The sequence below is a fragment of the Pontiella desulfatans genome, assembly GCF_900890425.1.
Lineage (GTDB): Bacteria > Verrucomicrobiota > Kiritimatiellia > Kiritimatiellales > Pontiellaceae > Pontiella > Pontiella desulfatans.
This window is the reverse complement of record NZ_CAAHFG010000001.1, coordinates 57,672-114,806: the sequence shown is the minus strand read 5'-3', so window position 1 is coordinate 114,806 and position 57,135 is coordinate 57,672. Positions and strand designations below refer to the sequence as shown.

Annotated in this window: 54 protein-coding genes and 1 tRNA gene (2 of these 55 running past the window's edge); 25 read left to right on the top strand and 30 right to left on the bottom strand. The window is 58.6% G+C overall.

Features of this window, described 5'->3' with window-relative positions; genetic code table 11:
- Window positions 1-110, bottom strand: partial view of a hypothetical protein gene (locus E9954_RS00470; RefSeq protein WP_136077298.1) — the 5' end (the start) only. It extends 673 nt beyond the left edge of the window; only the first 110 of its 783 coding nucleotides appear in the window; its start codon is at window positions 108-110; its stop codon lies beyond the left edge, outside the window.
- 130 nt (window positions 111-240) lie between these two features.
- Between E9954_RS00470 and thiE the strand changes: the two genes are divergently transcribed.
- From thiE to E9954_RS00450, 4 genes are all read left to right on the top strand, one after another.
- Window positions 241-867: a thiamine phosphate synthase gene (gene thiE, locus E9954_RS00465; RefSeq protein ID WP_136077297.1), complete on the top strand. Its 627-nt coding sequence runs from the start codon at window positions 241-243 to the stop codon at window positions 865-867.
- Window positions 868-914: 47 nt separating this feature from the next.
- Window positions 915-999: transfer RNA gene (locus E9954_RS00460), tRNA-Leu, on the top strand.
- Between the two features lie 90 nt (window positions 1,000-1,089).
- Complete coding sequence (locus tag E9954_RS00455) at window positions 1,090-1,350, top strand: hypothetical protein (RefSeq protein ID WP_136077296.1); 261 nt, start codon at window positions 1,090-1,092, stop codon at window positions 1,348-1,350.
- Window positions 1,351-1,406: 56 nt separating this feature from the next.
- Window positions 1,407-2,561, top strand: a complete 1,155-nt coding sequence (locus E9954_RS00450; RefSeq protein ID WP_136077295.1) for a 4-phosphoerythronate dehydrogenase — start codon at window positions 1,407-1,409, stop codon at window positions 2,559-2,561.
- A gap of 52 nt (window positions 2,562-2,613) precedes the next feature.
- Here the strand turns inward: E9954_RS00450 and E9954_RS00445 are convergent, their stop codons facing one another.
- The 7 genes from E9954_RS00445 to E9954_RS00415 form a co-directional block, all read right to left on the bottom strand.
- Window positions 2,614-2,949: an SET domain-containing protein gene (locus E9954_RS00445; RefSeq protein ID WP_222846989.1), complete on the bottom strand. Its 336-nt coding sequence runs from the start codon at window positions 2,947-2,949 to the stop codon at window positions 2,614-2,616.
- Window positions 2,950-3,018: 69 nt separating this feature from the next.
- On the bottom strand, window positions 3,019-5,838 hold the full coding sequence (uvrA, locus tag E9954_RS00440; protein ID WP_136077294.1) for an excinuclease ABC subunit UvrA: 2,820 nt from the start codon (window positions 5,836-5,838) through the stop codon (window positions 3,019-3,021).
- A gap of 101 nt (window positions 5,839-5,939) precedes the next feature.
- Complete coding sequence (locus E9954_RS00435; protein WP_136077293.1) at window positions 5,940-6,200, bottom strand: hypothetical protein; 261 nt, start codon at window positions 6,198-6,200, stop codon at window positions 5,940-5,942.
- An 81-nt stretch (window positions 6,201-6,281) separates the two neighbouring features.
- Window positions 6,282-7,340, bottom strand: a complete 1,059-nt coding sequence (locus E9954_RS00430) for a tRNA dihydrouridine synthase (protein WP_136077292.1) — start codon at window positions 7,338-7,340, stop codon at window positions 6,282-6,284.
- A gap of 401 nt (window positions 7,341-7,741) precedes the next feature.
- On the bottom strand, window positions 7,742-8,245 hold the full coding sequence (locus tag E9954_RS00425; protein WP_136077291.1) for a hypothetical protein: 504 nt from the start codon (window positions 8,243-8,245) through the stop codon (window positions 7,742-7,744).
- Between the two features lie 317 nt (window positions 8,246-8,562).
- A complete protein-coding gene (locus tag E9954_RS00420; RefSeq protein WP_136077290.1) occupies window positions 8,563-8,970 on the bottom strand; it encodes a hypothetical protein in 408 nt (135 codons plus the stop codon).
- Between the two features lie 68 nt (window positions 8,971-9,038).
- The gene (locus E9954_RS00415; protein WP_136077289.1) at window positions 9,039-9,536 is read right to left on the bottom strand and encodes a hypothetical protein; all 498 of its coding nucleotides are present in this window, start codon (window positions 9,534-9,536) and stop codon (window positions 9,039-9,041) included.
- 267 nt (window positions 9,537-9,803) lie between these two features.
- Here E9954_RS00415 and E9954_RS00410 point away from each other — a divergent pair, with 267 nt between their 5' ends.
- From E9954_RS00410 to E9954_RS00395, 4 genes are all read left to right on the top strand, one after another.
- On the top strand, window positions 9,804-10,529 hold the full coding sequence (locus tag E9954_RS00410; protein WP_136077288.1) for an LOG family protein: 726 nt from the start codon (window positions 9,804-9,806) through the stop codon (window positions 10,527-10,529).
- A 421-nt stretch (window positions 10,530-10,950) separates the two neighbouring features.
- Window positions 10,951-12,342 carry an RtcB family protein gene (locus tag E9954_RS00405; RefSeq protein ID WP_222846988.1) on the top strand — a complete coding sequence of 464 codons (1,392 nt, stop codon included), beginning with the start codon at window positions 10,951-10,953 and terminating at the stop codon, window positions 12,340-12,342.
- Window positions 12,343-12,428: 86 nt separating this feature from the next.
- Complete coding sequence (locus E9954_RS00400; protein WP_136077286.1) at window positions 12,429-12,971, top strand: putative quinol monooxygenase; 543 nt, start codon at window positions 12,429-12,431, stop codon at window positions 12,969-12,971.
- Window positions 12,972-13,052: 81 nt separating this feature from the next.
- Window positions 13,053-14,867 carry a sulfatase-like hydrolase/transferase gene (locus tag E9954_RS00395; RefSeq protein WP_136077285.1) on the top strand — a complete coding sequence of 605 codons (1,815 nt, stop codon included), beginning with the start codon at window positions 13,053-13,055 and terminating at the stop codon, window positions 14,865-14,867.
- Window positions 14,868-14,894: 27 nt separating this feature from the next.
- On the opposite strand, the gene E9954_RS00390 is transcribed toward E9954_RS00395, so the two are convergent.
- From E9954_RS00390 to E9954_RS00375, 4 genes are all read right to left on the bottom strand, one after another.
- Window positions 14,895-16,502, bottom strand: a complete 1,608-nt coding sequence (locus E9954_RS00390) for an oligosaccharide flippase family protein (protein ID WP_136077284.1) — start codon at window positions 16,500-16,502, stop codon at window positions 14,895-14,897.
- Between the two features lie 14 nt (window positions 16,503-16,516).
- On the bottom strand, window positions 16,517-17,605 hold the full coding sequence (locus E9954_RS00385) for a M48 family metallopeptidase (RefSeq protein WP_168441862.1): 1,089 nt from the start codon (window positions 17,603-17,605) through the stop codon (window positions 16,517-16,519).
- Window positions 17,606-17,636: 31 nt separating this feature from the next.
- Complete coding sequence (locus E9954_RS00380) at window positions 17,637-18,578, bottom strand: ParB/RepB/Spo0J family partition protein (protein ID WP_136077282.1); 942 nt, start codon at window positions 18,576-18,578, stop codon at window positions 17,637-17,639.
- Between the two features lie 170 nt (window positions 18,579-18,748).
- A complete protein-coding gene (locus tag E9954_RS00375; RefSeq protein WP_136077281.1) occupies window positions 18,749-19,828 on the bottom strand; it encodes a hypothetical protein in 1,080 nt (359 codons plus the stop codon).
- A 145-nt stretch (window positions 19,829-19,973) separates the two neighbouring features.
- Between E9954_RS00375 and E9954_RS00370 the strand changes: the two genes are divergently transcribed.
- Window positions 19,974-20,447: an outer membrane beta-barrel protein gene (locus E9954_RS00370; RefSeq protein ID WP_136077280.1), complete on the top strand. Its 474-nt coding sequence runs from the start codon at window positions 19,974-19,976 to the stop codon at window positions 20,445-20,447.
- Between the two features lie 170 nt (window positions 20,448-20,617).
- On the opposite strand, the gene E9954_RS00365 is transcribed toward E9954_RS00370, so the two are convergent.
- Entirely contained in the window at window positions 20,618-21,124 is a 507-nt protein-coding gene (locus E9954_RS00365; protein ID WP_136077279.1) for an O-acetyl-ADP-ribose deacetylase, read from the bottom strand.
- Window positions 21,125-21,163: 39 nt separating this feature from the next.
- On the opposite strand from E9954_RS00365, the gene thpR reads away from it, so the two are divergent.
- Entirely contained in the window at window positions 21,164-21,730 is a 567-nt protein-coding gene (gene thpR / locus E9954_RS00360; protein WP_136077278.1) for an RNA 2',3'-cyclic phosphodiesterase, read from the top strand.
- Window positions 21,731-21,750: 20 nt separating this feature from the next.
- Here the strand turns inward: thpR and E9954_RS00355 are convergent, their stop codons facing one another.
- The 7 genes from E9954_RS00355 to accB form a co-directional block, all read right to left on the bottom strand.
- Complete coding sequence (locus E9954_RS00355; protein WP_136077277.1) at window positions 21,751-22,086, bottom strand: phenylpyruvate tautomerase MIF-related protein; 336 nt, start codon at window positions 22,084-22,086, stop codon at window positions 21,751-21,753.
- A gap of 9 nt (window positions 22,087-22,095) precedes the next feature.
- The gene (locus E9954_RS00350; RefSeq protein ID WP_136077276.1) at window positions 22,096-22,815 is read right to left on the bottom strand and encodes a hypothetical protein; all 720 of its coding nucleotides are present in this window, start codon (window positions 22,813-22,815) and stop codon (window positions 22,096-22,098) included.
- 66 nt (window positions 22,816-22,881) lie between these two features.
- On the bottom strand, window positions 22,882-23,448 hold the full coding sequence (locus E9954_RS00345; protein ID WP_136077275.1) for a D-sedoheptulose-7-phosphate isomerase: 567 nt from the start codon (window positions 23,446-23,448) through the stop codon (window positions 22,882-22,884).
- 98 nt (window positions 23,449-23,546) lie between these two features.
- Window positions 23,547-24,095: an alkaline shock response membrane anchor protein AmaP gene (gene amaP, locus E9954_RS00340; protein WP_136077274.1), complete on the bottom strand. Its 549-nt coding sequence runs from the start codon at window positions 24,093-24,095 to the stop codon at window positions 23,547-23,549.
- A gap of 4 nt (window positions 24,096-24,099) precedes the next feature.
- Complete coding sequence (locus tag E9954_RS00335; protein ID WP_136077273.1) at window positions 24,100-24,522, bottom strand: Asp23/Gls24 family envelope stress response protein; 423 nt, start codon at window positions 24,520-24,522, stop codon at window positions 24,100-24,102.
- 22 nt (window positions 24,523-24,544) lie between these two features.
- Window positions 24,545-25,906: an acetyl-CoA carboxylase biotin carboxylase subunit gene (accC, locus tag E9954_RS00330; RefSeq protein ID WP_136077272.1), complete on the bottom strand. Its 1,362-nt coding sequence runs from the start codon at window positions 25,904-25,906 to the stop codon at window positions 24,545-24,547.
- A gap of 11 nt (window positions 25,907-25,917) precedes the next feature.
- Window positions 25,918-26,376 carry an acetyl-CoA carboxylase biotin carboxyl carrier protein gene (gene accB / locus E9954_RS00325; RefSeq protein ID WP_136077271.1) on the bottom strand — a complete coding sequence of 153 codons (459 nt, stop codon included), beginning with the start codon at window positions 26,374-26,376 and terminating at the stop codon, window positions 25,918-25,920.
- A gap of 472 nt (window positions 26,377-26,848) precedes the next feature.
- Between accB and E9954_RS00320 the strand changes: the two genes are divergently transcribed.
- Both E9954_RS00320 and tsaA read left to right on the top strand, forming a co-directional pair.
- On the top strand, window positions 26,849-27,349 hold the full coding sequence (locus E9954_RS00320) for a very short patch repair endonuclease (protein ID WP_136077270.1): 501 nt from the start codon (window positions 26,849-26,851) through the stop codon (window positions 27,347-27,349).
- Window positions 27,350-27,433: 84 nt separating this feature from the next.
- On the top strand, window positions 27,434-28,141 hold the full coding sequence (gene tsaA / locus E9954_RS00315; RefSeq protein WP_136077269.1) for a tRNA (N6-threonylcarbamoyladenosine(37)-N6)-methyltransferase TrmO: 708 nt from the start codon (window positions 27,434-27,436) through the stop codon (window positions 28,139-28,141).
- 320 nt (window positions 28,142-28,461) lie between these two features.
- Here tsaA and E9954_RS00310 read toward each other — a convergent pair whose 3' ends face one another.
- Together E9954_RS00310 and E9954_RS00305 are read right to left on the bottom strand one after the other, a co-directional pair.
- Complete coding sequence (locus E9954_RS00310; RefSeq protein ID WP_136077268.1) at window positions 28,462-29,811, bottom strand: Gfo/Idh/MocA family protein; 1,350 nt, start codon at window positions 29,809-29,811, stop codon at window positions 28,462-28,464.
- A 14-nt stretch (window positions 29,812-29,825) separates the two neighbouring features.
- Entirely contained in the window at window positions 29,826-31,235 is a 1,410-nt protein-coding gene (locus E9954_RS00305) for a Gfo/Idh/MocA family protein (RefSeq protein ID WP_136077267.1), read from the bottom strand.
- 142 nt (window positions 31,236-31,377) lie between these two features.
- Between E9954_RS00305 and E9954_RS00300 the strand changes: the two genes are divergently transcribed.
- The 3 genes from E9954_RS00300 to E9954_RS00290 are packed head-to-tail and all read left to right on the top strand — an operon-like array spanning window position 31,378 to window position 33,719.
- Window positions 31,378-32,139, top strand: coding sequence for a 3-keto-disaccharide hydrolase (locus E9954_RS00300; protein WP_136077266.1), 762 nt, complete (start codon window positions 31,378-31,380; stop codon window positions 32,137-32,139).
- Complete coding sequence (locus E9954_RS00295) at window positions 32,139-32,774, top strand: 3-keto-disaccharide hydrolase (RefSeq protein ID WP_136077265.1); 636 nt, start codon at window positions 32,139-32,141, stop codon at window positions 32,772-32,774. The genes E9954_RS00300 and E9954_RS00295 overlap by 1 nt, the downstream gene beginning before the upstream one ends.
- Window positions 32,775-32,798: 24 nt before the next feature.
- Window positions 32,799-33,719 (top strand): 3-keto-disaccharide hydrolase, encoded by a 921-nt coding sequence (locus tag E9954_RS00290; protein WP_136077264.1) that lies wholly within the window; start codon window positions 32,799-32,801, stop codon window positions 33,717-33,719.
- Between the two features lie 131 nt (window positions 33,720-33,850).
- On the opposite strand, the gene E9954_RS00285 is transcribed toward E9954_RS00290, so the two are convergent.
- The 8 genes from E9954_RS00285 to E9954_RS00250 all read right to left on the bottom strand — a co-directional run bounded on the left by E9954_RS00285 (window position 33,851) and on the right by E9954_RS00250 (window position 42,403).
- On the bottom strand, window positions 33,851-34,702 hold the full coding sequence (locus E9954_RS00285; RefSeq protein ID WP_136077263.1) for a class I SAM-dependent methyltransferase: 852 nt from the start codon (window positions 34,700-34,702) through the stop codon (window positions 33,851-33,853).
- A gap of 76 nt (window positions 34,703-34,778) precedes the next feature.
- A complete protein-coding gene (gene ftsW, locus E9954_RS00280) occupies window positions 34,779-35,906 on the bottom strand; it encodes a putative lipid II flippase FtsW (protein ID WP_136077262.1) in 1,128 nt (375 codons plus the stop codon).
- Window positions 35,907-36,006: 100 nt separating this feature from the next.
- On the bottom strand, window positions 36,007-36,957 hold the full coding sequence (locus E9954_RS00275; RefSeq protein ID WP_136077261.1) for a LysM peptidoglycan-binding domain-containing protein: 951 nt from the start codon (window positions 36,955-36,957) through the stop codon (window positions 36,007-36,009).
- Window positions 36,958-37,008: 51 nt separating this feature from the next.
- Window positions 37,009-38,319 carry a UDP-N-acetylmuramoyl-L-alanine--D-glutamate ligase gene (gene murD / locus E9954_RS00270; RefSeq protein ID WP_136077260.1) on the bottom strand — a complete coding sequence of 437 codons (1,311 nt, stop codon included), beginning with the start codon at window positions 38,317-38,319 and terminating at the stop codon, window positions 37,009-37,011.
- 176 nt (window positions 38,320-38,495) lie between these two features.
- Window positions 38,496-39,713: a nucleoside permease gene (locus E9954_RS00265; RefSeq protein WP_136077259.1), complete on the bottom strand. Its 1,218-nt coding sequence runs from the start codon at window positions 39,711-39,713 to the stop codon at window positions 38,496-38,498.
- Window positions 39,710-40,504, bottom strand: coding sequence for a sugar phosphate isomerase/epimerase family protein (locus E9954_RS00260; RefSeq protein WP_222846986.1), 795 nt, complete (start codon window positions 40,502-40,504; stop codon window positions 39,710-39,712). Before E9954_RS00260 ends, E9954_RS00265 begins: the two co-directional genes overlap by 4 nt.
- Window positions 40,501-41,466, bottom strand: a complete 966-nt coding sequence (locus tag E9954_RS00255) for a Gfo/Idh/MocA family protein (protein WP_136077258.1) — start codon at window positions 41,464-41,466, stop codon at window positions 40,501-40,503. The genes E9954_RS00260 and E9954_RS00255 overlap by 4 nt, the downstream gene beginning before the upstream one ends.
- 163 nt (window positions 41,467-41,629) lie before the next feature.
- The gene (locus E9954_RS00250; RefSeq protein ID WP_136077257.1) at window positions 41,630-42,403 is read right to left on the bottom strand and encodes an AraC family transcriptional regulator; all 774 of its coding nucleotides are present in this window, start codon (window positions 42,401-42,403) and stop codon (window positions 41,630-41,632) included.
- Between the two features lie 240 nt (window positions 42,404-42,643).
- On the opposite strand from E9954_RS00250, the gene E9954_RS32920 reads away from it, so the two are divergent.
- The 10 genes from E9954_RS32920 to E9954_RS00200 form a co-directional block, all read left to right on the top strand.
- On the top strand, window positions 42,644-45,679 hold the full coding sequence (locus tag E9954_RS32920) for a M90 metallopeptidase family protein (protein WP_222846985.1): 3,036 nt from the start codon (window positions 42,644-42,646) through the stop codon (window positions 45,677-45,679).
- A gap of 20 nt (window positions 45,680-45,699) precedes the next feature.
- Window positions 45,700-48,159: a glycosyl hydrolase family 95 catalytic domain-containing protein gene (locus tag E9954_RS00240; RefSeq protein ID WP_168441861.1), complete on the top strand. Its 2,460-nt coding sequence runs from the start codon at window positions 45,700-45,702 to the stop codon at window positions 48,157-48,159.
- Between the two features lie 18 nt (window positions 48,160-48,177).
- Window positions 48,178-49,320: an aldo/keto reductase family protein gene (locus E9954_RS00235; RefSeq protein ID WP_136077255.1), complete on the top strand. Its 1,143-nt coding sequence runs from the start codon at window positions 48,178-48,180 to the stop codon at window positions 49,318-49,320.
- Between the two features lie 57 nt (window positions 49,321-49,377).
- A complete protein-coding gene (locus tag E9954_RS00230; protein WP_136077254.1) occupies window positions 49,378-49,953 on the top strand; it encodes a cupin domain-containing protein in 576 nt (191 codons plus the stop codon).
- A gap of 25 nt (window positions 49,954-49,978) precedes the next feature.
- Complete coding sequence (locus tag E9954_RS00225) at window positions 49,979-51,001, top strand: zinc-dependent alcohol dehydrogenase (RefSeq protein WP_136077253.1); 1,023 nt, start codon at window positions 49,979-49,981, stop codon at window positions 50,999-51,001.
- Between the two features lie 9 nt (window positions 51,002-51,010).
- Window positions 51,011-52,654 carry a sodium:solute symporter family transporter gene (locus E9954_RS00220; protein WP_136077252.1) on the top strand — a complete coding sequence of 548 codons (1,644 nt, stop codon included), beginning with the start codon at window positions 51,011-51,013 and terminating at the stop codon, window positions 52,652-52,654.
- An 11-nt stretch (window positions 52,655-52,665) separates the two neighbouring features.
- The gene (locus E9954_RS00215; protein WP_136077251.1) at window positions 52,666-53,568 is read left to right on the top strand and encodes a carbohydrate kinase family protein; all 903 of its coding nucleotides are present in this window, start codon (window positions 52,666-52,668) and stop codon (window positions 53,566-53,568) included.
- Entirely contained in the window at window positions 53,561-54,367 is an 807-nt protein-coding gene (locus E9954_RS00210) for a sialate O-acetylesterase (RefSeq protein WP_168441860.1), read from the top strand. Before E9954_RS00215 ends, E9954_RS00210 begins: the two co-directional genes overlap by 8 nt.
- Window positions 54,368-54,463: 96 nt before the next feature.
- A complete protein-coding gene (locus tag E9954_RS00205) occupies window positions 54,464-56,746 on the top strand; it encodes a glycoside hydrolase family 95 protein (protein WP_136077249.1) in 2,283 nt (760 codons plus the stop codon).
- Window positions 56,747-56,898: 152 nt separating this feature from the next.
- Window positions 56,899-57,135: the 5' portion of a sulfatase family protein gene (locus E9954_RS00200; RefSeq protein WP_136077248.1), read on the top strand. It continues 1,287 nt past the right edge of the window; 237 of the gene's 1,524 nt are visible here — the first part of the coding sequence; it begins with the start codon at window positions 56,899-56,901; its stop codon lies beyond the right edge, outside the window.

Genomic DNA, 57,135 nt, shown 5'->3' with positions numbered 1-57,135 from the left:
ACCACCTGCCCTTGCTGGCTGGTAAATATATGTAACTTACTGGTGCCCTGCGCAATAGACCCGCAAAAGACCACTCCCAACAACAAACTCCAACGTCTACCCCGTTTCATATGCATCCCCCGCATGCTCAAAACTGAATGCATAGTTTACGGATCAACAAAACGTTGAAAAGAAAAAACCTGCCCTTTCCTATGCATTCGCAGTTTCCTCCCCGGAATCCTTATGTCTTAATGAACGCCTATGAAGGAAAATTTCGGACTCTACCTCATCCTGACCGACCCCGTTTCCGGCTACGAAGCCGCCGCGAAGGCCGCCGTTGAATGCGGCGTGCGCTATCTCCAGCTACGTATGAAAAACACCCCCCGGGAGCAGGTGGCCGCCACCGCCCTCGCCCTCCGCGACATCACCAAAAACACCCAAACCCGCTTCATCGTCAACGACGACCTCACCGTGGCCATCGAATCCGATGCCGACGGGATCCACCTGGGTCAGGCCGACCTGTCCGTCGAAGAAGCCCGCTCAACCTGGAGCGTTCCCGGCAAAATTTTCGGATTGTCCACCCACAGCCTCGAACAGGCGCTTCTGGCCGCCGAGGCCGCGCCCGACTATATCGGCGTCGGCCCCGTCCATCCCACCCCAACCAAGGCCGATGCCGATCCCGCGCTCGGTGCCGCGGAAGTGGGCCGGATCATAGGCCAATCCCCGCTCACCGCCGTGGCCATCGGCGGCATCAACGCTCAAAACCTCCCCGGGCTGCTCGAAGCCGGGGCACAAAACTATTGCGTCGTCAGCGCCGTCAACGCCGCAACCGATCCCGCAGCCGCCATCCGGGCCTTGCAGAAAATATGGGAACGCCACGTTTTTTGAACTTGAGCCCCCCCCGCCCGACCCACTACATTACCCTCTTTTTTACCGGGCGAGTGGTGAAATTGGTATACACGCGAGATTTAGGTTCTCGTGCCTAACAGCGTGCGGGTTCGAGTCCCGCCTCGCCCACCATCTTTTTAGTACAGTTTTAGTCTTATGCAAATGACCCGAGGCAAAGTTCCGCATTTCACCATGCGGCCCCATCCGATCGTGACGGGAGCAATGATTCTCATTTTGATCATGGGCTTCTTGCTGGCCATGTCTTTTTTCTCGCAGGAGGAAGGCACCGGCGACTTCCAGCGCCGCGGTGTGCTGACGCTCATCGTCACCGCCGTCCTCTGCATCTGCCTGGCCATCCTTGCAACGGCCAAGTTTTGGTTCAAGCACCTGTGGAAGAAAAACTCCACCCACGCGCGCCACAAGCAACACACGAAGCACCACCCCGCAATGAGGGAACGCGAGTTCCGCCGCCAACGCCCCTAGATTTTCCCATCATTGGTTCTTGAGCCACCTCGGGGATAGGCCGACAATGCGTACCCATGAAAATCGTTTGCGCAGAAACCGTATTGCTTGGCCACGAGGCTTTTTCCAACGCGGGGAAGACCGAGGTCATCCCCGACCGCGAAATCACACGCGAGCACCTGCTCGATGCCGACGCGCTGATTATCCGCTCTAAAACAAAGGCCACCGCCGAACTATTGCACGACACCCCCGTCAAGTTTGTGGGGACCGCCACGGCCGGCACCGACCACATCGATGCCGGGTGGTTGCAAAAACGCGGCATCTACTGGTGCGCCGCGCCCGGATGCAACGCCAACAGCGTTTCCGAATACCTGGTCGCCGCCCTGCTCACCCTCAGCCGCCGGCATGGATTCGATCTCGCGGGAAAAACGATCGGCGTGATCGGCTGCGGCAACGTCGGAAGCCGGGTGGTGAAAAAATTTCATGCGCTGGGCCTGGATGTGCTGCGCAATGATCCGCCGCTGGCCGCCGTCTCGCCCGACCCCGACTTTATGCCGCTGGGAGCCGTTCTGCCGGAGTGCGACATCGTCAGCCTGCATGTTCCGCTGGTGAAACATAAGCCTTGGCCGACCGAGCGCATGGCCGACTACACCTTCTTCGAACAACTGAAACCCGGGGCCATCTTCGTGAACGCCGCCCGGGGCGATGCCTGCGACTACGACGCACTGCTCGATGCGCAGGCCGGCGGCGCCGTCTCCCGCATGGTGCTCGACGTGTGGACGCCCGAGCCGGCCTTCCGCTCCGACGTCCTCAAACGCGCCGACCTCGCGTCGCCGCATATCGCCGGCCACTCCTACGAAGGCAAGCTTAACGGAACCGTGGCCTGCTACGACGAACTCTGCAATTTCTTCGAGATCCGGAAAACGTGGAACGTGGCCTCCTCCCTGCCCGTCGCCGAGGTTCCAACCCTCGAAATCGATTGCGCCCACCGGGACGACGAAGAGGTGCTGCACAAGATCGTGCAACAAGTCTACGACATTGAGACCGACGACCGGCTAATCCGCGAAGCCGCCGTCCAGGGCGAAATCGAACGGGCCCGGAACTTCGATGCCCTGCGCAAGAACTACCGCACCCGCCGGGAATTCCACAACACGGAGGTCGCACTGCCCAATGCCTCCGCCGGCCTGCAGCGCAAAGTGGCTGCGATGGGTTTTAAGAGACGTGAGGCGTGAGGCGTGACAAGGCAAGCCTACCGCATAGGCCAAGCCCATCACGATTCACGCCTTACTTTTCACTTTCCAACCATTCGACAAACAGATTGCCATAGTGAAACGTGATCTCGTCGCCGGGGTCAATAGCCCGCAGCGCATGGAGTTCTTCGCCATCGAATTCCGCGTTCGGTTCGCAGGAGTGGTTCAGGAATTTCAGGTTGGTATACCCGTTCACGCCATATTCAACCCCGTCCTCGTCCGTGACCCAAAGCACATAGGTATCGTCCTCCTCGGTACGATGGCCATGGTAGGTTCCAATCTTCGCGCCTTTATCGATGGGTTCAATGGCGTAGACCCCTTTTCCATGGATGCGGCTATCCCGCACCTCCAGCTTGTGCATGTTCGGCATATCGCCCCCCCCACAAACGCCTTATCCAGATCGACGGCCGTCGATCTGGATAAGGCGTTTGTGTGTTTGTTAATCCAGTAATTCCTTCAAATATTGCCCCGTGTAGGATTTCGCGCACTTGGCCACTTTTTCCGGCGGCCCGGAAACAACCACGGTTCCGCCATTGATGCCGCCGCCGGGTCCGAGGTCGACAATGTGGTCGGCGCGCTTGATCATGTCGAGGTTGTGCTCGATCACGATGACGGTGTTGCCCTCGTCGCGCAGGCGCTCGAGCACCTCCAGCAGCTTGTGGACATCGGCGAAGTGGAGGCCCGTGGTCGGCTCGTCCAGGATGTAGACGGTCTGCCCGGTCGAGCGTTTGCTCAGTTCGGTCGAGAGCTTGACGCGCTGCGCCTCGCCGCCGGAAAGCGTTGTGGCGGGCTGGCCGAGTTTGAGATAACCCAACCCCACCTCGCAAAGCGTCTTCATCTTGCGCTGGATCTTGGGCACCGCCTCGAAAAATTCGAGCGCCTCGTTGATCGTCATATCGAGCACGTCGGCAATATTCCTGCTTTTGTAATGCACTTCGAGCGTCTCGCGGTTGTAGCGTTTTTCATTGCATTGCTCGCACGGCACATAGACATCCGGCAGGAAGTGCATCTCGATCTTGAGGATGCCGTCGCCCTTGCAGCGTTCGCAGCGTCCGCCCTTGACGTTGAAGCTATAGCGACCCGGCTTGTAGCCGCGCATCTTGGAAGCAGGCAATGTGGCGAACAGGTTGCGGATATCGGTGAACGCCCCGGTGTAGGTGGCCGGGTTCGAGCGCGGCGTGCGGCCGATCGGCGACTGGTCGATCACGATCATCTTATCGACAAAGTCGAGCCCCTCAACACTCTTGAACTTGCCGGGTGCATCCTTCGATCCATTGAAATGCCGCGCCAGCGCGCGCTTGAGCGTGTAGTCGGTCAGCGTACTCTTGCCGCTGCCCGACACCCCGGTCACGCAGGTGAAGAGGCCGAGCGGGAAACGGGCATCCACCTTTTTCAGGTTGTTGGCCTCCGCGCCCTTCAGTTCGATCCACCCCTTGAAGGGTTTCGTCCGTTTTTCCGGAACCTCCACCTGCAGCTCGCCGCGCAGATACTTCGCCGTCAGCGTATCGGCCGTCATCAGCTTGTCGGTCCTGCCCGCAAAAACCACCTCGCCGCCGTGGCGCCCGGCGGCGGGGCCGAGATCGACCACATAGTCGGCCGTGCGGATCGTCTGCTCGTCGTGCTCGACCACAATCACCGTGTTGCCCAGGTCGCGCAGGCCTTGCAGCGTATGGATCAGCCGGTCGTTGTCGCGCTGGTGCAGGCCAATGCTCGGCTCGTCGAGCACATAGACCACGCCCACCAGCCCCGCCCCGATCTGCGTTGCCAGCCGGATGCGCTGCGCCTCGCCGCCGGAGAGCGTGCCGCTCTCGCGGTCGAGCGTGAGGTAGTCGAGCCCCACGTTGACCATGAAGCCGAGGCGCGACCGGATCTCCTTGAGGATTTCCTTGGTGATCAAGGTTTCTTGCTTGGTCAGCTTGAGCGCTTCGAAAAAGCGCTGCGAATCGATCACCGAATCGGTGATGATTTCGCGGATATTGCGGCCGTTCATGGTGCAGGCGAGCACCGCCGGGCGCAGGCGCGAGCCATTGCACTCGGGGCAAATCCGCTTGGTCATGTAGCCGCGCAACCAGTGGCTCATCGCCTCGCTCTCGTTGCTTTCCACCCGCTCCATCAACATCGGGAAAACGCCCCGGAACGGCTTCTTGATCAGGCGGCGGCGCATGTAGTATTCAATATCTTCGTCGCCCGTGCCATGGAAGATTTCCTTCTGCACCTTTTTCGGAAGCTCCTGGAACGGGGTGCGCGGATCAATCCCGTGCCGCTCCGCCACCGCCTGCAATAGCTTTTTATGATAGATGATCATCCGGTGCCCGCCATAGCGCCACGGATGCACACAGGACTCGATGGCCAGCGACGGGTCCGGCACCACCTGCTCTTCGTCGAACACCATTTGCGTGCCGAGGCCATGGCAGGTCGGGCAGGCACCATACGGACTGTTGAACGAAAAGTGTCGGGCTTCGAGCTTATCGAAGCTGATCCCGCAATCGTTGCAGGCGTTATGCTCCGAAAAGAGCCGCTCTTCCCAGCCGCCATCCCCGGTGGCCACCAGCGCCGTCACCAAGCCCTCGGCCTGCCCCAGCGCCAGCTCGACCGAATCGGTCATGCGGCTGCGGATGTCGTCCGAAACCGCAAGGCGATCCACCACCGCGTCGATGGTGTGCTTGAACGTCTTTTTCAGCTTCGGCACGTTTTCGATTTCGTACACCTCGCCATCGACGCGCGCGCGGACAAAGCCCTGCTTGCGGATCTGCTCGTAGACCTCCACATGCTCGCCCTTGCGGCCGCGCACCATCGGCGCGAGGATCATCAGCTTGGTCTTGGCGGGCAGCTGCATCAACTGCTCGACAATCTCCTCGGCGCTCTGGCTGCTGACGGGCTTGCCGCATTGGTAGCAGTGCGCCTTGCCAATGCTCGCATACAACAGCCGGAGATAGTCGTAGATCTCCGTCGTCGTCGCCACGATCGAACGCGGGTTCGAACCCGCCGTGCGCTGCTCGATCGATACCGCCGGGGATAGCCCTTCAATGTAGTCCACATCCGGCTTCTGCATCTGCCCCAGGAACTGGCGCGCGTAGGCCGAAAGGCTCTCCACATATTTGCGCTGCCCCTCGGCATAGATGGTGTCGAACGCCAGCGACGACTTGCCGGAGCCGCTCAGCCCCGTCACCACCGTCAACTCATCGCGCGGGATCTTTACATGCACATCCTTCAGGTTGTGCTCCCGCGCCCCCGCCACGTTTATCCATTGTTTAGCCATGCCTGAACTCCAGCATATTGGATGCAACGAATGTAGGAAAAACAACGAATAACTAGCGGCATGCGGGATTCGTTGTTTTTCCTACATTCGTTGCTGGATTATTATAGGGATTTCTTTCCGCGATAGGTGAACAGCTGCTCCCACTCGTAGGTTTCATCGCCACTGTAGATGTTGAGCGCATCGAGGATCTTTTGCTGCATGTGCATCGTCAGGCGGCGGCCCTTGCGGCCTTTCTGGATCTGCTTGTGGGTGATGAATCCCGGAGGGGCAATCGATACGAGATCGTTGTTCTTAATGTTCTTCTCGGTCATGATGGCATCCAACGGCTGGGTGCCGACGTTCATTTCAATTTCTTCAGTCATAGTTTCCTTTTGCATAGCGTGTCGTTTAAAACACGAGCCGTGAGCCGTGAGCCGTGAGCCGTGAAAATCACGCTTCACCCATCAATCGTCACGCTTATTCTTTTCCATTAAAACATCAACTTCTTCCATGATTGCATCGACCGACAAAAGGTGGGCGAGCTTCATGAGCAACTGCTTCTTACCAAACAATCCCTTCACATAATAGGGAATATGGGTGCGGAACTGGATGCAGGCGGCCTGCTCCGCCGAATATTTTTTCGCACGGCTCGAAACCTCCTGCTTCAGCTCATTCAGCTCCACCAACCGCCGCAGGTGCTCCGCCATCATATCGCGGCGTTCCGCGAGCGACGGTAGCAGGCGGGACGCCTGCGGTACGGCATTTGTATCGCAGGCGTCCTGCCTGCCCCGCCGAATGGCCTCGAAAATCCACGGATTTCCAATGGCGCCTCGGCCGATCATCACACCGTCCACGCCGGAAACCTCGACCATCTTTTCGGCATCTTCCGGCGAATTGACGCCGCCGTTGCCGATGATTGGGATTTTCAGCTGCTGCTTCATCTCGGCGAGCTTTTCCCAATCGGGATCGCCGCCGTGGAAATGTTTTGCGAGACGGGCGTGGACGGCGATCATATCCGCCCCGCTTGCCTCGACGACCTTTGCGATTTCGAGATGGTCGGCGGTGTCGTGGTTGAATCCAATGCGGGTCTTGACCGAGACCGGCAACGCGACGGCGCCTTTCACCGCTTCGATAATCTTCGCCATGCGCGGCAAATCCTTGAGCAGCGCCGCGCCGGCGCCGCGCGACACCACCTTCTTGACCGGGCAGCCGCAATTGATATCGATCCAGTCGAAACCGCCCTCTTGCTCCATGATTTTTGCGGCTTCGGCCATGCGCTGCGGATTCGCCCCGAAAATGTGTCCGGCAATGGGATGCTCGTTCTCCGCAGGCTTTAGCACCTCGAAGGTTTTTCCTCCGTCGCGGCAAAGCCCTTCCGAGCTGGCGAGCTCGGTATAGACCGCCCCGGCGCCGTGCTCGAGGCACAGCGTGCGCATCGCGGCATCGGTGTAGCCCGCCATCGGGGCGAGCACCACGGGAAAGTCGATTACCACGGAGCCAAACTGGAGGGGGGATAATTTCATAAGAAAAGTATGTAGTTCCGCCTTTAGGCGGCCAGTCCCATCAAGCCATTCAACCAAAACCGCCTAAAGGCGGAACTACATACCTTACTTTAAGGGGGAAGGACAAACCTATAAATCCCGACCGATGCACCAATTGCCTGCAATTTGAAATCGGAATTCCGACTTAGAAGCGATTTAATATCCGGATTAATACGGAGGTTATCGATGACCGGATTCATTATTGTATTGGTATGCATTGCTGGCTCCATCGCCTGGGGCATCACCGCAGGCCGGAAGCGCCGCAAGGTACAGGAAGAGCAGGATCGCGAACGCGGTTGATCCCACAAAAAAGGCGGCCAAAAGCCGCCTTTCCCTGTCTACATTCCGTTCATCAATGATCGTGAGCGCATCGTTGCCGCGCCCTACTCCTTATAACCTGACCAAGTGCCGTCGAGTCTGCTGCCATAGCCAAATCGACCAATCTCGACAATGCCTTCCATCGTAGTACTGGTGAACTCGGCGATGCGTATCGCGATATAGTGGACATCGCCAACACTAAAATTGCTTGGATCTGTGTCACTTATTAGATGGAGGGTGTGCAAAGAACCGTTCAGCCCCCCTTGAACCGAAAAGTTCCCGTAGAGGCTATCCACGGCAGTGCCGGTGATTGAATCACCAACATGAACCAGATTCAGGTCTATCATGGAAACCTTGCCTGAAACTGTTTCCTTGCACGACCCAGTCCACCTGCCGTTCATCGTAATGGCTGAAGACGAACCGCTGTCATCAGGAGGAGTTGTGTCCCCGCGGCCACCGGAAGAGCTATCGTCATCTCCTCCGAGGCACCCAGCCACCACGAAAGCCATGCAAAACGTGGCAACCCATACTACCCAGTGTCGCGCTATAATCATCCACATGTTCTTCATCAATTCATTCCCTTTCCACAACTCCACGTGATTCTTACAGCTAAAGACTGAGCTGAATAGTTGTTTCTGACAAGATATTAAGCAATTCTATGATGGTAACGCACGCGACAACAGTGCGAAGTCTCCCCAAGTAATCTCGGCGCGGGCAAGTTCAACTTTAAACTACACGATTATTTCGATGTCGATCCCGCCGTGCGTGAAGCACCCACCGTGAAACTGGAAAACTTAAACATGAATGGATACATTATGAAGGGCGACGCTCTGCCGGAGCCACCATGCTCGGAATGGCTTAGACAGAGTCTCTTGCAATACACAACCTATTGCCGTGTTAATTCAATACGACGCCATCCATCATCAAAATGCGCAGCCGATCCTATCCATGTGTCATTGACGACGGCACCTGAGAATTTCGTTGCGGTATTAGAAAAATCCCCATTCACAACGAATGATAAGTTATTCCCGCTAACCGACCCCTGGAGGTTATGATCGCTAACTAAATTCTCCGCAGACATCATTCCGCTGACCGAACTTCCGTACTGTGTTAAAGACAAAGAAAAGGAATACCCACTCGCATCAAGTCCAGACCACATTCCTGTAACATCCACACTTGGCTCGGTATCTCCTTCTTCGCTCTCACATCCTGACAAACCTACAACCAAACTGGCCGTTGCAGCAAATACAACCGTTCGCCTAGCGAGTTTCCACCATTTATTTTTCGTTTTCATTGCCTAAACCTTGGGTTGAGACTGGATTCAATTCAACATACAAAGAACCCCACCTCGCATTGCTCGGGTTATTGAGCGGTTACATTGAACGTAAAATCGTACTGGCGACCGTATGAACCATCTACTGAATAGAGTTTCCCCGTGATCCTGCCTGAAATTGTTGCCCCAGCCGCTGTAGATGATCCCGAGTAAAACTCAATAGTGATACTGCTTCCTTCATTCAGGGAGTTAAGACCTCCCTCGGCAGTAGAAGTATTGGAAACCCAGCTGTTTGGGGTCTGGCTATTGCATTGGACAAATTGAGGAAGGCTGTCCCCGGTTGCGGAGGAAATGTCTACCGAAAAATTAAATGGCCCGCCGGTAGGGGAAGTGCCATATACCGTAAGATTTCCACTTGAAACCGTACCTATCGATGCGACAATTTCTCCAGTTCTTAGTTCAAGCGACACCTCTCCATTATTGCCTGAGCTATCGTCGTCACCACACCCTGTTATGGTCATGATCAAGGATATGGCTGTCATTAATGAAACTGTACGACCTGCTACTCTACACCATTCTATTTTCATTTGTTACCGTTCCTTTTTTGGCTGGGTAGTAGCCTACAACAACTCCACCCAAGTATTTTATCAATTCCTATACATACATAACAATTAGCAGTATCCATACCAGATACAAGCCATTATTTATTGAAGACATCTTGAAAACACATTCTTTATTCCACCTAGCAAGTAATGAAGCTAAAGCCCCTGCCCGATGAGACGCACGGCATTTTGAACCTGACCCATTCTATACTGCATGCTAACTTGGTGGGAGAAACATGAAGGAGTTGCAACATGATCAGCCCCCCCAAAGCCTATGAAAACATTTCTTTCTTAAACAGTGCCTACTGCCGCCCGGTGCGGCTGCAGCTCGAATACCTGCATCCGGAAGTAACGATGCAGGAGGAGGGCGTGAAGTCCACCATCGTCCTGTTCGGCAGCGCACGCATCCCCTCGCCCGAAACCGCGGCCGACTGCAAAAACCCGAAGCTGGCCGAACTGGTACCCTATTACGAGGAGGCGCGAAAATTCGCGGCCATCGTCAGCACCACTTGCCAGACCAACCACGAATGCGAATATGTGGTCGTCACCGGCGGGGGCGGCGGCATCATGGAAGCGGGCAACCGGGGGGCCAACGAGGCCGGCTGCAAGTCGATCTCGCTCAACATCCAGTTGCCGTTCGAGCAGGAGGCCAATCCCTACGTAACGCCCGAGCTCAACTTTGAGTTCCACTATTTCCACATGCGCAAGATGCACTTCCTGCAGCGCGCCAAGGCCGTCGTCATTTTCCCGGGCGGGTTCGGCACCTTCGACGAGCTGTTCGAGGCGCTGACCCTGATCCAGACCAAAAAGATCAATCCCATGCCCGTCATCCTCTTCGATGCCGGGCACTGGAAAAAGCTCATCAACTGGGAATACCTCGCCGAGTGCGGCCTCATCAGCCCCAACGATCTCGACATCATCACCTTCTGCGACAAGGCGGAGGATGCATGGAAGGTGATCACCGACTACTATGCGTAAAGGTAGTGCACGGCTCTTTCCCCGAAAGGCCGCGCAGCCGACACGAGCATGTGGGGCGGGCTTTCCAGCCTGCCCTTCCCGCGACTACGCAGGCTGGAAAGCCTGCGCCACGATTCCGCCTTGTTTGAGACTTCATTACAAACGAGACTTTGGCACAGCGTGAATCCAGCAACGAATGAATGGAACACGAAGTGGGGCTGGCGCGGAGCGACGGCAGCGAAGCGGCAACCAACGAATCCGTCCCACCGCAAATTCGTTGCTTTCCATTCATTCGTTGCTCAACTCCAATTCAGAGGGGAAGTCTAATGCATGAAAAATCCAGCGCAGCTGGTGGGGGACTAAAGGCGGGATTACAAACCTTTCCACGCCATTGCACCGCCATCCAACTTGCGCTTTAATCGTTTCCATGAAACCGAAGGACATGATTAAGCTGGGTGTGCCGCAGGGTCCGGCGCTGAAGGAAGCGATTGGCGCGGCGCGGAAGGCGGCGGCGAAGGGCGTTAAGAAGCGCGAGCTGCTGGAGCAGGTGAAGGCGGTGCTGGAATCGCCTGCCGACTTTGCTGAGGATGAGGTTTTTGGCGAACTGTCGAAAGCACTGACGGATAATCCATCTGCCCGTCCCGCAGAGGTGTTCGAGCCGCGCGAATCGCGCGCGCCCTACCAGGTTTGGGGCGAAGGGCTGGACGCGAGCGCCATCGAGCAAATGAACAATGCCACCGATCTTCCGGTCTCGGTTGCGGGTGCGCTGATGCCGGACGCCCACATGGGGTATGGCCTGCCGATCGGCGGGGTGCTGGCCACGCAGGATTGCGTGATCCCGTACGCGGTCGGAATGGATATTGCCTGCCGCATGAAGATGACGGTGATGGATCTGCCGGTGTCGCACATTCGCGGCGAGGAAGGGCGGTTGCGCAATGCGCTGGAACGCGAGACGGAGTTCGGTGTCGGCGCGGGTTTTTCGAAACGCCACGAGCACGGCGTGATGGATGCCGACTGGTCGGTGAGTCCGGTGACGAACAAAAACAAAGACAAGGCTTGGTTTCAGCTCGGTTCGAGCGGGTCGGGCAACCATTTCGTGGAGTTCGGCACGCTAACGCTCGAAGAGCCGGAACTGGGGCTGGAGGCCGGAACCTATGTGGCGCTGCTGTCGCATAGCGGGAGCCGCGGCACGGGCGGCGAGGTGGCGAAGCACTACAGCCGGCTGGCGATGGAGCTGCATCCGGAACTACCGAAACAGTTGAAGCACCTGGCGTGGCTAGAGCTGGATTCGGCCTATGGCCAGGAATATTGGCACGCGATGCAGCTGATGGGCGAATATGCCGCCGCCAACCACGAACTGATCCACCAATCGATCGCCAAAATCCTCGGCGCGCAGGTGTTGGCCGATGTGGAAAACCACCATAACTTTGCCTGGAAGGAAAAACACTTTGGCCAGGAGGTGGTCGTCCACCGCAAGGGGGCGACCCCCGCGACGCAGGATACGCTCGGCATCATTCCCGGCTCGATGGCGACCCCCGGCTTCGTGGTGCGCGGCAAGGGCAATGCGGCATCGATGAATTCCGCCTCGCACGGCGCGGGGCGCGCGATGAGCCGCACGGCCACCAAAAACAGTTGCACGTGGAGCCAGGCCAAAACGTTTTTGGCCGAAAACGACGTGGTGCTGATCTCCGCCGGACTCGACGAGGTACCGATGGGCTATAAGGATATCCACGAAGTGATGGCCGCCCAAACCGACCTCGTCGAGGTCATTGCCCGCTTCGATCCGAAGCTGGTAAAGATGGCGCCGGAGGAGCAGAAGCGGCGGCGGCGATAGGCAGAATGATTTTAAGGCAGAATAATTTGCCATTCCTCTGAAAAAGGAAAATCATCGCACCTCATCTCTCAGACGAAAGGAACTCCATGAAAACAATAGCGAACATTGCAATGGTCGTTTGCGCGGCGGTGCTGCTGTCCGGATGCACCATTACCAAATTTACAGCCACCGAGCGTGGCAATGCGGGGCGCGAACTCCTCGACCTGCACGAAGCCCATGAGAAAAAGATCATTGGCGATGCCGAATACCAACGGCTGAAAACCAAGATTCTTGAACGAAGCAAGGATTCCATAAACAAAAAACGAAAAGGGAGCAGCAAAGATATGGTTCATGTAATTGCGTTCATTAAAGTGAAGCCCGAACACCGCGAAGAGCTGATCAAGATCTTCAACGCCAATGTGCCGAACGTACTGGCGGAGGATGGGTGCATCCAGTACACGCTGACCACGGACACCGACAGCGGCATCGGCATCCAGCAAAGGGATGAAACCATCCTAACGGTGATTGAAAAATGGGAATCCCTTGAAGCGTTGCAAGCCCACCTCGAGGCGCCGCACATGGATCAATACCGCCAGGACACGGAGGGCATGACCGAAGGTGTGGAACTGCGCGTACTGCAAGATACCTAAACCTTCTCCCCGAAGCATGCGCACCCCGTCCATAAAATAGGCCGGGGTGCGTTTTTTATGTATCTAACCAAGGGGTAAAAAATGAAAAGACGCGTATTCATCTATACAGCGACACTCGCTTCAACCTTACCAGCGGCGGCAAAACCCCAAGAACGGCCAAATATCCTTTGGCTGACGTGCGAGGACAACAATATTGACTGGGTGGGTTGCTATGGCAACCCGCACGCCGACACACCGAACATTGACCAGCTGGCGGCAGAGGGTTTCCAATATATGCATGCCTATGCGAACGCGCCGGTATGCGCGCCGAGCCGCAGCACGTGGATTACCGGCATGCTGTCGATCTCGAACGGCACCTTCCCGATGCGCAGCCGCAACGAGATTCCGCACGACCGCATTAAGTATTATCCCGATTATCTCAAGGCCAACGGCTACTATGTCGGCAACAGCACCAAGACCGACTACAACATTGGCGGGCGCGATGACAAATCGGCATGGGACAACCCCGGAAAGGTGAAGTGGGACGAGCTGAAGAAAAACCAGCCCTTCTTCCAGATCGTCAACTCCACCACCTCGCATGAAAGCAGGGCGCAGGGCGATGTGGAAAACACCCTCCACGACCCGGCCAACACCCGGTTGCGCGCCTACCACCCCGATCTCCCCGATGTCCGCAAGAACTATGCGAAATACCACGATGCCATGAAGCGGATGGATGGCGAGATCGGCGCATCGCTCAAAAAGCTCGAGGCGCTGGGGCTGGCGGAAAACACGATCGTCATCCACAACTCCGACCACGGCGGCGTACTGCCGCGCAGCAAGCGCTATATTTTCCAGAGCGGGATCCACTGCCCGTTGATCGTTCGCATTCCGGAGCGCTACAAGCATCTCCGGCCGGCCGCGCAACCGGGCAGCAAGATCGACCGACTGGTCAGCTTCGTCGACATGCCGAAGACGTGGCTGAGCCTGACGGGCTCGGAAGTGCCGGGCCACATGCAGGGAACCGTGTTCCTGGGCCCCGGCACCGAACCGGAGAAGGAGTTCCATTTCGCCTTCCGCGGCCGCATGGACGAACGCCTTGAAAATGCACGGGCCGTTTGCGACAAACGGTTCCTCTACATCCGCAACTACATGCCCTACGTGCCGTGGGTGCAGCACTTGGACTATCTCTGGAAAATGAAGGCGACGCAGGCCTGGGAAGCCCATGTGCAATCCGGCAAGGCCAGCGAGGTGCAGGCGCGCTTCTTCAAGCCCAAGGATTGGACGGAAGAGCTCTACGACATGCAGAAGGATCCGGACGACATCAACAATCTGGTCGATAACCCCGAGTACCAGCAGGTGGTCAACCGCATGCGCAAGAACCTGCGGAAACAGCAGCTCGAAATCCACGACTCCGGCCTGTTGCCGGAATCGGAGATGGTGAAGCGCGCCGCCGACCACAACCTGACGATCCACGACATGGTGCGCGATCCAAAGCTCTACAACCTATCCGCCCTGCTCGACGCCGCCGACCTGGCACTGGAAGAGAAGAAGGAAAACCTCCCCGCCTTGGAACAACTGCTGGCAAGCCCGGATGCCGGCATCCGCTATTGGGGCATGGTGGGCTTCTTCCTGTTGAACGAGTCCAAGCCGGCGTCGGGGGCATTGCGGGACGAGTCGCACGAAGTGCGCGCCATGGCCGCGTGGCTGCTGATTAAAGGCGGCAGCAAGAAACAGGGATTCGCCTGCCTGGATGAGCTGCTCAAGCAGGAATCCTACGCGACGCTGACCGTGCTCAACATGGTCGATTGGCTCGGCGACGAAGGCAAGGAGCTGATGCCCACCGTCCGCGCGCTGGCGCCGAAGAAAAAGTCGTATGAAGAGCGGATGAAGAACAACCTGGTCCAGAAACTGGGGTAATCAAGGCGGGACAACAGACTTCTTCCCTTACGCACCTTTTACAAGGAAGCCCAGAACGGCGTTGAGTTTCTTGATATCCAAGGCTTGGAAGTCCTGGACGTCGGAACGGCGGATGAGCCGGAGATGGCGGACGGCCAGCAGGAAGAGTCCGAGGTAGATTCCGCCAATGGCAAACAGGACGGCCATGTTGACGAGGCGGCTCTCGAAGACTTCAAAGAGCCGGGTCTTTTCGGCAACCCAGTGCATCCCCCACCCCAGCGCGGCGAGCGCCGCGGTGATGCGCAGGCAGAAGGCGGCCGGGAAATGGATGCCGCCAATGATGCCGCGCACCACCAGCAGGCGGAACGGGATGGTGAGCACGAAGGTGCCCGCCACGGCAAGGATGCCGCCCCAGACCCCCATCCGATAGTGCACGATCAGCAACCAGTCGAGGAAGATGTTGACGACGATCTGGAGGATGAGCATCGGCACCATGTTCAGCACCTTTTCCTTGGCCTTGATGGCGGCGGAGAGCGGCATGGAGACGAGCGGCAAAACCAGCACCATGCAGAAGGCGGAGGCAATCAGCCCCGCTTCGTCCATTTCGCCGTCGTAGATGATGCGGTAGGCCACCGGGCAAAAAAAGGAGCCCAGCACCGCCACCGGAAGCGACACCATCATCAATAGCTTGTAGTAGGACTTGATCAGCGCCCCGAGGCAGCTGTTGTCCCTCACATAGGCCTCGGCAAAGGCCGCGGTGAAGATGGGGAGGAACGCCAGCGGAAGGAAGGTGATCACGGTGTAGGGCAGCGTGTAGCCCAGGTCGTAGATGCCGGCCACGGTGGTGCCCGCGATGGCGGCCAGGAAAAAAATCTCGGAATACTTGAACATGACCATGCGCAGGATCGAGCTGAGCATAACCGTCGCGGAAAAGGAGAGCGCCCGTTTTTTCCCGATGCCGAATTCCTTCACCTCCCACGGGAGGTTTTTCACGTAGCGGAATAGCGCGAGGGCTCCAATGGCGTAGATCGTCCCGACGGAAACGAGCTGTACGGCGAAGACGGTGCCGACCTCCGGGCGCATCCCAAGCCACGACCAAAGCGTGATGAACCAGAGGATGCCGGAGGCGATGGAAAGGATGGCAACCGTCCGGGTCTTGAACAGGGAGGTGAACACGGTTCCGACAAAATCCTTGAGCAGCAGCAGGCCGGTCAGGCCGCAGGCCAGCTTGAGGTAGAAGTGGAAGTGTTCGACGTGCTCGGCTTTGAACAGGCGCTGCAGCGGCCCGGAGAGGGAGGTCAACACCATCGAGAGCGCCAACACGGCGATCAGTTGCAAGGTGGCGGATTTCCAGAGCAGATGGATCAACCCGAAGCGGTTCCTACGGGCGGCCAGCTCCGGCACATAGCGCATGAGGGCAACCCCCAGTCCCAGCCCGCACAGCATAAGCATGTAGGCCGAGATGTTCATCATCAGGCTATAGACCCCATACTTTTCCTTGCCGAGCGCGTTGACCGTCAGGATACTGATGCCGAAGTAGACGAAGAAGAGCACCAGCTTGCTCAGCACCATCCACGGGATGCTCCCCATCGCTTCGCGCGAAAAGAAGCCGCCGCCCCCCTGCTCCGTTCGATGGTGATGGGATTCGTCGGTCATGGTGTTCCGTTGGGCTAGGATTGCCGGGCGCGCTCGATGCGCCGGGCCATCGACGGATGGCTATGCAGCAGGAACTCGACCCACGCGGCCGGTTCCTTGTTGGAGAGGTTTTGGTCGGCCAGCTTTTCAAAGGCCGACACCAGGGCATCGGGCGATCCCATCCGGTTAATGGCATAGGCATCGGCCGCGAACTCGCGGCGGCGCGAATGCAGGTTGGCCACGGGCATCGAAACGAGCGAAAAAACAAACAGGCTGAAGATGAAGATCGGCGCCGCGCCAATGTCGTAGATATGTTCAATGCCGAAGAAGGCGGCAAGCCACACCAAACAGTGGTGGGCAACAAAGAAGCCCAGCAAGGCCAGCAAGGCACTGGTGACCATCAGGCGGAAGGTATCCTTGTTCTTATAGTGCCCGACCTCGTGGGCCAGGATGGCGAGGATTTCCTCCTGCGAATAGCCGGAGAGCAGGGTGTCGCCGAGGATGATGCGCCTGGTTTTTCCAAAGCCGGCAAAGGCGGCGTTGGCGGTACTGGTCCTTTCCGCGAGTCCCCACTTGAAGACGCCGACGACGTTGATGCCCGCCTCGGTCATCATCTTGGTGACGGCCTCGGTGAGCTCGCCCTCCGCCAGCGGCTCGAACTTGTGGAAGAGCGGCATGATGATCACCGGGGCGATGGTTGAAACGACCACCGCGAAGAGGATGTAGAACGCGGCGGCGGCGAGCCACCACCATGCGGGCATCAGGCGCAACAGCGCATAGATGACCGAGAAGAGGATCGTGGCAATCACGAGATCGATCAGCAACGACTTGAAAAAGTCGAAGATCCAGTCGCCGACGGTTTCGTTGGAAAGTTCGTAGTGGTGCTCCAGCACATAGCTGCTATAGAAGCCAAACGGCGACATGAACGCGGCAAAACCAAAAACGGAGACGAGGGTATAGACGGCGTTGGAGACCCACCACATGTTTTCGCCGAAGCGCGATGCAAGCCCGTTGGCAAGCGCGGCGGAGGCTCCGGTGAACTGGTAGATGCCCAGCAGCATGCCGAGCACCAGGATCTGCAACAGGAAAAGCCGATTGTGGATGGCATCGTATTCCTTGGCCATCCTTTCGCGTTCTGTGGGCGGGTTCGGCATCCTATAGATCGCTCGAATAGCCCATGATGGTCAGCAACCGGTCCAGTTCGTCGTTGTCGTGGTAGTCGATCTCGAGCGATCCCTTCACCTTGCGACCATTGGTGAGCGTTTTGGAAGGGGTGATGCGAACGCCGGTGCCCAGGAACTGGTGCAGCTCGTCGGTAAGCGTTTGCAGATAGTCGCCGGGCAGGTCGGTTTTTTCGGCGCGGGGCTTCTTGGGCGGCATGGTGAGTTTTTTCACCAGCTTTTCCAGGGCGCGCACCGATAGGCCATCCTTGATCGCCTTTCGGGCCAGCACGGCTTTTTCCTTCTCGCTTTGCAGCGACAGGAGGACCTTGGCATGCCCGACGGAAAGCAACCCCTCGGCCACATACTTCCGGATGCCGTCCGGCAGTTCAAGCAGGCGCAGGGCGTTGGCAACGGAAGCGCGCGCCTTGCCCACCTGCTCCGCCACCTTTTCCTGCGTGAGGTTGAACTTTTTCTGCAACAGGGCATAGCCTTCGGCCTCTTCGATCGGATTGAGGTCTTCGCGTTGCAGGTTTTCAATCAGGGCGATCTCCAGCGCCTTTTCGTCGGTGGCCTCGATAACAATGACCGGCACCTTCGTGAGCAGCGCGGCCTGGGCGGCGCGCAGGCGGCGTTCGCCGGCGATCAGCTCGAACTTGGTTCCAACCGTGCGGACCAACAGGGGCTGGAGCACACCGTGAACCTTGATGGACTCGACGAGCTCGGTGAGCGCATCGGAATCGAACACGGTACGCGGTTGCCACGGGCTGGCCACGACCTTCGCCACCGCCACTTCGAGCACGCCCGCCGCATCCGGGAGCGGAGCAACGGCGGTGGTGGTCGGGATCTTCCTGGTGGTGGCCTTTTTCTTGGCGGTTGAACCGTCCTTGATCAGCACGTCGATACCGCGCCCGAGTCGTTGTTGCTTTCCTGCCATAGGTGTTCCTCGTCTTCCAATGCCTAAAACCACGGAATAATTCCTGCAAAGCGCGAAAAATGAAAGGCTAAAAGTCAAACGGATGATCGGATTCATGGATTTTTGGAACCATGGGATCCTTCGCCGGCCCCCCATCCCCAATCAACCCCTGGCCCGGCCATCCATCCCACTCAGTCCTCGAGCCGCATCCGGGGGCGGCGGGGGGCGGCGGGTTCCGCGGCCTCTTCCTCGGCTTTGCGCCGGGCGTAGGATTTCACCTCGGTGGTGTCCTTTTCCGGATAGAAACAGTCGCGTACCCAAACGAGGTAGACGCAGGCCATGATCCCCCAGATGCAGCTGATGAAGGTCAGCATGGCGGGATTGAAGGCGCTGTATTGTCCCAGCCGCTCAATTTGCTCCGCCGTGTAGCCCATTTGGGCATAGAGGGTTTCCATATCCATTTCGGAAAACGTGAGCATCATGGAGGAAGAGGTCAACAGCACCAGGGCATAGGCGCCCCACCAGGCATGGATTTTCCGGGAAAAGGCCCCCCATCCGATATACCCGCAGGCGACCGAAATGGCCAAGACGATCACCATGCCCAGTCCCCCTGCCACAATCTTGCCAAACAGGAAAACCACATAGTTCGTGGTGGCCCCGGTCAGGATGGAAAGGCTCCCCATGATGGAAACCAACGCCATGGCCAGCAGCGGCAGCGGCACCTTATCCGTCCAGCAGGGCGCGGGATGGAGACGCTCGCAGGTCACCTGCACCCCGCGCAGGCTGTAGAAGGCAATGGCCACCATCGGGAAAAGCACTTGCAACAGGAACAGCACCAGAATAACGAAGTAGAGAATACCCATGGATACTGCGGGGGCAATCAAGCCGGAATTCAGCATCAGCCCGTGCAGCTCGGGGAGGATGTAAAGCACCAAGGCCAGCCCCAGCGTGCCGAAAAACACCGTGACCCACGCCCCCACCAGCACCAGTGCCCGCGCCCACCGCTTGGCCTTCATGCTCCCAAGTCCCATCACGATGAACCATCCGGCCAGATAGAACAACAACCCCATCGCAATCCAGAAATGGGAGGGTTTCATCCCGCCCAGACCGGCTGAAGAGGCAACGACGAGAAGCAGCATCGCAACCGAAAAAGCGAGGATCCCCAGAACAATCTCCAAGATGCCGGACACCATGAGCCCGACGGAACGGTCCTTTTCCGGATCGCCCTCCAGCCACACCCACTCGCGGGCCCTGACAAAAAATTCTTTCATGGTTTGCGCAATTTAGCGGAAAGCAATCGAACTGGAAACCTGAAACTGGAGCCGGAAGCACGGGGCGGAAGAGTCCCTGTTTTTTTACTGGTGCGGGAACCATCCCCCCGCTAGCCTTTTGCCGAACCTAACCAAGGATGCCCTCATGAAGAAATGTACCATCGCCCTGCTGCTTGCAACCGCAACCTGCTTCATGGCCGGAAACGCGCTGGCCATTGGAAAAACCGGATATACCGCATACGGAACCTACTGGAACGGCGACGACTCGGGCTACGGCTTCGGACTGAAATACACCCGGTCGCTCATCGACATCGTTTTCGCGGACGCCCGGGTCAGCTACATTTCATACGATTCCAACCGGATCGACACCCTGATTCCGACCGAGGTATCCATCAACATCGGCCTCCCCGGCGTGGTTACCCCCTATGCCGGCGTTGGCGCGGGCTACTACTTCATCGACTCCCCCATCTACGATGATTCCGCCGGTTATTTTGCGCAGGTCGGCGTGGAAGTCTCCATCTCGAAAATCGGCGTGCTGGCCGAGCTGCGCTACCACGACCTCGAAGGCGGCGACCTCGACAGCCTTTCGGCGAACCTCGGCGTTCTGCTGAAGTTTTAACCTAGCCCACAGGAAACCCTAAACATTCGGATGGGCAAACCACTAATTCGCACTAATCGGCACTAATTTGCCAGGATTCGAACCACCAGTTGATTAGTGCCAATTAGTGAAGATTAGTGGTTCAAAAACATGGCAGTATGGTCTAGCGAAAAGTTAAGAGGAACAGAGTACTACCCAAAGGTGGTCAGCACCTCTTGATAGGTTTCGTAGTCGGCATCCGAGAAGCAGACGCAATAAACCTGCTTCACCCGGCTCCCCTCGTCCAGCGCCCGGAAGATTTCCGCCAGGGCAATGCCGCAGGCGCGCTCGAACGGGAACCGGTAGACGCCCGTGCTGATGCAGGGGAAAGCGATGGAATCAATCCGGTGCTCCTCCGCCAACCGCATGGCCGTGCGGTAGCAGGAGGCCAGCAGCTCATCTTCGTGCTGGTCGCCGCCCGACCACACCGGGCCGACGGCATGGATGACAAACCGGGCGGGCAGGCTGTAGCCCTCGGTCAACTTGGCCGAGCCCGTCGGGCATCCGCCAGCCATGGCGCATTCGGCCTGCAGGCGCGGCCCCGCGGCACGGTGGATGGCGCCATCAACCCCGCCGCCGCCAAGCAACGTCGTATTGGCCGCATTCACGATGGCATCCACCTTGAGCGTCGTAATATCGCCTTTGATTATCTCAACCATTGTGCGTAGGATCATGCCTTGCGAAGGGAGCGTTTTCAAATGGAAACCATCAGGGCGTTTATCGCGGTCGACATCGGCAACGAGATACGGGGCAGGCTCGACGAACTGCAGCGGAAGCTCAAGAAAACGCACGCCGACGTCCGCTGGGTGAAGCCCAACAACATCCACCTCACCCTCGCATTCCTCGGCGACCTTCCCGTCGAAAAAATCCAGCCCCTGTGCAAGGCGCTGGACTCCCACGTCCAAGGAACCGGAGCCTTGGGTTTGCATGCCGTTGGAACGGGCTATTTCGGAAAGCCGAACCACCCGCGTGTCGTTTGGGCAGGCATCGCCGTATGCCCGCCCCTGCTGGAGCTCCATCGAAACACCCTGGAAACGTTGCGCATGGCCGGAATCGGATTCGACAACAAGCCCTTCTCCCCCCACCTCACGCTGGGCCGGGTCAAAGGGCCGGAGCACACCGGATCGCTGCTGCAAATGGTGGAGAAATATAGCGATATCGAACTGGGAAAAACCTCGATTGAATCGGCAGAACTCATCCAAAGCCGACTCACTCCCCACGGCGCTGAATATTCGGTTTTGCACCGAACCGGCATCTCCTTCTGATCCCGTTATCCGGTCAAAAACTATCCAAAGAGGGAGCCGTTCCAGCCCCAGTGGTCGCGCTCGAGGGATTCGAAGGTGACGTAGATGCGGTCGGCGGGAATGCCGAGGTGATCGTTGAGCAGCACGCAGAGTTTCATGGTGATCTCGTGGTTCACCACGCGGTTCAAGCCGCCGAGGCTCTTGACCTCGGCATAGACCGCGTCGCCCGGCGTGCCGGACATCACCATGTCGGCCACGGAAGAGACGACCATCACATATTTTTCCGGCTTGCCGATCGTTTCGGCAAGGACGGTGGAAATCCGTTCCAGCAAATCGGCCGGGATTTCCTGCGAGCTCTTCAAGTTGATCAGCGGCATGGCAGTCTCCTATTTCAATTCCTGGGGAACGGCGAAACCATACTGGGCATTGGTCTGCCGCTTCAACACGGAAACATGGGGTTCGATGATGCCGAGCGCCTCGGCGCGCCGGTGCGGGGGAAGGGCAGCGAGCCACGCATCGATATCGATCCGCTTCCAGGGGGGCTTCCCGCTGGGCACGGCCAATCCGACCAGCTGCGGATAGTGCGCGGGGAAGGCGGCCTTCAGGTCGCGCATCATGCGGTAGGAAAGCGCATAGGGTTCGCGGCGCGAGCGGCTGAAACGGCGCTTCCAGTCCCCCCACTCCACGTTTTGCGCGGCGCAGGCCTCTTCGGAAAACAGGGTGGCAATGCCCTCCATGTACCAGTCGGTGATGTGCGCGTTGATCAGGTGGGCGCATTCGTGGCCGAGCAGCGCGTAGTAGTTCCGGTGCCCCGGATCCTCGCCAAGGTAGATGACAAAGACCCCGTTGGCCGGATCCACGCATTCGGTCAGCGAAAAATCCTCGCCAATGCGGTAGCGGCGCGAGGCCTCGGTTTTGCGCGAGCGGCGCAGGATAACCTCGTTGACGGGTACCACCGGTTCACCGAACTCGGCAATGGCTTGTTTTAACGAGTCCGCCACAAACCGGCTGGAAGCCGCATCTTCGATGGGCTCATAGGCCTCGTGCCACGGCCCCGGCGGCTTACTCTCGATCAGGGTCGCGCAACCGGAAAATAGAAGGGGCATCAACAGAAGCCCCCAAGCGAAGACCCTGGACGTTTCGACCTTCGACCTTCGACCGCGAAGCATGGATCAGCCTTCCATCAACTCTTCAATGCGCTCGCAGATGAGGTGCATCATGGTTTCGTGGCCCTCCTGGATGCGCGGCGTGTGCGTGGAGCACGAAACCACCAGCGCCAGGTCGGCCAGCCCGAGCATCTTGCCCCCCGTTCCACCGGTGAAGGCCACGGTCTTGATGCCCATCTCCTTGGCGGCCTCGAAGGCCAGCAGAATGTTTCCGGAATTCCCCGAGGTGGAGAAGCCCACCAGGATATCGCCGGAGCGGCCCAGCCCCTGCACTTGCTTTTCGTAGACCTCGTTGAACGAAAAATCGTTGCCAATGGAGGTCAGCACGGCGGCATCGGTATTGAGCGCAAGCCCCGCATAGGGGCGGCGGTTCATCAGGAAGCGGTTGACCAGCTCGCCGGCAAAATGCTGGGCATCCGAAGAGCTCCCGCCATTCCCGCAGGCCATGATTTTGTTGCCGGCCTTGAGGCAGGCAACCATCTCCTGCGCCACCCGCTCCACCTGTGGGGCAAGTTCGTCGAACACCTGATCCGAAACGGCGCGCGCTTCTGCCTGTATTTTCTTTAAATCCATTTTACCACCACTGATCGGAATTAAGCTGCTCGATTTCCACCACAAGACCCAGAGGAACCGGCTGGCCCGGCCGTTTGTCCTCTGCGGCAAGGCAGACCCTATTCGGTTTCAGGATCTTCTTCAACGTGCTTACCCGGATCGCCGACAATTTCCAGCACCTTAATGGTGATGTTGCGGATTTCCTCCAAGCCCAGCGACTCGCGGACACTTTCGCGGATGCGCTGCTGCAGCACCTGGGAGAGTTCCGGAATCTTGTTGCCCGAAACCACCTTCACGCCGAGCGCGATATCCAACATGCCCTTGTCCTGGATCAGCTGGGTGCTGACGCTCTTGACGGCGGCGAACTCCTTGCAGACGCGCTCGATGAAATCCTGGATGGCCTTGGTGCTGATGCCCACGCTGCCGTCATCGGCCTGGAAGTCGATATAGGAGGCCTTTTTCTTGCGGCACCCGCCAGCCCAGCGCAGGACGACCGCAAGGATCAACACCGCGCCCAGTGCCGCCCCAACCCAGGGCATGACCAACATGTTGGCCATGAAATCGCCCACCGCGCGGTTGAAAATGTTTCCATAGATTAAGGCCGAGCCAATCACCAGGAGCAAGAGGGTCATGATAATATCGCCAAACCTGCCGGAGCGATGTTTCATTGGATTATTCCTCGGTTTTCTTTTCACCCGGGCTACGGATGCCTTGGACGACCACGTTGACGGCGAAGACCTGCTGCCCGGTCATATCCTCGACCGCATCCTTGACGGCGGCCTGGAGCTGGACACAGATTTCGGGAATCCGGACACCGAACTCCAGCACGACGGTAAGGTCGATGGTCAAAAGTTCTTCGTTTTCCTTCCCGATGCGGATGCCTTTATCCTTGGGTTTCTTCCCGATCATTCCGGCGATGCCGTCGGTGAGCGAGCCCTGCAACTCAACCACGCCCGGAACCTTTTTCGCGGTTTCGCTCGCAATGATGGCGATGACATTGTTGTTGATGCTGATCTGTCCGTATTGGGAACCGGAGGTTTCGGCCAACGCGAAATCCTGCGTATCCGCCACGGCATTGCCCATTGTGTCTTCCATATCCACTACTCCTCTTCGCTACTTACGAATTCAGAAAAACCTCATGCATGAACCGTTCGAGGTAGGCGGTGTTGTAGGTGCCATCCACGAAGCGCTTATCGACCATGAGGGCCTCGCCCAGCGGCACCGACGTGTGCGGCCCGATGATGGTGAACTCCTCCAACGCGCGGCGCATGCGCGCAATCGCCTCGTGTCGATCCTTCCCCTTGGCGATGATCTTGCCGATCATGCTGTCGTAGTAGGGCGAGATCGTGTAGCCGGAATAGACATGCGAGTCGATGCGGATTCCGGGGCCTCCCGGAAAATGGACGGCTTCAACCAGGCCGGGCGACGGCGTGAAGTTGTTGTAGGGATCTTCGGCGTTGACGCGATATTCGATCGCATGGCCTTCGATCCGCATCTCTTCCTGCGTGAACGAGAGCTTTTCGCCGGCGGCGACGCGGATCTGCTCCTTCATCAGGTCGATGCCCGAAACCTCTTCGGAAACGGTGTGCTCCACCTGGATTCGGGTGTTCATTTCCATGAAATAAAACTGTTTTGCCGTCTCGTCGTAGAGGAACTCCAGCGTGCCGGCGCTATCGTAATCGACGGCCTTGGCGGCCTTGACGGCGGCATCGCCGAGCGCCTGGCGTTCTTCATCGGTCAGCGTGGGGCACGGGGCCTCTTCCACCAGCTTCTGGTGGCGGCGCTGGATCGAGCAGTCACGCTCGCCCAGATGGCAAACATTGCCATGCTTGTCGCCGATGATCTGCACTTCGACGTGGCGGGCGGACTCGATGTATTTTTCCATGAACAGGTCGGGATTGCCGAACGAGGCGTCGCCTTCCGCCGCCGCCGCCATGAAGCCCTGCACCAACGAAACATCGTTGCGCGCCACCCGCATGCCCTTGCCGCCGCCGCCGGCCACGGCCTTGAGCAGGACGGGATAGCCCATCTTATGGGCCAGCTCGAGCGCTTCGTCGGAATTCTTGAGGATGCCGTCGGAACCGGGCGTGATCGGCACACCGGCGGCCTTCATCGTATCGCGCGCAATGGCTTTGTCGCCCATATTGCGGATGCAGTCCGCCGAGGGGCCGATGAAGGTAATATTGCAGTTGGCGCAAATTTCGGCGAAGTGGGCGTTTTCCGCAAGAAAACCATATCCGGGATGGATGGCATCCACATCGGCCACTTCGGCGGCACTGATGATGTTGGTGATCTTGAGATAGCTGGCGTTTGCGGCCGCCGGGCCAATGCAGATGGCTTCGTCGGCCATTTGCACATGCAGGGAGTCGGCGTCGGCCTCGGAATAGACGGCGACGGAGCGCACCCCCAGCTCTTTGCACGCGCGGATAATGCGCAACGCGATCTCGCCGCGGTTGGCGATCAATACCTTTTCAAACATGGGCAATCCCCTTATTTGGGTTCAACGAGGAAGAGCGGCTGCCCATACTGTACCGGCGAAGTGTCATCGACGAGGATCTTCTTGATGACCCCCTTCACTTCGGCCTTGATTTCGTTCATGACCTTCATGGCCTCCACGATGCAAACCACCGTATCGACCGTGATTTCGGCACCCACTTCAACAAAGTTGTCGGCGTCCGGGGCCGGCTTGCGATAGAAGGTTCCAACGATCGGGGACGGGATTTCAACCAATCCGTCGTTTTCATCGGCGGCCGGTGCGGCTTCGGGTGCAGCGGCGGGAGTAGCGGCTGGCGCTGCGGCGGCATGGGCCGCCGGAGCCGCATAGACCACCTGGGGCTCGTTGCTGCCACGCTTCATGGCCAGTTCAAATTCGCTGTCTTTCATCGAAAATTCCGAAAGATCGTTGGCCTTCATCATTTCCGCGATGCGTCTGATATCCTTGATTTCCATATTCACCCTCTCCTGGTTGCGAAATTCAATATCTCCGGAAACTAAACAATATTTCCCCCACATTGCCTAGTCCTAATCCAAAAGGAGTTAATTCAGCCCCGGAACCGAGTTCCCGGCCGAAATCGCCGGTAATCAAGAACCCGCGCCACCGCAGCGAAGCGCATATAATCTTCGAAGAAAACAAGGGCGAAGCCCCCGTTCACCATGGCCCCATAAACTTGGCAACGATTCTGGATACGATTGAATGGTTTGGAAACACGGACCACCTCTCTCAGTAAGTGTTTCGTAGGCGGACAGCCGACAGAGCCGGGGAGGATATGGATGCTTTTCCGTTCGGCGGGGCAGACGGGACGCCTGCGGTACGGGCCGTCCGACAATTGCCCTGCAGCATTCATGAGCCATGCAATACACAAAAAGGACAACTGCGGAAAATTTCGTGTGTTTCGTGTATTTAGTGGTTAGATTTCCCGACATGGATACGTTGACGCCAGAGGAGCGGTCGGCCTTGATGAGCAAGATACGGGGCAAAAACACGAAGCCGGAACTGCTTGTCCGCTCGATGCTCCACCGGGCGGGCTACCGCTTCAGCCTGCATCGGAAGGATTTGCCGGGCAAGCCGGACATCACGTTGCGAAAACACAAGACGGTGGTCTTTGTGCATGGTTGCTTTTGGCATCGGCATAAACACTGCAGGGTGGCCTCGACCCCGAAATCGAACACGGAATTCTGGGAACATAAGTTCGAGCGCAACGTCGCCAACGACCGAAAGCATAAACGGGAGTTGAGAAAGCTGGGCTGGAACGTCATTGTAATCTGGGAGTGCGAACTCAAGGATCCGGAAAAGGTGCTGGTTCGGTTAATGAATGAGCTGACCCCGGAGAAGGTTTTGCACTACCCAACGGCGGAAGACACTTCGCTGATTGCCGCGGAAGCCAAGGCGAAATACATCACGAAAGGGAAAAAGGGAAAATAGCTTTCATCACCGAGGCACGGAGACAAAGGGCATGTAAAACATTTCCGATCCTCCGAGTCCCCAGCAAAGCGGGTGGTTAATCAAATGGATAGTTTTGAATTCAAACCGGTTGGAATCATACGGTCGTGCTACACGGACAAGTTTGGGATACCGCGCCAACCGGGTCTGGTGAAGAGTGCGACGGCAACGCTGGAGCTCCTCCCCCCCTACAACCAACCGGAAGCCCTCCGCGGCATCGAGGCGTTTTCCCACCTGTGGATCGTATTCGTGTTCCATCAATCCGCGAGGGATCAATGGAAAGCCACCGTTCGGCCGCCCCGGCTGGGGGGCAACGAGCGGGTCGGCGTGTTTGCCTCGCGCTCCAATTTCCGCCCCAACCCCATCGGCCTATCCGTTGCCGAGTTGATTCGCGTCGAGGGAACAACCCTGCGGCTGGGTGGTGGGGATTTCCTGGATGGCACCCCGGTGCTGGACATCAAACCCTACATCCCCTACGGCGACAGCCTCCCTGAAGCACAAGGAGCGTTTGCAGGCGCCGCGCCGGAGCCAACCAATGCCGTGCGGTTTTCACCCGAGGTTGAGGCGAGGTTTGCCGACCTCGAAAACGGGAAGCGCCCTGCCCTGCGGCAACTGATTGCCGACATGCTTTCCTATAACCCCCGCCCATCCTACCAGCCCGACGATCCCGCGCGCGTGTTCGGCACGCATGTGTTCGATCTGGAGGTCAAGTGGACCCAGGCGGAGAACCAGGTGACGGTGGTTGAAGTGAAAAAGGGCGCGCCGGGTCCTTAACCTCAACCGAAAAACGAAACCACTAATCCCCACTAATTTTCACTAATCATGAAGAACTGCTTATGCACATCTTCATTTTGAAATCGTCCTTATTGTAGAGGCGGTGCCCCCACCGCTTGCCCGTTGCAAAGCATGCGACGAGGGCGTCGCGTCTACGAACCCAAAATCCAAGTTTATCCCACTACTGAAGATGGGTTTATTTGCAACGAGTCTTCCGCCGCATGGATTCGTTGCTTTCCCTGCATTCGTTGCTGAAAAACTCCAGTTGCGAAGAGCCCGATTAGTGAGTATTCGTGGTTAGTCCATCCCCGTCTCCAGGCCTACAGCTTGTAGTATTGTTCCCACCCCTTGCGGACATGGTCCTTTAGGAGAGCATTGGCCGTTTTGTTGTTGGTAATCTGCATCTTCGTGCTGTCGAACTTGAGCTCGCCACCCAAGTGCTGGGCAATGCAACCGAGGTTGAGCACCTGCGTGAGCGGCCCGGCCACCGAGAAGGGCGAATTGGTCTTTTCCTCGCCCAGGCAGGCCTTCATGAAATTCATGTAGTGGTTGGAGTTTTTGCCGAAATCCTTCGGAAGCAATCCGGCCTGCAAGAGCTCGCGCATCTTTTCGTAGGGAATCACCTGCAAGGTAGAACCATGGCTGCCGCCCTGGAATGTTAGATCGCGGGTATAAATGAACTTGCCCGGCCCTTTCATCTCACGATCGGCGAACTCCTTCGGAACCGGTGGCATGTTCTTCACGCCATCATACCAATCGATATCCATCGCCGGCATGCCGTTGCGGGCCGGGAAGGCAAAGTTGATGGTCGACTCCATCGGGAAGATGTAGTCGTTTTGCCCAACGAGTTTTTTGGCCGAAATGGTTTCGGGCAATCCCAGCTCGAGGAATTGGTGGATGGTGTCGAGAATGTGCGCGCCCCAGTCGCCGAAGCACCCCGTGCCGAACTGGTGCCACCCGCGCCAATTGCCCGGATGCAACTTGTTGCTATAGTCGATCGCGACCGGGGTCGTCCCCTTCCACAATTCCCAGTCGAGGTTTTCCGGAACGGCCGCGCCGGATTCGAATGCCTTCACATCGCCCCAGGGATGCCAGCGGCGGCCTTTGTTCATGTAGGCATCGACGTGGGTGACATCCTTGATGATGCCCGCGTCTTTCCAGGCCTTGAACTGGTAGTAGTTGTTATCGGAATGGCCTTGGTTGCCCATCTGGGTTACGACGCCGTATTTCTTTTCGGCGCGCATCATCAGTTCCACTTCCTGGAACGTCCGTGCCATCGGCTTCTCGACATAGACATGCTTGCCCAAAGACATGGCCATCATGCAGGCCGGGAAATGGGAAAAGTCCGGGGTGCAGACCAGGACCGCATCGATCTCGTTGGCCATTTGGTCGAACATGGCGCGGAAATCCGTGAACTTTTTCGCGTTCGGAAACATTTTCTCCGATTTCGCGGTATGGTCGCTCCCCAACGCCACATCGCACAGCGCCACGAAGTTGGCGATGCCGGTTTGGTTGATGGATTTAATGACCCCACCGCCCCGGCCCCCGATGCCGATGGCGGCCACGTTCACCTTGCCGTTGGCGCCGAGCACCCGGCCAGGGATGAGGGAAAGGGAGGCCGTTGCACCAGCGGCCAATGTCAGGTTTCTTCTGGAAATGGAAAGCGTCATGGTTATTTCCTTGGTTAGATTTTGTAGTATTGTTCCCAACCCTTACGAACCTCGTCCTTCAGGAAGCCGTTGGCCAGCTTGCTGTTGGTGATCTGCTTAGTCTTCCGGTCGAAGGTGTATTCGCCGCCGAGGCGCTGGGCAATGCAACCGAGTGCGAACATTTGGCAGAGCGGGCCGGACACCGAGAACGGCGAGCGCGTCTTTTCATCGCCACGCACCGCGTTAATGAAATTGGCGTGGTGGCTCGAGTGCTTGCCATAGTTCTTGGAAACCTTCCCATCGACCAGCATCTGCTTGAACTTGTCGTAGGGGACAATCTGCAGCGCGCTCCCATGGGTGCCGCCCTGGAACACGAGGTCTTCGGAATAGATCACCTTTCCGTTGCCCCGGAACTTTTTGCCGCCCATCTCCTTCGGTGTCGGTGCATGGTTGCCGGCTCCGTCGTACCAGTCGATATCCATGGCCGGCATGCCGTTGCGGGCCGGGAACGCAAAGTTAATGGTGGACTGCAGCGGGAAAATATAATCGTTTTGCCCGACCAGTTTCGACGCTTTGAACGAGGAAGGCAAACCGAGTTCGAGGAATTCATGAATGGTGTCGAGAATGTGCGCGCCCCAGTCGCCGAAGCACCCCGTTCCAAACTGGTGCCAGCCCCGCCAGTTGCCGTAGTGGTAGCGTTGGTTGAAATCATGATGCTTGGCCGTTGTCCCCAGCCAGGTATCCCAATCCAAGCCCGCCGGGAGCTTGTCACCGGGCGGGAAGCCGGTCACATTGTCCCAGATATGCCAGCGCCTCGGGCTGTTCATCTGCGCATCGACGTGGGTTACGTTTTTGATGATGCCGGTTTCTTTCCAAAGCTTGAACTGATGATAGTTGTCGCCGGAATGGCCTTGGTTGCCCATTTGGGTGGCTACGCCATATTTCTTTTCGGCCTTCATCAGCAACTCGCACTCCTGGAAGGTGCGCGCCAAGGGTTTTTCAACATAGACCGGCTTGCCCAGCATCATCGCCGCCATGGTGGCCGGGAAGTGGGAATGGTCGGGAAGACCGATGCAGACCGCATCGATCTGACTGCCCATTTCGTCAAACATTTTCCGGAAATCGCGATATTTCTTCGCATCGGGGAATTTTGCGGCGGCAGCGGCGGGGGTGGCCCTTGCACTCATCCAGCCCGGGATGGAATAATTCGGCTTCTGGTCCGCGGGCGCGACCGGGGAATCGCTATCGATATCCACATCGCAAAGCGCCACCACGTTCACGCCCGGCACCCCGCTGATGGCCCGCAGAATGTTACCGCCCTGCTGGCCGATGCCGATCGCCGCCAGGTTCACCTGGTTGTTCGCGCCCAGCACCTTGCCGGGAATTAGGGAATATCCGGCAACCGCTCCTGCCGCTCCGAGAGTCTGTCTTCTGGAAATAATCATTTCATTGTCCCTTTCAGGTGGCTTGGCCACGTTTTCCTATGGTGGTCAAAATGTTTAAACAATGGAGCTTGCCAAGGCAACCCTATTTTGTAACTTTCAATGACAAATAGATTTCAACCCTCAATCAACAAAGGTGGTTCAGATGAAAACAACATCCATTAAACGAACGCTGCCCTGCATAATTGGACTCGCAAGCCTAACGCAATTCGCCCTGGGCAACCAGGTTTCCGAAAGCCAAGTGCAATATATCAAGAAATATGAAAAGCAGGCCAACGTACCGGTTCCCGCCGAAATGCTGCTCAACACCGATCCCGAGCCGCAGCTCGAGAGCGGGTTCACCGCATTGTACAACGGCAAAGACCTCGCCGGGTGGACGCCCCTGGGCGGCACGTGCACCTTTGAAGCAAAGGGCGACACCATCTTGGGCACCTGCGTGAAGGGCTCCCCAAGCACCTACCTCTCCACCGTAAAAGCCGATTATGCCGACTTCATCTTCACCGCCGAAATGAAATGGGAAGTCGATGGAAACTCCGGCGTGATGTTCCGCGGCTTGCAAAAACCCGGGAAGAACGACGCTGTCATCGTCTATGGCCCGCAGGCCGAAATGGAAGGCTTTGCAACCGGTCGTGGCTGGTCGGGCGGCATCTATGGCCAAAGCGCCGGAGGCTGGTTCTACCCGCTTTGGCTCGAATCCCACGCCGAAGCGCGCAATGCGTTGAAAGAAGGGGACTGGAACCGCATCACCATCAAAGCCCAGGGCGACACCTTCAAAACCTGGATCAACGGCGTTCCGGCCGGCCACTTGAAAAACGACGAATACAAGCAGGGCTTCTTCAGCCTCCAGGTTCATTCCGGCAAACAGGGTTGCATCCACTTCCGCAACCTCAAGGTTAAGGAGCTGTAATGAAAACAACCGTATCAGCACTCCTTCTGTTCGCTTTGGCCGGTGTTCCCCCCCTTCAGGCCGGAACCGATGGCTGGGTTGCGCTCTTCGACGGGAAAACCACCCAGGGCTGGACCAACCCCTATGCGCATGGCGAAGTGAACGTCGTCGATGGCGAAATCCACCTCCTTGCCAATAAAAAGTTTTTCCTCTGCACGGAAAAAACCTACTCCAACTTTATCTTGGAAGTGGAACTGAAGATGCCCGAAGGCAAGTCCAACTCCGGCGTCATGTTTCGCTGCCACGTCGAACCCAAAAAGGTCTACGGCTACCAGGCCGAGTGCGACACCTCCGACCGCGCCTGGTCGGGCGGACTCTACGACGAGGCCCGCCGCGGATGGCTCAACCCGCTTAAGCCCAACGATTCCCCTTCGGGCAATGCGTTCCGCAAAAAGACCAAGGGCGCGCTCAAGCGCAACGACTGGAACAAATACCGGATCAAGGCCGAAGGCGACCACCTCCAGATCTGGGTGAACGATGTCCTCTGCACCGACTACACCGACAGCATGGATGCCAAAGGCCACATCGGCATCCAGCACCATGGGGAAAAGGGCCAGACCTACAAATTCCGCAACATACGCATCAAGGAACTTTAGGAATTCCAACGGAGGAAACCGGAAATGATCAAAGCAACCACCACGCTTTTGCTTCTACTCGCATCGCTATCCGTCCACGCCGCCAAACCACCGGAGACACCTTCGTGGACGGATGCGGCAACCGCCGCCAAGGACGTCGAACATTTCGACACGATTGGCGAATATGTTGCCAAAGACGGGAAAACCGCCATCCAGGCCAACCTGCTTAGCGACGGCGAGTTCCTGGTGGCCCTCTACCAAGGCGGACTGCCCGGCGACGGATGGGACCTCTCGAAGATCGATTCAAAAAAAATGCCCGCCATGGCCTTGAAGGAACTGCTGGCAAGCTATTCCAAAGTGGAACGCGAAAGCCCCACCCTTGGAAAACCCGCGCCCGCCAACGCGATCATCAAATTCCCCGACGATTTGACCAACGTGGCAGACGGCATCATGCAGGCCGGAGGCAAGACGGCGAAGGATTTGGGGTCGTTCCACATGCACCTCGAATTCCTGTTGCCGCTCAAACCCGGCCACAACCCCTCCAGCCAAAAGCGGGGCAACAGCGGCATCTACATCTTCAACAATTATGAGATCCAGGTGATCGACACCTTCGGGCTCGACTACAACAACCCCGAAAACAACGCCATCAAACCCGAATCCCTCAACAAACAGTGGTGCGGATCGTTTTACAAGCAGAAGCTCCCCGATGTCAACATGACCTACCCGCCGCTGCGCTGGCAGACCTACGACATCGACTTCACCGCCCCCGTGCTCGACGGCGGCAAGAAGGTGAAGAACGCCCGGATCACCGTCCGCCACAACGGCGTGCTGATCCACGACGACTTCGAGCTGCTAACCGGCACCGGCAACGGCGCCAAGAAACCCCAACTCGCCGAAGGCCCGGTCTTCTTCCAGGCCCACGGCAACCCCGTGGTCTACCGCAACGTCTGGGCCACGGAACTGTAACGTGATTCGTGAAACGTGAGGCGTGACACATGAGGCTTGCTTAAAAAACCTAGTCACGCCTCAATCATCACGCATCTACTTCAACGCCACATCCACCTTGTAGAAAAAACGGGCGCGCAGATCCGTGAACACTACGAAAAAGTGTTGATCCAGCAGGCCCAGTTTCCGTTGGGGAGTTCGTTCACGCCGGGCTTGCCGGTGAGGAGCATTTCGCCGCACTCGAACGTGCCGGATTGATGGTACTGGCGGAGGAGGTTGCCCAGCACAATGGGCGAGAAACCGGGGGTGTGCGAGGTGAGCAGGACGAAGGCGGGATCTTCGGAAAGCACCTCGTGCACGAGGTCGAGCGTGGTCATCAGCTGGTCTTCAATCTTGTAGAGCTCGCCCTTCTTGCCGCGCCCGAACGATGGAGGATCGAGCAAAATGCCGTCATAGCGGTTGCCGCGCTTCACTTCCCGGCGGAGAAACTTGATGACGTCGTCGACGATCCAGCGGATGGGGGCATCCTGCAACCCGTTGAGCTTGGCGTTTTCGCGGGCCCACTCGACCATGCCCTTGGAGGCATCGAGGTGGCAGCACTGCGCCCCGGCCTGGGCGGCGGCGAGCGTGGCGCCGCCGGAATAGGCAAACAGATTCAGGAACTTGAGTTCCCTCCCCTTCGTTTGCGCCTGTTCCCTGAGCGCCGAGCGGATCCACTGCCAGAGCGAGCGCGTTTCGGGGAAGACGCCAATATGCCCGAAGTCGGTGGCGGAAAGCTTCATCACCACCCCGGCAATCTCGACGTTCCAGGCTTTCGACACCTTGCTGCGGCCCTCCCAGTTCAGCCCGCCGACGCGGTCGAAGCTGGCCGTGGCGGTTTCCCACAACCCGGGATTCCGCGGCGCCCAAACCGCCTGTGCGCAGGGGCGGTCCAGGATAATGTCGCCGTAGCGTTCGAGTTTTTTTCCGTTGCCGCTGTCGAGCAGCTCATATTGATCGTTCATAATAAATTCCTAATTCGTGACGATTGAAAAGTGAGTCGCGAAACCGAATCATGGCTCACGCCTCACGTTTCACGCCCTACACTTTCCTTGCCCGGTCTTTGAAGGGGTTGCGGGATGATTTCGAGGGCGACTTCATGCTGGAATGGGCGACGTTGACGAGGATGCCGATCATTACACCGGAGATGACGAGGCTGGATCCTCCATAGCTGATGAAGGGCAAGGCCAGCCCCTTGGTGGGCACGCAGCCGGTTACGACGGCAAAGTTGATCAGGGCCTGGATGGTGATCATGAGGGTGATCCCGAAGGCGAGCAGGCGCCCGAAGTCATCGCGCGCATTGAGCGCAATGCGCAGGCCGAGCACAAACAGGACTACATACATGACGATAACGAGTAGCGAAGCGACCAGCCCAAGCTCTTCCCCGATGATGGGGAAAATGAAGTCGGTGTGCGCCTCGGGCAGGTAGTTGTATTTCTGCATGCTGTTGCCAAAACCCACCCCTCCAACATCGCCGCCGGCAAAGGCGCGCAGCGAATTGATGAGCTGCCAGGCCTTGTCTTTTTCATATTTCTGCGGATCGAGGAAGGCGAGGATGCGGCTCATGCGTTCCGGGTTCTGGAAAATCAGGACCCCCACCCCGAGCAGGCCGATGGCCCCGATAATCAGCAAAGGCGCAATGCTCACCCCCCCTAGGAACATCATGGAAACCGCAACCGTCGAAACGAGCATCGTGGTGCCGAAGTCGGGCTCGACAATGATGGGAAGCGCAAAGCACCCCAGCAGGACAAAAGGCACAACAATCCCGCGCTTCAGCTCGTCGATCCGCCGCTGGTTGCGCGCCAGCCACCAGGAAAAGAGCAGGATGACGGCCACCTTCGAGATTTCGGAGGGTTGGATCGTGATGGGGCCGATGCGGATCCAGCGCCAGCTTCCGTTGATGTAGCTGCCGATGCCCGGAATGCGGACGAGGATCAGCAGGAGAACCGAAAACGCCGCGATCGGAATGGCGAGTTTCTGGTATGCCCGGTAGTCGAACCGAGCGGCAACCGCCGCGGCAATAAAAGCAAACGCCAGCCAGATGAGCTGGCGTTTCACAAAATAGCTGGCGTCGTCATACTTTGCCGAGCTGGCACTGGCCAGCACCAGCACGCCGAGGGTGACGAGAATCAATACGATGGCTATGAAAAGCGAAATGGTCCTACGCATTGCTCTCCACCCTTCTTTCCCCCCAGAGACACAGAGGCACGGAGATTACAGAATCAACTCTGAGTCTCCGTGCCTCCGTGGTAAAGCAAGTCAAATGAGTCTACTCCGCAATCGGAATACGCAGGCGCTGGCCTTCCTGTACCTGAGATTCGTTCGAGATGTTGTTCAGGCGCATGATCTCCCCTTTGCTCACGCCATACTGGCGGGCCACATCGTCGAGGGTTTCGCCGGGATAAAGCACCTTGTCCTCGATCACGTCGAGCGACATCGGCTCATCGGGCGTCGAGGTGGTTACCGGCGGTGCCATCATCGGAGCTTCATCCACCACTGGCTGGGCAGGCTCCACCGGGGTCGGCGCCGGTTCAGCCTTCTTCGTGGAGGAGGACGTACGGCTAGAGGAAGGCACCTTACCGTAGCTCGGGATATCGAGCGTGTCGCCGGCCATGATCTTGTCGCCCTTGATGTTGTTGAGCGAACGGAGGTCGTTGATGCCCACACCGGCGGCGAGCGCGATTCCGGAAAGGGTGTCGCCCTTCTGGATGGTGTAGGTTCCGCCCTTCTTGATGGAACCGGTGGATTTGGAAGTGGTTGCCTTGGAAGCGCCGCGACCGGCCGGAACCGCCAATTCCTGCCCAACATAAAGCACATCGGGATTGGAGAGGCCGTTCATTTCCACCAGTGTTGCCGTCGTGGTATCGAAATCGATCGCCAATTGGGAAAGCATGTCGCCCTTCTGGACAATGTAGATTTCGGTGGAGCCGCTGGTTGAAACCGGAGGCTGCGGTTCGACGGAATAGTCGGAGCTTTGGATCTGGTCGCCACCATACATGGCATCGCCCGGCATCGTGTCGTCGGTGTAGTACGGATCCGTTGTTGCCATAACATCCCCCGCCGAATCCACATCTTTGTGTTCATGCTTGAACGGGCCTTTGTGCCTGGCGCCTGCGCCTCGGCCGCTACCCTGCGACTCGGAGGTAACACAACCCTGGGTGAGGGCAAAAACGCACAAAACGGCGATGTGCAATCCGACTACTGCTGATCCGATTTTCATATTCAAACTCCTATTTCCAACGCGCCCTGGTTGCGGACGATTCCATAATTTTCACGAAGCACCCTGTTTAGCATGTTTCGCGCCGATGAACAGCTTTTCAAAAAGCTCTCCACGCTCCTCGAAACTCCGAAACTGGTCGAAACTTGCACAACCTGGGGATAGAAGAATGGTATCCCCTGCCCTGGCCGCGCTTTGGGCGGTGCTGAAAGCCTTGTCCAACGTACCGCATTCCACGCAATTGCAAACCCCGCCCCAGGCCTCAAACATTGACCGGGATGCTTGACCGATAACGTATATGCTCCGTACCCGTTCCGCCAGTATTTCTTTTACAAAAGTGTAGTCGGACTCCTTCGGCAAGCCCCCCGCAATCAAATGGATGCCATCCCCGCAGGCCGCTACCGCCGCCCCCAATGCCGCCAGGTTCGTGGCCTTCGAATCGTCCACATAGGCCACACCGTCCATCTCCCCCAGCCGCTGGAGCCGATGCGGCAGCGGCTGAAAACTCCGAGCCGCCTCCAACACCGCCTCCGGCGATATTCCGCAGGCCTCGGCAACGGCGGCAACCGCCGCCCCCGTGCAACTCCCCAGCACCGGGGAATCAAAAAGGGTTCCGGACAGATCGATCAACCTCTCACTTTTGCGAAAAACATTCCCGTTTTCGAAGGAATAGTCGGCATCCGCGGTTCCGCCGAAGGTAACCCACCGACGCCCCCCCGGCACGTCCGCCCTGAAATCGTCCTGCAGATCGACGGGAACAAGGCAGACATCCTCGGCAAACGAAGGGGATGGCCCGAAAATCCGGGCCTTGGCTCTCCGGTACAACTCCATGGTTTCATGGCGATCGAGGTGGTTGGGCAACAGGTTCAGCACCACCGCCACATCGGCCCGGAAGCTCCGGACGGTTTCGAGTTGGAACGAGCTAACCTCCAGCACCAGCCACTCGAGGCCGGGATGGTCCAGCACCGCCTCGCAGGCCGGAATACCGTAGTTGCCCCCGATGGCCGCCTTTTTCCCGGCCCGCTCCAGGCTTTCGTAAATCCATTTGACCGCCGTGCTTTTGCCGTTCGAACCGGTGATGGCCACGGTCTTTCCCCGGTGGCGCGACCAGCCCAGCTCCAACTCGGAAAGTAGCGGAACGCCGGCATCCCGAACCGCGCAAACCCACGAATTCAGGATCCCGAAACCGGGGCTGACGATGCAGACATCGAACTCATTCTCCTTCAACGCCCGCTGGACTTCCGGATCGCCCGCCGTCTCTCGCGTCAGCACCAGCGTATCGCACCCTTCGGAACGGAGCATCCGTTCGGCGGCCTTGCCGGAGCGGCCATACCCTAGAATCAGTGCCAACGTATATTTTTCCACACGCGTGTCCCACAAAGCTTCAAAAACATGGGAATCCCTGGTTGGACCAAACAGACCAAACGAAAAAACCTAAAGCAGGAATCCCATGAAAAACGTACAACACGGCAGTCTGTTCAGCCAACTGTTATCCCGCCTCAAAAAAAACCCCGGCATTCAAGGCGGATGAAGCCCCCCGGCTAGGCTTGCTCCTCTTGCTTGGCGCCGTGGTCTTTGAACAACGCCGTGAAGAGCAACATGATGACCCCGGCCATGATGGCCGGGAAGAGCCACACGGCGCGCCAGTTGATGATCTGCTCGACGGTGAAATATTTCACGACTTCGCCGGAGAGGTTGGCGCCGATGACCATGCCGACGCCATAGGTGACGAAGGCGATGAACCCCTGGGCCTGCGCCTGGATGGCCTTGGGCGCGGTGTTGTCGACATAGATCTGGCCGGTGACGAAGAAAAAGTCGTAGCAGATGCCGTGCACCAGAATGCCGATATAATACATCCAGACCAACGACTCCGGATTACCGAACGCAAACAACACATAGCGGAGCACCCAGCAGAGCATGCCGATCAGGAGCATTTTCTTCACCCCGAGCCGCACGAAGAAAAACGGCATGATGATCATGAAAATGAATTCCGACATCTGCCCCATCGTCATCTTGCCCGCCGCGTTGGCCACGCCGACATCGTTCATGAACATGTTCGCGAAATTATAATAGAACGCCAATGGAATGCAGATCAGCAGCGAGCCGGCCACAAACACCGCAAAGGAGCGGTTCTTCATCAGCTTCAGGGTTTCCAGCCCGAGAACATCGCGGACCGTGACCTTGTGGCCCAGCGATTTGGGCGGCGTGTCCGGCAGGAAGAGCGCAAAGATCCCGAGCAACACCGAGGACCCCGCCGCGATCTTGAGGGGAATGTCTTGCGCCTCGATCTTCATGAAGCCGATCACCAGTCCGGCCACGATCCAACCCACCGTTCCGAACACGCGGATCACCGGGAACTGTTTTTCCGGATTCTCCATTTTGTTGAACGAAACCGCGTTGGCCAGGCTCAACGTTGGGCTGTAGCAGATGGCATAGGCCAGCAGCACCCAAAACAGCACGGCGGGCTGAACCACGCCGCTGGCATACCAAAGCAGCCCCCCGCCCACCAGATGCATGAACGCCATCACCTTCTGCGCGGCGAAGAACCGGTCGGCCACCATCCCGACGATGAACGGCGCAATCACCGCGCCCCAGGGAATGGCGCTGTAGGAGCGGCCGATCTGCGCCGGATCGAACTTCAGGGTTTCGGAAAGATAGGTGCCCAGCGTAACATACCATGCGCCCCAGATGAAAAACTGGAGGAACATCATGATTCCCAGGCGGGCCTGGACTGAAAAGGTCATCCGTTGTTCACTCATGCGTACACCTCGAACCGTTCGACCGCCAACAGAATGTCTTCTTCGCGTCGGTCCCCGCCCTCCCGTTCGATCGCGAACGCCCCCGTATAGCCAATCTCCTCCAGCGCATGGAAAAACGCGCCATGGTCGACTTCGCCATCGCCCCATGGGACTTCGGAACCCCATTTGCCGGGAACCGGCGACGCCATCGCATCCTTGACGTGCACGTGCCGGATCCACGGCCCCAGGATGCGGATCGCCTCAATCGGATCGCCTTTGCCATAGAGAATCATGTTGCCGGGATCAAAATTAACGCCGAGCGCGGGGTGTTCGACCACGTCGAGGAAATGGCGGAGATCCTCCGCCGTCTCCTGGCCGGTCTCCAGCAGAATCAGTATCCCGCAATCCTGCGCGGCGTCGGCCAGCTCCACGATACGGTCGCAGAAGGTACGGAAACCGGCGGCATCGGAATGGTCGATGAAGCCCGCATGGAACGAGAGCTGCCCCACTCCCAGTTCAGCCGTGGCCTGGATGGCGTCGAGCGCGATGCGGCGGTTTTCGGGCCAGACCTCGTCGGGCACGATTCCACCGGTGAGCCGGATGGCGTCGAGCGAGGAATAATCCTCCTGCGGGAATCCGGTCATGGTGCAGCTCACGGTCCATCCGTTTTCGGAAACGAGGCCGCGCAGTTTTTCCGCCGCCGAAATATCGAGATGCAGGCACGATAGTTCCGGCCTTGCCATTGCCCGGGCAATCCTTTCCGCGTCGTTGCGCAGCGACCAGCTGCAAATTCCAATAGGGTTCTTCATCATTTCATCGTCTCCAACGTCAAGCGCACCGATTCGCGCGCCTGCTCCGGTGTAATCACATCCTTGCCCGCCGGGCCAGCGACCCGTGCGGCAAAATATTCAATTTCCCTTTGATAGCCGTTGCCCACGTGCCGCTCCGGCGCATAGGCATCGCCTTCCGGCGGATAAACCATCAATCCATCTCCATCCAACACCGCGGCCGCGTTTTCGAACACCACGCGGAATCCCATCCGGAACCCGAACGACGGCGGCATCATCCAGCTTGCCGTCGCGGTCACGACCTTGCCCGCCCCATAGTCCATCCGGGAGACCACGTGGCCGGGTTGACCGTTTGCAAGAGCCGCATGCTCCGACTCAATTGCCGCCGGCGCACCGAACAGGTATTGGATAAAATCGAGATCGTGGATGTGCAGGTCGAGCGCCATGCCCCCGCTCTTTGCGGGATTCGCGAACCAGGAATCGGCGCTCCACGCGGGCGCACTGGCCAGACGCGAAAAGTCCGCCGCCTTCACGGCACCGAAGGCCTCGCTTTCGACGGCGGATTTCAGCCAGGCATATTCCGGCCAAAAACGGATGCAGTGGGCAATCATCAGCTCCTTCCCGGCGGTCTTGGCGGCGGCGATCATTTCGTCGCAATCCTGCACCGAAAGCGCCATCGGCTTTTCGCAAAGCACATGTAGGCCGGCTGCCAGGCTCTGGATCGTCGCCGCCTTGTGAAGGTGCGTGGGCAGGGCAACCGTTACCGCATCCAGCGTTTCGGCGGCCAGCATTTCAGCGGCACTCCGATACACCGCAACACCGTCCAGGTTGAGGCCATCGCCCCCCGTCTCGATGTTGCCCTGGGTGGCTCCGAATGCGGGATTGATGTCGCAGACGGCGACCACCTTGGCATCCTCCCGCGCCTGCCAGTTGCGCAGATGGACTCCGCCCATGTATCCCATCCCCATGATCCCAACGCGGATCATGGGCGGCCCTCGGCTTCCGGGGCCGTTTCCGGTTTCCGCCAACGCGCTGCACGCGTTCCGGCGCACAGGGCCAATGGACCTCGCTTTGTTTTCCAAGACATGGAGACAAGCTAGCAGAAGGGGAAATGCTGCGTATTGTAAAATTAAGGCACGCGGGTGTACATCACCATGGGATTTCGCGCCCGCCTTCGCGGTACTCCCGGGGGGAAAGCCCCATGACCTTCCGGAAGTTCCGGATAAAGTGGCTATGGTCGTAGAACCCCGCCTCCAGCGCAATGGAAGCAATGGTGTCGTTGGTGGTCGAGAGGAGCCGGCAGGCGGCCCGGACCCGCACATTCAGGATATGCTTGGTGGGCGAAATCTTGAACACCTTCTTGAAGCTGCGTTCAAATTGGCTCGAAGACAAATGCATGATTTTCGCCAAATCCTCCACCTTGATCGGGTCGGCATAGTTTTCGCGGACATAGTCGAGCACCTCGTTCATCTCCATGTAGGGCCGGAGCTTCTCGTGGGCGCTGGTCATGTTGCGGGCAATGCAGGCCAGGCCAACAATTTCCCCCTCGTCGGAATAGAGCGGGATCTTGGTGGTGACGAACCAGTTGATCGAGTTGTGCGGATCGGGGGCCAGCTCGACGTGGTCGATCACACTCTCCCCGGTTTCGAAGACATGGTTGTCGTCCTTCACGTAGGCATCCGCGCGATCCGCCGAAAAGATGTCATAATCGGTTTTCCCGATCATGTCCTCTTCCCGCTCAAACCCGCACAGTTGAACCGCCACGTTGTTCGCCATCATCACCCGCCCGGCCCGGTCCTTCGCCACAAAGTAAACGCCGGGCAGATAATCGAAAAGCGGCTGAAGCTGGGCGCCATGCAACGAGGCGCAAAAAGCCTCGCAACCCCGCAGCGTCCCTTCCTTCGTTCCTGATCCCCTAGACATGTTGTGCACAATAGCAGACCGGAGCCGAAGCGCAAGGCTTCTACCCGATCAAGCGGCTTGAACAATCCGGAACCAACAGCCCCGCAGGCATGGCCGGAGGCCGCGCCTTTGCCATAAACAGGGAACCGGGAATCCCACTATTCTACACAGGCATGCCAAAATCCTACAAGACGGCCACGGTGCGCCGTGGTTAGCTTCCATGGTTTAGATTGGACGAACCATTTCCCAAGGATTGTTGACATGTTTCAGACTGGAAATTACCAAGTACCGAAGGGTTCCTTCGCACGCACCGCGCTCGTTCTGGGATTCGCCGTCTTTCTGGGCGCCCTGCAACATCCGTCGGCCTTCGCGGCAGCTCCGTTAAAACCCGTCTTCCCCGGGGCGGATGAAAACACGCCGTCGTTGTCGCAATATTTTTCGTGGATCAACAACACCAACGAAGGCAGCAACGAGAAGCAAACGCTGATCAACCTCGGCTTTTTCGAATGGCTGCACGATGAATACGGCATGAAGCTCGACATCTATGCGTTCGATGCGGGGGCGATCGACGGCCCGCGCTACTACGGCAGCACGGAATCCACCAAGTTCAAGAAGCAGTTCCCCAACGGCTTCGGCCCGATCTATGAAAAGGCGAAATCGTTCGGCTGCCGCCTAGGCGTCTGGCTGGGGCCGGATGGCTTCGGCGACACACGGGAAGAGGAACAGGAGCGGATCGACCAGCTGGTCGGGCTGTGCCGCGACTATGAATTCCAACTCTTCAAGATGGATGCGGTCTGCACCCAGCTGCGCACCAACAAACAGGATGCCCTGGCGCGCCTGATGACCGAATGCCGCACCTACAGCCCCGACCTGATCCTGCTGAACCATCGCCTCAACCTCGGCGATGCCCTGCCCCACGCAACCACCTTCCTATGGGGAGGAGCGGAAACCTACATCGACGTCCACATGGCCAATTGGAAAAAGACGGGCACCCACAACCGCGTCCAGGCCCTCTCGCGCGGGCTGGTGCCCGACCTGAAGCGCCTGACCGAAGACCACGGCGTCTGCATCTCCTCCTGCGTCGATTTCTGGGACGACGACCTGATCCTGCAGGCGTTCAACCGCGGGTTGATCCTGGCGCCGGAAATCTATGCCAACCCGTGGTTCCTGCGCGACGACGAATTCCCCAAGCTGGCACGGATCTACAACCTCCACCGCCGCTACCGCGACATTCTCGTGAAGGGCATCGTGCTTCCCGAGGAGCAATACGGCCCCAACGCCGTGGCGCGCGGCGACGGCACCCGCCGCTTCATCACCCTGCGCAACCTCACCTGGAAACCGGTCACCTATTCGATCCGGCTGGACGAATCCATCGGCCTCAAGGCCCAAGGCTCCGTGGCCCTCCACCAGTTCCACCCCACCGAAAAGTTCCTGGCCCAAAAGAACGCCGGCGAAAGCGCCGCTATCACCGTCATGCCATTCCGCAGTTGCCTGTTGCTCGCCACCACGGAACCGATCAACGAGGTGGTTCTGAAAGGCACCGACTACGAGGTTGTGCGCGACACCGAAGGCAAAGACATCCTCGTCGATGCGTTGGGTTATCCCGGCACGAAGGCAACGGTCACGCTCCCGGAAGGCAAGCGCGTCGACGTCTCGTTCCCCGGAACAAAGATCAACGGCCCCTGGCACTACAAGGTCGGCGATCTGCAACCCTGCGAAATGCCGCCGGACGCCGAGGCGCTGTATGAGGCCACGATCTACTCGACCGACAACGACCCGCTCGAATTCCGCTCGCTGCGCCGCGCCGGCCCGACCGCGATTCCGCAGGTGCAGGCGGCGCGCGATGCGTTTGTTGACCAGCGCATGGTGCACGAGCGCGGCATCGACCCCGCCTACCTGTTCGACAACGACCTGGCCACCGCCTACAACTTCAGCCGCACCTTCCGCTTGAAGACGAAACGGAACATCCGCCTCGATTTCGGCGCGGCCATCGACATCGACCAGCTGCTCTTCATCCTGCCGGATCTCCTGCGCACGAAAGAAACCTTCACGGCCGAAGTATCGGCCAACCTGAAAAGCTGGCACGCCGTCCCGATGGTCGTCAACGGCAACGAAATCAGCTTCAAGATGGCCCCCGGCGAAAAGATCCGCTATTTCCGCACCGACTTTGTTCCGGACGAAGTGGTCGAGATCGAAGGCTACGCGAAGAAGACGCTCCTCGCCAGCAACGGCTGGCGCATCTCCTACCTCTACGACACCTTTGCCAACCGCCCGCCCCAAAAAGCATTCAGCCTGAAGTTCACGTTGGATGAGTTTGTGGAGGGCAGCTATTTCTGCGTTGCACTGGAAGGCCAGCATGGCCATGAAGGCGCGTATGCCGCGCTGCGCGTCGGCGACGCCTACGCCGGCGCCCCCAACCGCGCGCCGTCCTACCCGGTCAACGCATGGGAATATCCGCCGCGCAGCTTCGACAGCCACAACACCTACTACATTCCGATCACCCGGGAAATGATCGGACAGCCGCTTGAGCTGGTGGTGCTGGCCTTCGACCCAGAGAACGTCGATTTCGCCCCCGGCGCCTGGGTTACGGCCAACCCGGTTCCGATGGTGAAGCAGCGGATCGTGCTTCCACGCGAAGTCGTCACCGCGTCGCCGCCGACCGCCGACCGCTTCGACCCCGTTATCCGGAACATCGAGGGCTGGAAGGTCTATGTCGAACCGAAACTGCTGGACACCAACGAAGGAACGGAAGCGTTGGAAATGCTGGCCAACCATCTCCAGCGCATTTCGATCCTGCTGCCGCCGGAACAACGGGCAAAAATGCGGCAGCTCGAAATCTGGATCGAGTCCAGCCACGAGCTGGGCGCCATGCAATACCACCCCAGCGTCGCGTGGCTGGAATCGAAGGGCTACGATCCGCGCCTTGCCAACAAGGTGCACATTCCCCGGGCGGAAGCGCTGCTTTCGCGGAGCTATATGATCAAGCAGCCCGCCGTCATCCTCCACGAGCTGGCACACGCCTACCACAACAACGTTCTTGACGGCGGCTTCGACAATCCGGACGTCATCGAAACCTACGACGCCGCCATGGCGGCGAACCTTTACGACAAGGCGTTGCTGTTCAATGGGCGGACGGTGCGCCACTACGGCGCGACCAACCACAAGGAATATTTCGCGGAAGGCACCGAGGCCTATCTCTACCGCAACGATTTCTACCCCTTTGTCGCGGCGGAACTTAAAATCCACGATCCCGCCCTCTACACCCTCATGGAAAAAACCTGGGGCTCGCTGAAGTGATGCACAGAACAGGAACAATCATGAATCTCAAAAAAATTGCAGTCGCATCCGCCATGCTTGCGTTCGCCGCCGCGGCATCCGCCATCACCCAGCCGTTGCCTGTGCCCGAGCGCGGCTTCATCAGCTCCACGCCGGGCGAGACGTGGGAACAGGGCCTGCTCTCCGGCAACGGCACCCTCGGCCTCAACGTCTTCGGCAACCCGCTCGCAGAAACCGCCATCCTGACGCACGAGCGGTTGTTCATTCCGCTGGACAAACCCCACATGCCGCCCGACAACGGGAACCGCCTCTTCGAGATCCGCAACCTGATCGACCGCGGCCTCTACAAGCAGGCGACCGAGCTGGCGCTCGATCTTTCCGGCCAGGAGGGCTTCCTCTACCACGACCACTTTGTCCCGGCGTTCGACCTGAAAATAAACATGGACGCCAAGGGCGAAGCGAAGAACACGATGCGCAGCGTCGATTTCCAGACGGGGCAAGCCACCATCCAGTGGTCGGACGATCAAGGCACCTATGAGCGCCGCTCGTTTGTCTCGCGCGCCGACGGCGTGGCCGTCATGCAGATCGTCGGCACCGAAAAGGGTTCCGTCGGCTGCCGCCTGAAAATGCAGGTTCGCGATCCGCACCCCGAATTGATCGGCGGCGGTCGCACGCCCCAGAAACCGCGCTCCGACAGAATGTATGAATACTACGTCACAAACACCACCTTTGCCGCCACCGGCCCGGCACTGACGGTTCGCCAGAACTTTGCACGCGCCTACCCCGGCAGCATCCACGCCATGGAAGGCATTGCCCAGGTCATTGCCACCGGCGGAAGCGTGTCCACCGAAGGCAACGAGCTGGTCGTCAACGGTGCGGATCAGGTGCTGGTGCTGATCGATGTCGAGATGGTCTACGATCCGGCCCAATCCGTGATCGGCGATTTCATGGAACAGCTCGCCGCCCTCCCGGCGGACTACGACGCCCTGCTCGCCCGGCACGCCCCGCTCCACAACAACATCTTCTCGCGCATGAAGCTCGATCTCGGCGGCGACGAGCATCACCTTACGACGGAAGAGCTGCTGGAAAAGACCAGCTTCGAAAAGCTCAACCGCACGCTGATCGAAAAGGAGTTCGACGCCGCGCGCTACAACGTTCTCTCCAGCACCGGAGAACTGCCGCCGAACCTGCAGGGCCTCTGGGCCGGAACCTATGTGCCCGACTGGGCGAGCGACTACACGCATAACGGCAACGTGCCTTCCGCCATCGCCAGCATGCTGATGGGCAACATGCCGGAGCTGATGCTCTCCTACACCTCCTACATCGAGTCGCTGATCCCCTATCTCGAAATCAACGCCAAGCACATCTTCGGCGCGCGCGGCATCATCCTGCCTTCGCGCTCGACCACCACCGGATACAACAATGCGATCGCCGGGACATTCGCAGGCGGCTTCTGGGTGGCGGGCGCCGCCTGGGCCTCGCACTTTTTCTACGACTACTACCTCTACACCGGAGACCGGGAATTCCTCGTCGAACATGCCCTGCCCTTCATGGAAAAATCGGCGCTCTTCTTCGAAGACTACCTCTACGAGAACGATGCCGGCATACTGGTCTTCAACCCGACCCAATCGCCGGAAAACACCCCGGCCAATTCCGACTCGCAGGGCTCCTTCAACGCCACGATGGATGTCGCCGCCGCCAAGGAGCTGCTGGGCAACCTGATCGCGGTCAGCGAAGAGCTGAACGTCAACGCGGATAAGATTCCGCTCTGGCAGGACATGCTGAAGAAGATGCCCGACTACCTGGTGGCGGAAGACGGCCAGCTCAAGGAATGGCTCACTCCGAAACTCGAAAACAACGACAAGCACCGCCACTCGTCGCAGCTCTACGCGCTCTACGACGGCATGCCGCAGGAGATCGCCGACCGTCCGGATCTGCAGGATGCGTTTCGGAAGAGCATCGAATACAAGCTCGACAAACATTGGCGCGACAACAAGCGCGGATTCATGTCGTTCGGACTCGTGCAGCTCGGGCAGGTGGCCACCAGCCTGGAAAACAGCGAACTCGCCTACGAGTGCCTCACCCACCTGGTGAACCGCTTCTGGCTGGGCAACATGGCCAGCATGCACAACGCGAAGGCACTGCTGAACATGGACATCAGCGGCGGACAACCCGCCGTCATCATCAAAATGCTGATGGCCTCCGAACCGGGCAAAATCAAACTGCTGCCCGCCCTGCCGAAGGAATGGCCGGAAGGTGCGATCGAAGGCATCCTCTGCCGCGGCCAGATCGAACTCAAGCGCCTGCAGTGGTCGCCGGAAAAGGTCACGGTCGAAATGGTCTCCGGCAAGAAGCAGCCGATCGAGCTCGCGCTCCCGTCCGAGATCAACGACGTCAACGTTGTTTCCGGCAAGGCTTCTGTCAAAAAAGGCGAAGGAAGGAATTCCCGCAAAGTCACCCTCCCCGCCAACCAGTCCGTCACCTTCGAAATAAAACTTTAATCATTAAGGACATCCAATATGCCTCAGAAAATCGAACAGGTTTGTTTTGATCAAAGCATCCAGCCGATCGATCCGGCGGCGGTGCATCAGGTAAAACTGGCGAGCGACCGCATGATGCCGGTGGCGGCCTACGGAACCTTCCACTCGGATTGGGCGCAGAACTATATGGAAGAGGCCACCGCGGAAGCGATCCGTCTGGGCTGGCGCCACATCGACACGGCGCGCGCCTACGAAAACGAAGAGGTGGTCGGCGAGGCGATCCGCCGATCGATCAAGGCCGGCCACATTGCCGCCGCCGACGATCTATTCATCACGGGCAAGCTATGGAACGGCCACATGAATCCGAGGGACGTGGCTCCGGCTTGCGAAGCCACGCTCAAGGCGCTCGGCGTCGACCAGATCGACCTGTATTTGAACCACTGGCCATGGCCGAACGTCCACACGCCGGGTTGCGCGGGCGAGCACCGCAACCCCGATGCCGTCCCCTACATCCACGAAGCGTTCATGGAAACCTGGGGCGAGATTGTTAAGCTGAAGAAAGCGGGCAAGGTCGTCGACATCGGCACCTCGAACCATACCGAAGCCACCATGAAGCTCCTGCTGCGCGATGTGGTCGAAGAAGAGCGCCCCGTCTGCAACCAGATGGAAATGCACCCGCTGATGCAGCAGACCGAGCTGCGCCGCTATTTTGAATCCGAAGGCGTCGTCTGCAACGGCTACATGTCGCTCGGCTCCCCCAACCGTCCGGGGCGCGACACCTTCAAGGAGCACCGCGCGGATATGCTGGATCCGACCGTTCAGGCGATTGCCGCCGAGCTGGGCGCTTCCCCTGCCAAGGTGGCGCTGGCCTGGGCCGCGCAGCGCGAAAACAAGTCCGGCGGATTCGTGGCCATGGCGACGCGCTCCGACTGGATTCGCGACAACCTCAGCGTTGCCACCGAAGACCTGCTCTCGCCGGAACAGCTCCAACGCCTCTGCGGAATCGACGCCAACAACCGCCTGATCTGGGGCCAGGTTTTCCTCTGGCCGGAAGCCGACGGCGACTGGCGCATCCTTTGGGACGACAGCCAGGTGTTCGAAACCCGCGAAGGCTACGCCAAGTTCAAGGCTTCGTGGGAAGCGCACAACAAGGTTCAACAGGAAACCACGTTCAAAGGATGAACCGGAACGAGATGGCCACTCCGGAACCATCGTTCAAGTTGTTCTGAAAGATACTATATGGATTATTTTGATCTTAATTCAACCCCGCTTGTCGGCACCTTGGGTGCCCATGGGTTCATTGATGATATGCGCCGACTTCCTGCCATTGATTCGCAGGCTTCTTTTAACGAGGTATGCCGGGGAATCTGCAACATCTGGCGAAAGCATTATCCCGAGGGGCGCGGCGCCACCTCCAGCGAATTTGAGCGACTGAGCGGACGGATCGCTCAGGGGGCAATAGAAAAACAAGTGATCCAGACCTCGTGGGGAGGAGTGGTGGTTACCCGTTATCAGCACCCCGATGTGGAAAAGTATCTTGTTGTCCGGCAGGGCGGATTTCTTGCTCTGGAGAAACATGCGGAAAAAGATGAGCTTGTAGAGGTGAAGGAGGGCGCCGGAATCTTGCTATGGAGGAATGGCGGCGAACCAATGCTCGCAGTTCATGTCCTTCAGCCCGGGGACTCGTTTCGTTTTAAACCCCAGGTTGAGCATTGCGTTATTGGAACGGAGGATCTGCTTCTGTTCGAGCGTTCAACGGATCCGCAGGGTATGGATCAGGATTTGCAGTTTATATACACCCCGGCAGAAGAGTAGAGAGAAAAGAAGTAGAGGTGAGACGATGAGACAAGCCATCATGACCGAACCCGGTCGCATTGAATTCAACGAAGTCGAAGCGCCCGTTGCAGGGCCCGGCGAGATTTTGCTGCGCGTCAAAAAGATCGGCGTGTGCGGATCCGACATCCATGTATGGCACGGCCTGCATCCCTTCACCCCCTACCCCGTCGTTCAGGGGCATGAGTTTTCCGCCGTGGTCGAAGCCGTCGGCGAGGGCGTCACGAAAGTGAAGCCGGGCATGAAGGCCACCGCCGCACCGCAGCAGGTGTGCGGGGTCTGCAACCCGTGCAAGCGCGGCGACTACCATATTTGCGACGCACTGAAGGTACGGGGCTTCCAGGCGCCGGGCTGTGCGCAGGATCTGTTCGTTGTGCCGGAAGAACGCATCGTCGCCTTCCCCGATTCGCTCACCTTCGAGCAGGGGGCATTGATCGAGCCCGTTTCCGTGGCGGCCCATTCGACCAGCCGCGCCCCGGCGCTCGCAGGAAAGAATGTGGTCGTGTTCGGTGCCGGCACCATCGGCAACCTGGTGGCGCAGGCCGCCCGTTGCCGCGGTGCAAAAAAAGTGATGATCACCGACATCAGCGACTTCCGTTTGGCCAAAGCGAAGGAAGCGAAGATCGACTTCACCTGCAACGTAACGAAGGAAAACTTTGCCGACGTGACCCAGGAAGCCTTCGGCGACGACGGCTTCGATGTGGCATTCGAGTGCGCGGGCGTCGAGGCCTCGTTGGATACTGCGGTGCAACACATCCAGAAGGGCGGCAATATTGTGGTGGTGGGCGTCTATGGCGAAAAGCCGCGCGTCGACATGTCGATCGTCGGCGATCGCGAGCTGAGCCTGATCGGAACGCTGATGTATCGGCAGAATGATTACGAGCAGGCGGTTGAATGGATGGCCGACGGCTCCATGGTCACGGAACCGCTCGTGACCGGGCACTTCTCGTTCGAGCAGTATAACGAGGCCTACCACTACATCGAGAAGGAAGGCGACACAACACTGAAAGTGGTCATCGACTTGGATTAGGGGGAAGATATGGGTTCGGGCATTTCAACAATCGACACGATCATCATCATCGTCTACCTCGTCGGCATCATGGCCGTGGGGATTCTGGCGGGGTTCAAGAAGGACACGTCGTCGGAAGATTTCTTCCTCGGCGGACGTTCGCTGAAGTGGCCGATCATTGGAACCGGCCTGTTCTGCGCGAACATTTCGACCATCCATCTGGTGGGGCTGGCATCGTCCGGCTACCAGCACGGCCTGGTGGTGGGCAACTTTGAATGGATGGCGGCCTTCTGCCTGATCCTGCTCGGCATGGTTTTCGCGCCGTTTTATTTCCGCTCCAAAATCAGCACGTTGCCGGAATATGTCGAGAAGCGCTATGGATCGGTTGCGCGGAGCTTCCTGGCCGGCATCTTCATTATGTCGGCGTTGCTGGTGCACATCGGCATCAGCCTCTATGCGGGGGCCAAGGTGCTGGAAGCCTTCTTCGGGATCAACTATATCGTTTCGATCATCGGCATCTCCGTCATCACCGCCATCTACACCATCCTCGGCGGCCTCAAGGCCGTCATGATCACCGACGCCATCCAGGCCGTCCTGCTGCTGGGCGGCGCGGCGTTGCTGACCGGGTTCGGCATCCAGGCGCTGCCCGAGGTAGGCATCGACAGCTGGGCGGCTTTCAAGGCCGCCTGCAAGCCCGACCAGCTCAGCATGATCCAACCGATCCTCGCGGAGGGTGCGCCGGGCCGGTTCGACCTCAACGAGTTTTCCTGGTATTCGATCCTCTTCGGCTATCCGGTGCTGGGCATCTGGTATTGGTGCACCGACCAGACCATTGTGCAGAAAATCCTTTCGGCCAAAACCGAGAAGGACGGGCGCGACGGTGCGATCTTCGCGGGATACCTTAAAATCCTGCCGGTCTTCCTGATGGTGTTGCCGGGCGCGATCGGCTATGTGCTGTTCAAGGAAAAGATCGGCGACGACCCCGACTCCACGCTGATGGTCATGATGACCGAGCTGCTGCCCGTCGGCATCCGCGGCCTGATGGCCGCCGGGCTGCTCGCCGCGCTGATGAGCACCATCGAAGCGGCGCTCAACTCCACCGCCACCATGGCGGCCGAGGATATTTTCAAGCGCGTTCGCCCCGGCACCCCCGACCGTCAGCTGGTCACGATTGGCCGCATCACCGCGGGCGTCGTGGTGGTGCTGGCGATGCTCTGGTCGACGCAGGGCGGCAAGTTCGGCAGTATTTTCGAAGCCATCAACAAGATTCCGATGGCGTTTGCGCCGGGCATCACCGCGATCTTCCTGTGGGGCATCTTCTGGAAACGCGGCAACAACCAGGGCGCATTGGCGGCCATGGTATTCAACGTCGTCATCGGCCTGGTCTACCTCGCCATCGACATTCCGCTGATCGGCGAAAAGCAACTGATCGCCAAGGAGCTGGGCATACCGTTCATGCAGGTGGGTTGGTATCTGTTCATTCTCTCGAGCCTCGTCTATTTCGTGGTCAGCCTCGCGACCCCGGCCCCCGCGGCGGAAAAGGTGGAAGGCCTCTGCTGGACGCGGCCGCTCGACGCCCTGCGCGGAAAACTTGAAGGCACCATCACCGATCCGCGCGTCATGGCGGCGATCCTGTTCGCCATCATGATCGTGCTCTATTCCATGCTTCACTGAAGGACGCTTCCATGACCCAACCATTCATTGTTGCCGGGATCGGCGAACTGCTTTGGGATGTTTTCCCTGAAGGGAAACGTCTCGGCGGCGCGCCCGTCAACTTTTGCTACCATTGCGACCAGCTCGGCGCGACGGGCTACCCGGTCAGCGCGGTCGGCGCCGATCCACTCGGCACGGAAATCCGCGCCGTGCTCCAGGGCAACGGGATCGTCGACCGCTATATCGCCGAGGTCGGGCACCCGACCGGAACCGTACAGGTGATGCTGAAAAACGCTCAGCCCACGTATGAAATTTGCGAGGGCGTTGCCTGGGATCATATTTCCGTCTCCGGGCAAGTCGGCGCGCTGGCGCAGCAGATCGACGCCGTCGGCTTCGGATCGCTCGCCCAGCGCAGTTTTGCCTCCCGCAGCGCCATCCATGCGTTCCTGGAACGGATGAAGCCCAATGCGTTTAAAATCTTCGACGTCAACCTGCGGCAGACGTTCTTTTCGAGAGAGATCATCGAATCCTCGCTCGAACAATGCAATATCCTCAAGCTCAGCGATGAGGAACTTCCGGTGCTGGCGGAGCTGTTTGGAATCAGAGGTGCGATTACGGAACAGCTCCAAACGCTGCGAACAAAATTTGGCCTGACGCTGGTCGCCTACACGCGCGGCCCCGGAGGCAGCCTGCTCGTCTCCGCCGACGAAACAGATGACCATCCCGGCCGCCCCGTCGAAGCCATCAACACCGTCGGTGCGGGCGACTCGTTTGCGGCAACGCTCTGCATGGGTTTGTTGAACGGAAAACCGCTCGCGGAAATCAACGATCATGCCAACCGGGTTGCGGCCTTTGTCTGCACCTGCGACGGTGCCACGCCCATCCTGCCCCGCGAGCTGGTGCTTGGAGCAACCTCGGAAGCAACGTGTGACTAGAATACGATTCAACCGATTGATCCCTTTGACAACCGCGGTATGCGTGGTTACCGCGTGTGCAACCCAAGCGGCCCAAGAGCGCGCGACGAAGGTATTCCTGCTTGCAGGCCAGTCGAACATGGATGGGTGCGGGAAGGCGGAAGATCTTCCCGGGGAATACAGGGTTCATCCGGCAAACACGGCGGCGTGGGACAACCCGCTTAAAAAATGGGTACCCCTGGGCACCGACTCTTTCGCCGAAAAGCGCAGCTTCCAGTTTGGCCCCGAAATTGCCTTTGCCCATGTGATGGCCGAAGCGTTTCCCGAATCAACGATTGCGATCGTGAAAACCTCGGCGGGCGGAACCAGGCTTTGGAAGCACTGGTTGCCGGGGCAGGCGATGAACCAACGGTTCTTTGGCAACATCGGAAACGCACTGGAAACGCTGCACGACTACGAAGTTTGCGGCATGCTCTGGATGCAGGGCGAATCGGATGCCGAAGAACTCGACAAAGCCAAAGCCTACGAAGAAAACCTGAAGACGTTTTTCGCGGATGTCCGCAAACAAACGGCCCTGCCGGACTTGCCGATCGTGATGGGCCGCATCTCGTCGAGCCTGCTGAAGGAAACCCCGTGGTGTTTCGACCACGCCGGAATCGTGCAGCAGGCGCAGGAAAAGGTTGCCGCCGCGGACGATCATGTGTTCATCATCAATACCGACCATCTTGAAACGCTGAAAGACAACACCCACTTCAACGGCCCGTCACAAATCCGGCTCGGCACCGAAATGGGCAAAACCATGTTAAAAGAAATAAAGTAACTGAATGACCGCAAAGACGCGAAGATGCAAAGAACGTGGAATCGCAATCTTCGTTTCTTCGCGTCTTAGCGGTCATAACAAGAAAGGTGACTGATCATGAACAAAGTAAAATCAATAAAGCAGGTAGGAGCGGTGCTCGCTGTAACCACCCTGACTGCGGGGGCGATGACTCCCCTCACCCTTTGGTATGACCAGCCCGCCACTTCGTGGATGAAGGAGGCGTTGCCGATCGGCAACGGGCCGTTGGGGGCAATGCTCTTCGGCGGGACGGAGATCGAACGCATCCAGTTCAACGAGATCAGCCTCTGGAGCGGTGTCCGCGAAACCAAGGAGAAAGACATCGGAAAAGAGGGCGATGGCCGCATGGGTGCGCACCAGGCGTTCGGCGACATCTTTATCCACCTCGGCCATGATCAATCCAAGGTGACCCACTACCGCCGCCAGCTCGACCTCGAACGCGCTGTGCATACCGTCGAGTACGACTACGATGGCGTACACTTCACCCAGACCGCCTTTGCCAGCCATCCGGCCAAGGCGATCGTTGTCCAACTGACAGCCGACAAACCCGGAGCCCTCAACGGCCGCGTCTGGCTGACCGATATGCACAACGCGAAGGTTTCGCTGAACGGAAACCGCTTCACCGCCAAAGGGGAAATGGGCAACGGCTTTGAATATGAATCGCAAATGCAGGTGCTCAACCAAGGCGGCGAACTCAAACGCGGCAAACCGGAAAACCCGGGCGTCACCCCGATGGCGCCGCTGGGCCTGGAGCTGAAAAAGTGCGACGGTGTGACGCTGATCCTCAGCGCAGGCACCAACTTTGAGCAGGAGCATTCAAAGAAGTGGCTCGGCGAGCATCCCCACGCCCGCGTAACGAAAACGGTCGATGCGGCCGCAGCAAAAAGCACCGATGCCCTGCTCGCCGAGCACCTGAATGACTATCAGTCGATCTTTGGCCGCTTTGCGGTCAACCTCGGCACCACTGCCCCGGAGCTGCGCGCCAAAACCACGGCGGAGCGTCTGGCCGCCTACCGGGACAACACCACCTCCGACCCGGAGCTCGAAGCGCTGTTCTGCCAGTTCGGGCGCTACCTGCTGATCAGCTGTTCGCGGGCCGGCGCACTGCCCGCCAACCTGCAGGGCGTTTGGAACCACAGTAACACGCCGGTCTGGGCGGGAGACTACCATTCCAACATCAACCTCGAGATGAACTACTGGCCGGCCGAAACCGCGAACATGCCCGAATGCCACGTTCCGTTCATCGACTATATCGACAGCATCCGCGAAGTCAGCGCGCAGATCACGCGGCTGCAGTATGGCGACGTACGCGGCTGGACGATCCGCACCATGAACAACGCCTGCGGCGTGGGCTACTGGAAGTGGAACGGCCCCGGCAGCGCCTGGTATGCGCAGCACCTGTGGGAACACTATGCCTTCGGCCGCAACCAGGAATACCTGCGCAACACCGCCTACCCGATCATGAAGGAAATCTGCCACTTCTGGGAAGACCACCTCAAGCGCCGCCCCGACGGCACGCTGGTTACGCCGGACGGCTGGTCGCCGGAACAGTATAAACATGATCCGGAAGAAGGGGTGACCTACGACCAGGAAATTATCTACGACCTGTTCAACAACACCGTCGAAGCCGCCGACGCACTGGGCGACGACCCCGCGTTCCGCGACAGGATCGCCGGCATGCGCGACGACCTGCTCAAACCCGCGATCGGCCGTTGGGGCCAGCTGAAGGAGTGGGAAATCGATAAGGACGACCCGGAGGACAAGCACCGCCACGTCTCGCATCTGTTCGCGCTTTATCCAGGCCGACAGATCAGCATGGCCCTTACGCCGGAGCTGGCCGAAGCCTGCCGCGTTTCGCTCAACGCCCGCGGCGATGCCAGCACGGGCTGGAGCCGCGCATGGAAGATTAACTTCTGGGCGCGCCTGGGCGACGGCGACCGCGCACACACAGTGATGCGCGGGCTGCTCAACCTCGTGGGCGAAACCCGCACCATCTATGGAAACAGCGGCGGAGGGGTCTACCAAAACCTGTTTTGCTCACACCCGCCCTTCCAGATCGACGGCAACCTCGGCGGCACCGCCGGCTTCTGCGAAATGCTGGTGCAGAGCCACGCACAGGAAATCCAACTGCTGCCCGCCCTGCCCGCCGCATGGTCGACGGGTTCGCTCAAGGGCCTCCGCGCCCGCGGCAACTTTGAAGTCGATATGGAGTGGAAAGACGGCAAGCTCGTCTCCACCACCATCCGCTCCAAGTCCGGCCTGCCTTGCAAAGTGGTCTACGGCGACCAGGTTTGGCAGTCCGACACAACGGCCGGTTCGGAATACCGGCTGGATCAAAACCTCACCCCCCTCCAACATTAGGTAATTAACTTGAATAGTCTCACCACAGAGTGCGCAGAGACACAGAGCATCCTACCTCTCTGTGCCTCTGCGCACTCTGTGGTAAAAAACAAATCAGCTTAGTTTGCTATTAGATAGTTGCATAAGCACATGGAAGAAAATGGAGAATCACGATGAAGAGAATCATTACCGCAACCTTGTTGCTGGCCGGAATCGCCGCTGCGGAACGGCCGAACATTGTCTGGATTTTTACGGACGACCATTCCTACCAGACCATCGGGGCCTATGGCGGGCGGCTGCAAAAACTGAATCCGTCGCCGAACATCGATGCCCTGGCCCGCGACGGTATGCGATTCGACCGCGCCTATGTCGGCAACTCGATCTGCGCGCCGAGCCGGGCCACGCTGCTG

Coding starts and splice junctions, on each gene's coding strand:
- E9954_RS00230 (WP_136077254.1), top strand. CDS start 49,378: ATGGATTATTTTGATCTTAATTCAACCCCGCTTGTCGGCACCTTGGGT.
- tsaA (WP_136077269.1), top strand. CDS start 27,434: ATGGATAGTTTTGAATTCAAACCGGTTGGAATCATACGGTCGTGCTAC.
- E9954_RS00385 (WP_168441862.1), bottom strand. CDS start 17,605: ATGGCCAAGGAATACGATGCCATCCACAATCGGCTTTTCCTGTTGCAG.
- E9954_RS00410 (WP_136077288.1), top strand. CDS start 9,804: ATGATCAGCCCCCCCAAAGCCTATGAAAACATTTCTTTCTTAAACAGT.
- E9954_RS00275 (WP_136077261.1), bottom strand. CDS start 36,957: ATGAAAATCGGATCAGCAGTAGTCGGATTGCACATCGCCGTTTTGTGC.
- E9954_RS00420 (WP_136077290.1), bottom strand. CDS start 8,970: ATGAAAACGAAAAATAAATGGTGGAAACTCGCTAGGCGAACGGTTGTA.
- accB (WP_136077271.1), bottom strand. CDS start 26,376: ATGGAAATCAAGGATATCAGACGCATCGCGGAAATGATGAAGGCCAAC.
- E9954_RS00300 (WP_136077266.1), top strand. CDS start 31,378: ATGAAAACAACATCCATTAAACGAACGCTGCCCTGCATAATTGGACTC.
- E9954_RS00290 (WP_136077264.1), top strand. CDS start 32,799: ATGATCAAAGCAACCACCACGCTTTTGCTTCTACTCGCATCGCTATCC.
- E9954_RS00435 (WP_136077293.1), bottom strand. CDS start 6,200: ATGACTGAAGAAATTGAAATGAACGTCGGCACCCAGCCGTTGGATGCC.
- E9954_RS00395 (WP_136077285.1), top strand. CDS start 13,053: ATGAAAAGACGCGTATTCATCTATACAGCGACACTCGCTTCAACCTTA.
- amaP (WP_136077274.1), bottom strand. CDS start 24,095: ATGAAACATCGCTCCGGCAGGTTTGGCGATATTATCATGACCCTCTTG.
- E9954_RS00260 (WP_222846986.1), bottom strand. CDS start 40,504: ATGATGAAGAACCCTATTGGAATTTGCAGCTGGTCGCTGCGCAACGAC.
- E9954_RS00415 (WP_136077289.1), bottom strand. CDS start 9,536: ATGAAAATAGAATGGTGTAGAGTAGCAGGTCGTACAGTTTCATTAATG.
- E9954_RS00205 (WP_136077249.1), top strand. CDS start 54,464: ATGAACAAAGTAAAATCAATAAAGCAGGTAGGAGCGGTGCTCGCTGTA.
- E9954_RS00445 (WP_222846989.1), bottom strand. CDS start 2,949: ATGCCGAACATGCACAAGCTGGAGGTGCGGGATAGCCGCATCCATGGA.
- E9954_RS00375 (WP_136077281.1), bottom strand. CDS start 19,828: ATGAAAGAATTTTTTGTCAGGGCCCGCGAGTGGGTGTGGCTGGAGGGC.
- E9954_RS32920 (WP_222846985.1), top strand. CDS start 42,644: ATGTTTCAGACTGGAAATTACCAAGTACCGAAGGGTTCCTTCGCACGC.
- E9954_RS00405 (WP_222846988.1), top strand. CDS start 10,951: ATGATTAAGCTGGGTGTGCCGCAGGGTCCGGCGCTGAAGGAAGCGATT.
- E9954_RS00455 (WP_136077296.1), top strand. CDS start 1,090: ATGATTCTCATTTTGATCATGGGCTTCTTGCTGGCCATGTCTTTTTTC.
- E9954_RS00430 (WP_136077292.1), bottom strand. CDS start 7,340: ATGAAATTATCCCCCCTCCAGTTTGGCTCCGTGGTAATCGACTTTCCC.
- ftsW (WP_136077262.1), bottom strand. CDS start 35,906: ATGCGTAGGACCATTTCGCTTTTCATAGCCATCGTATTGATTCTCGTC.
- E9954_RS00335 (WP_136077273.1), bottom strand. CDS start 24,522: ATGGAAGACACAATGGGCAATGCCGTGGCGGATACGCAGGATTTCGCG.
- E9954_RS00240 (WP_168441861.1), top strand. CDS start 45,700: ATGAATCTCAAAAAAATTGCAGTCGCATCCGCCATGCTTGCGTTCGCC.
- E9954_RS00390 (WP_136077284.1), bottom strand. CDS start 16,502: ATGACCGACGAATCCCATCACCATCGAACGGAGCAGGGGGGCGGCGGC.
- accC (WP_136077272.1), bottom strand. CDS start 25,906: ATGTTTGAAAAGGTATTGATCGCCAACCGCGGCGAGATCGCGTTGCGC.
- E9954_RS00295 (WP_136077265.1), top strand. CDS start 32,139: ATGAAAACAACCGTATCAGCACTCCTTCTGTTCGCTTTGGCCGGTGTT.
- thpR (WP_136077278.1), top strand. CDS start 21,164: ATGGAAACCATCAGGGCGTTTATCGCGGTCGACATCGGCAACGAGATA.
- E9954_RS00310 (WP_136077268.1), bottom strand. CDS start 29,811: ATGACGCTTTCCATTTCCAGAAGAAACCTGACATTGGCCGCTGGTGCA.
- E9954_RS00285 (WP_136077263.1), bottom strand. CDS start 34,702: ATGAACGATCAATATGAGCTGCTCGACAGCGGCAACGGAAAAAAACTC.
- E9954_RS00220 (WP_136077252.1), top strand. CDS start 51,011: ATGGGTTCGGGCATTTCAACAATCGACACGATCATCATCATCGTCTAC.
- E9954_RS00365 (WP_136077279.1), bottom strand. CDS start 21,124: ATGGTTGAGATAATCAAAGGCGATATTACGACGCTCAAGGTGGATGCC.
- E9954_RS00355 (WP_136077277.1), bottom strand. CDS start 22,086: ATGCCGCTGATCAACTTGAAGAGCTCGCAGGAAATCCCGGCCGATTTG.
- thiE (WP_136077297.1), top strand. CDS start 241: ATGAAGGAAAATTTCGGACTCTACCTCATCCTGACCGACCCCGTTTCC.
- E9954_RS00345 (WP_136077275.1), bottom strand. CDS start 23,448: ATGGATTTAAAGAAAATACAGGCAGAAGCGCGCGCCGTTTCGGATCAG.
- E9954_RS00215 (WP_136077251.1), top strand. CDS start 52,666: ATGACCCAACCATTCATTGTTGCCGGGATCGGCGAACTGCTTTGGGAT.
- E9954_RS00250 (WP_136077257.1), bottom strand. CDS start 42,403: ATGTCTAGGGGATCAGGAACGAAGGAAGGGACGCTGCGGGGTTGCGAG.
- E9954_RS00305 (WP_136077267.1), bottom strand. CDS start 31,235: ATGATTATTTCCAGAAGACAGACTCTCGGAGCGGCAGGAGCGGTTGCC.
- E9954_RS00450 (WP_136077295.1), top strand. CDS start 1,407: ATGAAAATCGTTTGCGCAGAAACCGTATTGCTTGGCCACGAGGCTTTT.
- E9954_RS00380 (WP_136077282.1), bottom strand. CDS start 18,578: ATGGCAGGAAAGCAACAACGACTCGGGCGCGGTATCGACGTGCTGATC.
- E9954_RS00235 (WP_136077255.1), top strand. CDS start 48,178: ATGCCTCAGAAAATCGAACAGGTTTGTTTTGATCAAAGCATCCAGCCG.
- E9954_RS00400 (WP_136077286.1), top strand. CDS start 12,429: ATGAAAACAATAGCGAACATTGCAATGGTCGTTTGCGCGGCGGTGCTG.
- E9954_RS00370 (WP_136077280.1), top strand. CDS start 19,974: ATGAAGAAATGTACCATCGCCCTGCTGCTTGCAACCGCAACCTGCTTC.
- E9954_RS00255 (WP_136077258.1), bottom strand. CDS start 41,466: ATGATCCGCGTTGGGATCATGGGGATGGGATACATGGGCGGAGTCCAT.
- E9954_RS00265 (WP_136077259.1), bottom strand. CDS start 39,713: ATGAGTGAACAACGGATGACCTTTTCAGTCCAGGCCCGCCTGGGAATC.
- uvrA (WP_136077294.1), bottom strand. CDS start 5,838: ATGGCTAAACAATGGATAAACGTGGCGGGGGCGCGGGAGCACAACCTG.
- E9954_RS00350 (WP_136077276.1), bottom strand. CDS start 22,815: ATGCCCCTTCTATTTTCCGGTTGCGCGACCCTGATCGAGAGTAAGCCG.
- E9954_RS00225 (WP_136077253.1), top strand. CDS start 49,979: ATGAGACAAGCCATCATGACCGAACCCGGTCGCATTGAATTCAACGAA.
- E9954_RS00425 (WP_136077291.1), bottom strand. CDS start 8,245: ATGAAGAACATGTGGATGATTATAGCGCGACACTGGGTAGTATGGGTT.
- E9954_RS00320 (WP_136077270.1), top strand. CDS start 26,849: ATGGATACGTTGACGCCAGAGGAGCGGTCGGCCTTGATGAGCAAGATA.